The organism is Sporolactobacillus caesalpiniae (assembly GCF_040513385.1).
Classification (GTDB): Bacteria; Bacillota; Bacilli; order Bacillales; family Sporolactobacillaceae; genus Sporolactobacillus.
In genome coordinates this window covers 173,015-230,685 of record NZ_JBEVCB010000006.1, presented here as the reverse complement: position 1 = coordinate 230,685, position 57,671 = coordinate 173,015, and the positions used below count along the sequence as shown (strand labels likewise).

General features: G+C 43.4%; 58 protein-coding genes and 1 riboswitch (1 of these 59 cut by a window edge). Of the genes, 42 read left to right on the top strand and 16 right to left on the bottom strand.

What is annotated here, in order from left to right; genetic code table 11:
• Positions 1–132 precede the first annotated feature (132 nt).
• The 7 genes from ABWW58_RS13420 to ABWW58_RS13390 all read left to right on the top strand — a co-directional run bounded on the left by ABWW58_RS13420 (position 133) and on the right by ABWW58_RS13390 (position 9,484).
• Positions 133–2,307 (top strand): methyl-accepting chemotaxis protein, encoded by a 2,175-nt coding sequence (locus ABWW58_RS13420; RefSeq protein WP_353869600.1) that lies wholly within the window; start codon positions 133–135, stop codon positions 2,305–2,307.
• Positions 2,308–2,658: 351 nt separating this feature from the next.
• A complete protein-coding gene (locus ABWW58_RS13415; protein WP_353869599.1) occupies positions 2,659–3,840 on the top strand; it encodes a branched-chain amino acid ABC transporter substrate-binding protein in 1,182 nt (393 codons plus the stop codon).
• 196 nt (positions 3,841–4,036) lie between these two features.
• Positions 4,037–5,029, top strand: coding sequence for a branched-chain amino acid ABC transporter permease (locus ABWW58_RS13410; RefSeq protein WP_093669085.1), 993 nt, complete (start codon positions 4,037–4,039; stop codon positions 5,027–5,029).
• A gap of 33 nt (positions 5,030–5,062) precedes the next feature.
• Positions 5,063–6,325 carry a branched-chain amino acid ABC transporter permease gene (locus ABWW58_RS13405; RefSeq protein WP_353869723.1) on the top strand — a complete coding sequence of 421 codons (1,263 nt, stop codon included), beginning with the start codon at positions 5,063–5,065 and terminating at the stop codon, positions 6,323–6,325.
• Positions 6,322–7,098 carry an ABC transporter ATP-binding protein gene (locus tag ABWW58_RS13400; RefSeq protein ID WP_093669087.1) on the top strand — a complete coding sequence of 259 codons (777 nt, stop codon included), beginning with the start codon at positions 6,322–6,324 and terminating at the stop codon, positions 7,096–7,098. Before ABWW58_RS13405 ends, ABWW58_RS13400 begins: the two co-directional genes overlap by 4 nt.
• The gene (locus ABWW58_RS13395; RefSeq protein ID WP_353869598.1) at positions 7,091–7,816 is read left to right on the top strand and encodes an ABC transporter ATP-binding protein; all 726 of its coding nucleotides are present in this window, start codon (positions 7,091–7,093) and stop codon (positions 7,814–7,816) included. The genes ABWW58_RS13400 and ABWW58_RS13395 overlap by 8 nt, the downstream gene beginning before the upstream one ends.
• A gap of 390 nt (positions 7,817–8,206) precedes the next feature.
• Complete coding sequence (locus ABWW58_RS13390; RefSeq protein WP_353869597.1) at positions 8,207–9,484, top strand: hypothetical protein; 1,278 nt, start codon at positions 8,207–8,209, stop codon at positions 9,482–9,484.
• A gap of 35 nt (positions 9,485–9,519) precedes the next feature.
• Here ABWW58_RS13390 and ABWW58_RS13385 read toward each other — a convergent pair whose 3' ends face one another.
• The 3 genes from ABWW58_RS13385 to gpmA all read right to left on the bottom strand — a co-directional run bounded on the left by ABWW58_RS13385 (position 9,520) and on the right by gpmA (position 12,068).
• A complete protein-coding gene (locus ABWW58_RS13385; protein ID WP_093669093.1) occupies positions 9,520–9,813 on the bottom strand; it encodes a hypothetical protein in 294 nt (97 codons plus the stop codon).
• Positions 9,814–9,971: 158 nt separating this feature from the next.
• Positions 9,972–11,327: an MATE family efflux transporter gene (locus tag ABWW58_RS13380; RefSeq protein WP_353869596.1), complete on the bottom strand. Its 1,356-nt coding sequence runs from the start codon at positions 11,325–11,327 to the stop codon at positions 9,972–9,974.
• A gap of 39 nt (positions 11,328–11,366) precedes the next feature.
• Positions 11,367–12,068 (bottom strand): 2,3-diphosphoglycerate-dependent phosphoglycerate mutase, encoded by a 702-nt coding sequence (gpmA, locus tag ABWW58_RS13375; protein ID WP_353869595.1) that lies wholly within the window; start codon positions 12,066–12,068, stop codon positions 11,367–11,369.
• Between the two features lie 248 nt (positions 12,069–12,316).
• Here gpmA and ABWW58_RS13370 point away from each other — a divergent pair, with 248 nt between their 5' ends.
• The 3 genes from ABWW58_RS13370 to ABWW58_RS13360 all read left to right on the top strand — a co-directional run bounded on the left by ABWW58_RS13370 (position 12,317) and on the right by ABWW58_RS13360 (position 14,605).
• Positions 12,317–12,817 carry an Lrp/AsnC family transcriptional regulator gene (locus tag ABWW58_RS13370; protein ID WP_353869594.1) on the top strand — a complete coding sequence of 167 codons (501 nt, stop codon included), beginning with the start codon at positions 12,317–12,319 and terminating at the stop codon, positions 12,815–12,817.
• A complete protein-coding gene (locus ABWW58_RS13365) occupies positions 12,817–13,983 on the top strand; it encodes an aminotransferase (RefSeq protein WP_353869593.1) in 1,167 nt (388 codons plus the stop codon). Before ABWW58_RS13370 ends, ABWW58_RS13365 begins: the two co-directional genes overlap by 1 nt.
• A gap of 91 nt (positions 13,984–14,074) precedes the next feature.
• Positions 14,075–14,605 (top strand): GNAT family N-acetyltransferase, encoded by a 531-nt coding sequence (locus tag ABWW58_RS13360; protein ID WP_353869592.1) that lies wholly within the window; start codon positions 14,075–14,077, stop codon positions 14,603–14,605.
• 45 nt (positions 14,606–14,650) lie between these two features.
• On the opposite strand, the gene ABWW58_RS13355 is transcribed toward ABWW58_RS13360, so the two are convergent.
• A complete protein-coding gene (locus tag ABWW58_RS13355; RefSeq protein WP_353869591.1) occupies positions 14,651–15,301 on the bottom strand; it encodes a histidine phosphatase family protein in 651 nt (216 codons plus the stop codon).
• A 149-nt stretch (positions 15,302–15,450) separates the two neighbouring features.
• Here ABWW58_RS13355 and ABWW58_RS13350 point away from each other — a divergent pair, with 149 nt between their 5' ends.
• From ABWW58_RS13350 to htpG, 3 genes are all read left to right on the top strand, one after another.
• A complete protein-coding gene (locus tag ABWW58_RS13350) occupies positions 15,451–15,813 on the top strand; it encodes a PadR family transcriptional regulator (RefSeq protein WP_353869590.1) in 363 nt (120 codons plus the stop codon).
• The gene (locus tag ABWW58_RS13345) at positions 15,774–16,499 is read left to right on the top strand and encodes a VanZ family protein (protein WP_353869589.1); all 726 of its coding nucleotides are present in this window, start codon (positions 15,774–15,776) and stop codon (positions 16,497–16,499) included. Before ABWW58_RS13350 ends, ABWW58_RS13345 begins: the two co-directional genes overlap by 40 nt.
• A 175-nt stretch (positions 16,500–16,674) precedes the next feature.
• Positions 16,675–18,558: a molecular chaperone HtpG gene (htpG, locus tag ABWW58_RS13340; protein ID WP_353869588.1), complete on the top strand. Its 1,884-nt coding sequence runs from the start codon at positions 16,675–16,677 to the stop codon at positions 18,556–18,558.
• 110 nt (positions 18,559–18,668) lie between these two features.
• On the opposite strand, the gene ABWW58_RS13335 is transcribed toward htpG, so the two are convergent.
• Positions 18,669–19,142, bottom strand: coding sequence for a glutathione peroxidase (locus ABWW58_RS13335; RefSeq protein ID WP_353869587.1), 474 nt, complete (start codon positions 19,140–19,142; stop codon positions 18,669–18,671).
• Between the two features lie 283 nt (positions 19,143–19,425).
• On the opposite strand from ABWW58_RS13335, the gene ABWW58_RS13330 reads away from it, so the two are divergent.
• The 3 genes from ABWW58_RS13330 (at position 19,426) to ABWW58_RS13320 (ending at position 21,567) form a co-directional block, all read left to right on the top strand.
• Entirely contained in the window at positions 19,426–20,529 is a 1,104-nt protein-coding gene (locus ABWW58_RS13330) for a DmpA family aminopeptidase (RefSeq protein WP_353869586.1), read from the top strand.
• 177 nt (positions 20,530–20,706) lie between these two features.
• Entirely contained in the window at positions 20,707–20,898 is a 192-nt protein-coding gene (locus tag ABWW58_RS13325) for a YwbE family protein (RefSeq protein ID WP_093669119.1), read from the top strand.
• A gap of 78 nt (positions 20,899–20,976) precedes the next feature.
• Positions 20,977–21,567, top strand: coding sequence for a GNAT family N-acetyltransferase (locus tag ABWW58_RS13320; RefSeq protein ID WP_353869585.1), 591 nt, complete (start codon positions 20,977–20,979; stop codon positions 21,565–21,567).
• Positions 21,568–21,646: 79 nt separating this feature from the next.
• On the opposite strand, the gene ABWW58_RS13315 is transcribed toward ABWW58_RS13320, so the two are convergent.
• Positions 21,647–22,537 (bottom strand): SDR family oxidoreductase, encoded by an 891-nt coding sequence (locus tag ABWW58_RS13315; protein WP_353869584.1) that lies wholly within the window; start codon positions 22,535–22,537, stop codon positions 21,647–21,649.
• Positions 22,538–22,836: 299 nt separating this feature from the next.
• Between ABWW58_RS13315 and ABWW58_RS13310 the strand changes: the two genes are divergently transcribed.
• The 3 genes from ABWW58_RS13310 (at position 22,837) to ABWW58_RS13300 (ending at position 24,951) form a co-directional block, all read left to right on the top strand.
• The gene (locus ABWW58_RS13310; protein ID WP_353869583.1) at positions 22,837–23,133 is read left to right on the top strand and encodes a hypothetical protein; all 297 of its coding nucleotides are present in this window, start codon (positions 22,837–22,839) and stop codon (positions 23,131–23,133) included.
• A 205-nt stretch (positions 23,134–23,338) separates the two neighbouring features.
• Positions 23,339–24,322 carry a YeiH family protein gene (locus ABWW58_RS13305; RefSeq protein ID WP_353869582.1) on the top strand — a complete coding sequence of 328 codons (984 nt, stop codon included), beginning with the start codon at positions 23,339–23,341 and terminating at the stop codon, positions 24,320–24,322.
• Between the two features lie 113 nt (positions 24,323–24,435).
• Positions 24,436–24,951 (top strand): hypothetical protein, encoded by a 516-nt coding sequence (locus ABWW58_RS13300; protein WP_353869581.1) that lies wholly within the window; start codon positions 24,436–24,438, stop codon positions 24,949–24,951.
• 44 nt (positions 24,952–24,995) lie between these two features.
• Here the strand turns inward: ABWW58_RS13300 and ABWW58_RS13295 are convergent, their stop codons facing one another.
• On the bottom strand, positions 24,996–25,295 hold the full coding sequence (locus tag ABWW58_RS13295; RefSeq protein WP_353869722.1) for a GNAT family N-acetyltransferase: 300 nt from the start codon (positions 25,293–25,295) through the stop codon (positions 24,996–24,998).
• A 143-nt stretch (positions 25,296–25,438) separates the two neighbouring features.
• Here ABWW58_RS13295 and ABWW58_RS13290 point away from each other — a divergent pair, with 143 nt between their 5' ends.
• The 4 genes from ABWW58_RS13290 to ABWW58_RS13275 all read left to right on the top strand — a co-directional run bounded on the left by ABWW58_RS13290 (position 25,439) and on the right by ABWW58_RS13275 (position 31,035).
• Positions 25,439–28,300, top strand: coding sequence for a cation-translocating P-type ATPase (locus ABWW58_RS13290; RefSeq protein ID WP_353869580.1), 2,862 nt, complete (start codon positions 25,439–25,441; stop codon positions 28,298–28,300).
• Between the two features lie 126 nt (positions 28,301–28,426).
• Positions 28,427–28,759 (top strand): hypothetical protein, encoded by a 333-nt coding sequence (locus ABWW58_RS13285; protein WP_353869579.1) that lies wholly within the window; start codon positions 28,427–28,429, stop codon positions 28,757–28,759.
• 199 nt (positions 28,760–28,958) lie between these two features.
• On the top strand, positions 28,959–30,506 hold the full coding sequence (locus tag ABWW58_RS13280) for an amidase family protein (protein WP_353869578.1): 1,548 nt from the start codon (positions 28,959–28,961) through the stop codon (positions 30,504–30,506).
• A gap of 103 nt (positions 30,507–30,609) precedes the next feature.
• Positions 30,610–31,035: a hypothetical protein gene (locus ABWW58_RS13275; protein ID WP_353869577.1), complete on the top strand. Its 426-nt coding sequence runs from the start codon at positions 30,610–30,612 to the stop codon at positions 31,033–31,035.
• A 71-nt stretch (positions 31,036–31,106) separates the two neighbouring features.
• Here the strand turns inward: ABWW58_RS13275 and ltrA are convergent, their stop codons facing one another.
• The 3 genes from ltrA to ABWW58_RS13260 all read right to left on the bottom strand — a co-directional run bounded on the left by ltrA (position 31,107) and on the right by ABWW58_RS13260 (position 35,032).
• Positions 31,107–32,495 (bottom strand): group II intron reverse transcriptase/maturase, encoded by a 1,389-nt coding sequence (gene ltrA, locus ABWW58_RS13270; protein ID WP_353867335.1) that lies wholly within the window; start codon positions 32,493–32,495, stop codon positions 31,107–31,109.
• Positions 32,496–33,017: 522 nt separating this feature from the next.
• Complete coding sequence (rarD, locus tag ABWW58_RS13265; protein WP_353869576.1) at positions 33,018–33,947, bottom strand: EamA family transporter RarD; 930 nt, start codon at positions 33,945–33,947, stop codon at positions 33,018–33,020.
• A gap of 104 nt (positions 33,948–34,051) precedes the next feature.
• Positions 34,052–35,032, bottom strand: a complete 981-nt coding sequence (locus tag ABWW58_RS13260) for a YitT family protein (RefSeq protein ID WP_353869575.1) — start codon at positions 35,030–35,032, stop codon at positions 34,052–34,054.
• A gap of 218 nt (positions 35,033–35,250) precedes the next feature.
• On the opposite strand from ABWW58_RS13260, the gene ABWW58_RS13255 reads away from it, so the two are divergent.
• From ABWW58_RS13255 to ABWW58_RS13195, 13 genes are all read left to right on the top strand, one after another.
• Entirely contained in the window at positions 35,251–35,601 is a 351-nt protein-coding gene (locus tag ABWW58_RS13255; protein ID WP_093669145.1) for a nucleotide pyrophosphohydrolase, read from the top strand.
• Positions 35,598–36,407, top strand: a complete 810-nt coding sequence (gene dapB, locus ABWW58_RS13250; protein WP_353869574.1) for a 4-hydroxy-tetrahydrodipicolinate reductase — start codon at positions 35,598–35,600, stop codon at positions 36,405–36,407. The genes ABWW58_RS13255 and dapB overlap by 4 nt, the downstream gene beginning before the upstream one ends.
• 33 nt (positions 36,408–36,440) lie before the next feature.
• A complete protein-coding gene (mgsA, locus tag ABWW58_RS13245) occupies positions 36,441–36,854 on the top strand; it encodes a methylglyoxal synthase (RefSeq protein ID WP_353869573.1) in 414 nt (137 codons plus the stop codon).
• 25 nt (positions 36,855–36,879) lie between these two features.
• Complete coding sequence (locus ABWW58_RS13240) at positions 36,880–38,097, top strand: CCA tRNA nucleotidyltransferase (protein WP_353869572.1); 1,218 nt, start codon at positions 36,880–36,882, stop codon at positions 38,095–38,097.
• Positions 38,055–39,050, top strand: a complete 996-nt coding sequence (locus tag ABWW58_RS13235; protein ID WP_353869571.1) for a biotin--[acetyl-CoA-carboxylase] ligase — start codon at positions 38,055–38,057, stop codon at positions 39,048–39,050. Before ABWW58_RS13240 ends, ABWW58_RS13235 begins: the two co-directional genes overlap by 43 nt.
• 269 nt (positions 39,051–39,319) lie before the next feature.
• Positions 39,320–40,198, top strand: a complete 879-nt coding sequence (gene panC / locus ABWW58_RS13230) for a pantoate--beta-alanine ligase (protein WP_353869721.1) — start codon at positions 39,320–39,322, stop codon at positions 40,196–40,198.
• The gene (gene panD / locus ABWW58_RS13225) at positions 40,198–40,581 is read left to right on the top strand and encodes an aspartate 1-decarboxylase (protein ID WP_093669153.1); all 384 of its coding nucleotides are present in this window, start codon (positions 40,198–40,200) and stop codon (positions 40,579–40,581) included. The genes panC and panD overlap by 1 nt, the downstream gene beginning before the upstream one ends.
• A gap of 270 nt (positions 40,582–40,851) precedes the next feature.
• Positions 40,852–41,340: a cell wall elongation regulator TseB-like domain-containing protein gene (locus ABWW58_RS13220; protein WP_353869570.1), complete on the top strand. Its 489-nt coding sequence runs from the start codon at positions 40,852–40,854 to the stop codon at positions 41,338–41,340.
• A gap of 50 nt (positions 41,341–41,390) precedes the next feature.
• A complete protein-coding gene (locus ABWW58_RS13215) occupies positions 41,391–42,575 on the top strand; it encodes a pyridoxal phosphate-dependent aminotransferase (protein ID WP_353869569.1) in 1,185 nt (394 codons plus the stop codon).
• A gap of 33 nt (positions 42,576–42,608) precedes the next feature.
• The gene (asnS, locus tag ABWW58_RS13210) at positions 42,609–43,901 is read left to right on the top strand and encodes an asparagine--tRNA ligase (RefSeq protein ID WP_353869568.1); all 1,293 of its coding nucleotides are present in this window, start codon (positions 42,609–42,611) and stop codon (positions 43,899–43,901) included.
• A gap of 131 nt (positions 43,902–44,032) precedes the next feature.
• Positions 44,033–44,731, top strand: a complete 699-nt coding sequence (locus tag ABWW58_RS13205) for a DnaD domain-containing protein (RefSeq protein ID WP_093669161.1) — start codon at positions 44,033–44,035, stop codon at positions 44,729–44,731.
• Between the two features lie 13 nt (positions 44,732–44,744).
• On the top strand, positions 44,745–45,422 hold the full coding sequence (nth, locus tag ABWW58_RS13200; RefSeq protein WP_353869720.1) for an endonuclease III: 678 nt from the start codon (positions 44,745–44,747) through the stop codon (positions 45,420–45,422).
• Complete coding sequence (locus ABWW58_RS13195; RefSeq protein ID WP_353869567.1) at positions 45,397–45,927, top strand: YpoC family protein; 531 nt, start codon at positions 45,397–45,399, stop codon at positions 45,925–45,927. The genes nth and ABWW58_RS13195 overlap by 26 nt, the downstream gene beginning before the upstream one ends.
• A gap of 591 nt (positions 45,928–46,518) precedes the next feature.
• On the opposite strand, the gene ABWW58_RS13190 is transcribed toward ABWW58_RS13195, so the two are convergent.
• The 3 genes from ABWW58_RS13190 to recU all read right to left on the bottom strand — a co-directional run bounded on the left by ABWW58_RS13190 (position 46,519) and on the right by recU (position 51,339).
• Positions 46,519–47,655: an IS110 family RNA-guided transposase gene (locus ABWW58_RS13190; protein ID WP_353867341.1), complete on the bottom strand. Its 1,137-nt coding sequence runs from the start codon at positions 47,653–47,655 to the stop codon at positions 46,519–46,521.
• A gap of 643 nt (positions 47,656–48,298) precedes the next feature.
• Positions 48,299–50,653 (bottom strand): transglycosylase domain-containing protein, encoded by a 2,355-nt coding sequence (locus ABWW58_RS13185; RefSeq protein WP_353869566.1) that lies wholly within the window; start codon positions 50,651–50,653, stop codon positions 48,299–48,301.
• 83 nt (positions 50,654–50,736) lie between these two features.
• Entirely contained in the window at positions 50,737–51,339 is a 603-nt protein-coding gene (gene recU, locus ABWW58_RS13180) for a Holliday junction resolvase RecU (RefSeq protein ID WP_353869565.1), read from the bottom strand.
• A 248-nt stretch (positions 51,340–51,587) separates the two neighbouring features.
• On the opposite strand from recU, the gene ABWW58_RS13175 reads away from it, so the two are divergent.
• On the top strand, positions 51,588–51,923 hold the full coding sequence (locus tag ABWW58_RS13175) for a hypothetical protein (RefSeq protein ID WP_353869564.1): 336 nt from the start codon (positions 51,588–51,590) through the stop codon (positions 51,921–51,923).
• A gap of 96 nt (positions 51,924–52,019) precedes the next feature.
• Complete coding sequence (locus ABWW58_RS13170; protein ID WP_353869563.1) at positions 52,020–52,406, top strand: YppE family protein; 387 nt, start codon at positions 52,020–52,022, stop codon at positions 52,404–52,406.
• Here ABWW58_RS13170 and ABWW58_RS13165 read toward each other — a convergent pair.
• Both ABWW58_RS13165 and ABWW58_RS13160 read right to left on the bottom strand, forming a co-directional pair.
• On the bottom strand, positions 52,403–52,606 hold the full coding sequence (locus ABWW58_RS13165) for a hypothetical protein (protein WP_093669173.1): 204 nt from the start codon (positions 52,604–52,606) through the stop codon (positions 52,403–52,405). The genes ABWW58_RS13170 and ABWW58_RS13165 overlap by 4 nt on opposite strands.
• A 92-nt stretch (positions 52,607–52,698) precedes the next feature.
• Positions 52,699–53,250: a hypothetical protein gene (locus ABWW58_RS13160; RefSeq protein WP_353869562.1), complete on the bottom strand. Its 552-nt coding sequence runs from the start codon at positions 53,248–53,250 to the stop codon at positions 52,699–52,701.
• Positions 53,251–53,423: 173 nt separating this feature from the next.
• Positions 53,424–53,519, top strand: a riboswitch (TPP riboswitch).
• 112 nt (positions 53,520–53,631) lie between these two features.
• Here ABWW58_RS13160 and ABWW58_RS13155 point away from each other — a divergent pair.
• The 4 genes from ABWW58_RS13155 to ABWW58_RS13140 are packed head-to-tail and all read left to right on the top strand — an operon-like array spanning position 53,632 to position 57,273.
• Positions 53,632–54,228 (top strand): ECF transporter S component, encoded by a 597-nt coding sequence (locus ABWW58_RS13155; RefSeq protein ID WP_353869561.1) that lies wholly within the window; start codon positions 53,632–53,634, stop codon positions 54,226–54,228.
• Complete coding sequence (locus tag ABWW58_RS13150; RefSeq protein ID WP_353869560.1) at positions 54,215–55,693, top strand: ABC transporter ATP-binding protein; 1,479 nt, start codon at positions 54,215–54,217, stop codon at positions 55,691–55,693. Before ABWW58_RS13155 ends, ABWW58_RS13150 begins: the two co-directional genes overlap by 14 nt.
• Complete coding sequence (locus ABWW58_RS13145; RefSeq protein WP_093669181.1) at positions 55,653–56,453, top strand: energy-coupling factor transporter transmembrane component T family protein; 801 nt, start codon at positions 55,653–55,655, stop codon at positions 56,451–56,453. Before ABWW58_RS13150 ends, ABWW58_RS13145 begins: the two co-directional genes overlap by 41 nt.
• Before the next feature lie 49 nt (positions 56,454–56,502).
• Positions 56,503–57,273, top strand: a complete 771-nt coding sequence (locus ABWW58_RS13140; protein WP_353869559.1) for an SDR family NAD(P)-dependent oxidoreductase — start codon at positions 56,503–56,505, stop codon at positions 57,271–57,273.
• A 63-nt stretch (positions 57,274–57,336) separates the two neighbouring features.
• Here ABWW58_RS13140 and mbcS read toward each other — a convergent pair whose 3' ends face one another.
• Positions 57,337–57,671, bottom strand: the end of a protein-coding gene (gene mbcS / locus ABWW58_RS13135; protein WP_353869558.1) for an acyl-CoA synthetase MbcS. It continues 1,255 nt past the right edge of the window; the window shows 335 of its 1,590 coding nt (coding positions 1,256–1,590); its start codon lies off the right edge, out of view; its stop codon occupies positions 57,337–57,339.

The following is a 57,671-nucleotide window of genomic DNA, read 5'->3' as shown; positions in this document are numbered from 1 at the left end:
AATCGTAAAAGTTTAGCAGAAGCCATCGCATCCTGCGGCTCGCCGGACACTAGGATATCCATGGGCGTTGAGACGGTGCCAGATGTTTGGTGAAGCTAAGCTTTATATTAAATTGTGGGAGGTTTGATTATTTTGGCAGCAGGAATCATGCACGCGTTAAACAGAGATATTGAAAAAAAGTCAAAAAAAATATTTGAGGGAATATCGAAAGGACGAAAGAAGGCGCTCACTGACTGGTTCAGTGATCGATGGGCTGAGTTGGAAAATGCAAATCAGATTGTCAATAGTTATGATGAACGAGGAACAGACATAACAGCTGCGATGAAGGATCAGTTGAAACATAGTGATTCTTTTATTGAGTTCATGTTGCTCGATGAACATGGAGACGTCCTAGTCACAACATGTGAGAAGCATCTTAGTAGTTCAATGGCGGATCTGCCCAATTACGAGTATGCTTTGCAAAATAAAAAATTAATGTACGGACCATACATAGATGAACGTACATTAAATCTTGATTTAAGCAGATTTCATTTTTCAGATGAAGTAACTTTAATGTTTTCTTTGCCAACTGTGAATGGGAAAGGGATTCCTAGAGTCTTTATGGGAAGGGTTCTGAATGACACGATGAGCAATGTTATTCAGGATGAAGACACGCATGTGTATAAGGACTCAGGTGACAACTATTTGTTCATGGTACGATCCAACCGAAATATTTTACCAGGTACAGCGATTTCACGAAGTCGATTTGAAGACGATACGTTTACGCTCGGCGATAATCTTAAGGATGGCGTACGTACCGCAAAGTGGGGTAGGGTTCAAATTGAAAAACATACAGAGTTTGAGGTTCGGTTTATCGATCCGAAAACTGAAAAATTGCATCCCGGCATACAAAAAACGATTGATAATGGCAGCAATTTAGATACTTGGCCGGGATACCCGGACTACCGGCATATCATGGTTGGCGGAAAGGGAACGTTGATTCGTCCGCCACATTCAGATGAAGTATGGGGGATGATGTGTGAGGGAGACATATCGGAGATCTATAATTTTAAGAGTTTGAATCTACGTATAACTGTTTATTTTTCGGTTGCGGCCCTGATCGCGTCTGTAATAAACGGTATTGGTTTTCATCATTCGCTTAATTTCGGCATAGGGTGTACCGTGGCGACATGGTTGATACTCTCCTCATCCGTTTTTTTCGCTGCAAAAAATATGGTGACTTCGCCGATCAGAAAAACGGTTGGGATACTCCAAGAAATTGCAGAAGGTGAGGGAGATTTATCGAAGCGCCTTAAAAAAAATTCAAATGATGAGATCGGTGAACTATCACGATGGTTCAACAAATTTATTAACAGTCAAATGGCAATGATCAAGCGTGTCGGTGTGTCTGCCAACTCATCTAAAAGTGTATCAGCGACTGTGTCGAAGATGACAAAAAAAATAGCTGGCGGCATGGATCTTGCCGGACAAACTGTGGATGAATTAGTGCTAACAGCAAAAGAGCAGAATGGCGTTTTTCAAAACGCTCGCGATCATTTTAATGGCCTTTCTGCGTCCATCCAAGAGATGGGCTCGTTAATTCATGAAGTGAGCGCGAATACCGATGATACCAAAGACCGAATGCTTCGAGCGAATACGGCGTCCTCTGTTGCGCTTGAACTGGCTAGTGGTCTTGAACGCGAAATGGACGGAACAATGAAACGAATCAATCAACTACATATACAGTCTGAGGCCATTACCAAAGCAGTTACCGTGATCAATGATATTAGTGAACAGACTCAGCTACTCGCGCTTAATGCGGCTATTGAAGCTGCACGCGCCGGAGAGGCTGGAAGAGGTTTCGCGGTTGTGGCCAAGGAAGTGTCGAAGCTCGCTGAGCAAACAGAACAAGCAACGCAATCAGTTGGCGAACTTGTTCGGAATATACAGGAAGAGACAAATCGAACCTTGTCTGATATCAAGAATACGAGTGATATGGTAAATCAATCGACAACACAAATTAAATCGACAGTCAGCACTTTTAATTTTATTACCAAAAATGTTGGCGATATCTCGAAAAAAACAGATCAATTACTCGATATTACAACAAAGGAAAGCGGAGATCTAGATGACATTGTGCAATCAATTAACCATTCCGCCGATGAGATAGAAATGAGAACCGCTCAAGACGCCTCAAGCAGCGAGGCGTCGATTGATACGCTTCGTTCTGTATCCGAAGAAATTGTACGTCTCAAACAGATCACTGATAATCTTGACTATGTATCTAATCAAGTGCAAACTATGGTTTCTTCATTCAAAACTGTGTAAATTCTGTAAAAGACTCTCGTATCAATCAGTAGATGATTGGTGCTTTTTTTATATTTATCAAAATAATAGTGTTTTTTCAGAAATCAATTAACAAGGAAATACACGTGTCTGAAAACGCTGCAAAAGGCTATGCTATCAGTTTTTATTACATTTTCGAATTGTCTAAATAGTAAAAACGATGTAAGATATTCTTACATAGATAATGACTATATGCTCATAATAAATTACTATGATCTTTAAAGAGCCGCATTAAAAACAGAGAAAAGATAGAACTATATTGCGGGGGTGAGTTCTACATAAAATTATCTGAGTTTTTAAAGTTGTTTCGCTTTTATAAAAAGGAGGGTTAAAATGAAATTAAAGAAAATTATTCCACTATTGGCAGTTATTTCTTTATTATTAGGGGTTATTGGCGGGTGCTCTTCAAAATCAGGTGGTTCCAGTGGTAAGACTGTTATCGAAATCGGAAGTCAATCCCCGCTATCCGGTGGTAGCGCAACTCTTGGAGATGCGATCCGTCTTGGAGCTGAATTGGCGATTAGCGATCAAAAAGCGGCATTTGAAAAAAAGGGATTTACTATTAAGTTGAAAGACCTTGATGATCAAGGAGATCCCAAAAAAGGTGTGGCAAACGCTCAGATTCTCGCATCTGACAAAAATGTGCTAGCCCTTGTCGGTCACTTGAACTCAGGCGTTGCAATTCCTTCTTCCGAAGTTTATGAAAAAAATAGCCTACCGATGGTTTCTCCGGCAACAACAGCTACTGTTGTTACGGATCGTAAATTGAAAACTGTTAACCGTATCTGCGCACGTGACGATTTCCAAGGTCCTGCCGGTGCAAACTATGCAATTAAAACACTGAAAGCTAAGAAGATTTTCGTTATCCAGGATAAAACAGCTTATGGCTCCGGTCTTGCGGACCAATTCAGAAATCAAGCTAAAAAGCTTGGTGCAGATATTGTCGGTTATGAAGGCATCACAGTTGGTGAAACTGACTTCAATGGCGTGCTCAGCCAAGCCATGACAAAGAAACCTGATCTGATCTACTTTGGCGGTGTTTATGCAGAAGGTGGACTTATCATTAAACAAGCACGTCAAAAAGGATTTGACGGTCCGATCATGGGCGGCGACGGTCTTGACTCTTCTTCCACCGTACAAATTGCCGGCGATGCAGTTAAAGGTGTATACCTGACATCTGTTGCCGGAGATGTTACGAAAACAGAAAAAGGTCAGGAATTTGCTAAGAAATACAAAGAAAAATTCGGTAAAAATGTTGAATCATACTCAGCATATGGCTATGATGCTGCGGGTGTCATTCTTAAAGGGCTTATGAAAGCAATCGATGACAATGACGGCAAGAAACCAACTCGCGAACAAGTAACTAAAGCAATCCGCGCAGTCAAAGACTACGATGGAGTGACAACGAAAGTAAGCTTTGATGATAAAGGTGACAACAAATTCGCTAAAGTTTACATTTATAACTTCGATCAAGCGAAATATCCACCGGTTCAAAAAGCTGAAATCAGCCAGTAATAAGTAAATTGCTACTATTTTAAGTAGTGAATGGTCAATAAATATCTGATGTGGACTAAAAGGGTATGGAGCATTAGGCTATACCCTTTTAGGATTTATTAAAAGGAAATTTCACATAATATAGGACTGAGAATGTCTCTTTTACCATTAAAAATACATCTAATTTAAACAACTAGTTTGGGAAAGTGGTGAGATAATGCTCGCACATATTATTCAAAACTTGCCCCAAGTACTCATTGATGGCCTGACGCTTGGCGTTGTTTATGCAGTCGTAGCGATCGGTTATACAATGGTTTATGGCATTCTCGAATTGATTAACTTCGCACACGGCGACGTGTTCATGACAGGTGCCTATATTGGAGCGACTATTCTATTTCTATTGATGGGGTTCGGGCTTTTATCTTCATTACCTGCTCTGATTGTTTTCTTAATTGTAATCATCTTAGCAGGGACAGTGACCGGTATGTTGGGCGTTGGCATTGAACGTGTCGCATATAGACCGTTGCGACGAAAGAACGCGCCTAAATTAATCGCACTGATCACATCAATTGGTATTTCTTTTGTGCTCGAGGACGCTGTTCGGTTTATCGCGGAACTGAAAACAGGGAACTATATTATTACGGCTCCTTCGATGTTTAACCATAAATTCAATATTGATATTCATCATGTGCTGCCGTTTTTTAACAACGCCACATTCCAAGCATCCTTTTTGTTGGTACTCGTTGTAACCATCATCATGCTTATCTCCTTAGATCTTTTTGTAAACAAGACAAAGTGGGGAATGGCGATGCGTGCGGTTGCTCAAGACCGCGACACTGCCTCTCTCATGACAATTAATGTTAACCGTGTCATCTCTGTAACCTTTTTTATAGGTTCTGCACTAGGCGGAGCAACAGGCGTTCTTTTCATGATCCAATACGGCACAATTAACCCTTATATTGGATTTATCTTGGGTATCAAGGCGTTTACTGCTGCCGTCCTTGGTGGAATTGGTAACATCCGCGGTGCAATGTTCGGGGGCGTTATGCTTGGTCTTCTTGAAATGTTTGCAGCTGCCAACCTTTCTATAATTACTAACGGCGCTATGGGTGCCGAATATAAAGACGTATTTGCTTTTATTATTCTGATTCTGGTACTTATCTTCAAACCAGAAGGCTTATTTGGCAAAGCCGTCGTAGAGAAAGTGTAGGTGGAAAGTGTGAGTGCATTCTTTGGAAAATTTATGCAAAGCAAAAAGAATCAAATCATCTTGTTTATCGCGTATGTTGTTCTGGCAGGAGCGGGACTTTTCTTGCTCCCTGATTCGACAATTGCGTTCTTGATGCTGCTTTTCTCAATTCTGATACTGTACCATCTAAACTTTAATTTGAGGGCGAAGTGGATTTCGGGCATTGTGATCCTCGCCATCATCATGCCTTTTATTGCAAGCCAAAGTGATTCATATCAAACCTACATGGAAGTTGGAACACTAGTCGGCATCTATTGTGCAATGGCATTAGGACTTAACATCGTTGTCGGATTTGCCGGATTGCTCGACCTTGGATTTATCGCCTTTTTCGCGGTTGGCGCGTACTCTTACGCAATCTTTGCCAGCGAACAAGCCTCTAAATTCATGCCTTTTGGTCATTATCCGCTTCCGGGAGGTTCCTTTTGGATCTTTATCATTGTTGGTGCAGCCGTTGCGGCACTATTTGGTATCCTGCTTGGTGTCCCTGTTCTGCGTGTCCGTGGTGATTATCTGGCAATAGTTACATTGGGATTCGGCGAGATTATTCGAATCCTTCTAAACAATATGGATCATCCAATTAATATTACGAATGGATCGATGGGTATCGCTTCGATTACCCCGCCTAACTTTTTTGGAATTAGTATTGGGAGCTCCAGCCAATTCTACTACATCGTCTTCGGCATTTTTCTAGTTGTCATATATGTCGTACGTAAATTAGAAAATTCAAAATTAGGAAGATCTTGGAAAGCAGTACGAGACAATGAAATTGCCGCTCAGGCGATGGGAATTCCGTTGGTCAAGACAAAGTTGGCTGCCTTCGCGATTGGCGCCTCCTTCTCGGGAATGATGGGAGTCGTTTTCGCTGCAAAGCAAATGTTCGTAGACGCCACGAGTTTTACTTATCTAGAATCGACGATGGTACTTGTAATGGTTATTCTTGGTGGAATGGGCAGTGTCCCAGGAGTCATTCTTGGCGCGGGAGTTGTTATCATCCTTAGAACTCAAGTACTAACCAACATTTCTAACTGGTTATCATCAATTAGCGCAGACTATGGTATCTCAATCCCGCCTGCAATATCACCTGAAAAAATGCAGCTTCTCATCTTTGGATTGTTGCTGATCATCTTTGCCTTGTATCGAACACAAGGGCTAATTCCGCATAAAAATCGTAAAGTAAATGTTGAAGTGCTGAAGAAAGAATCTGCTGAAGCTGCATTGGCTCGTGATAAAGCCACATCAGGAGGTGCCGACTCGTGAATATTTTGGAAGTAAAGAATCTCACAAAAAACTTCGGAGGTTTGACGGCAACCTCAGATATTACAATGAATGTCGAAAAAAATTCAATTACTGCAGTTATTGGACCAAATGGTGCGGGTAAGACAACATTCTTCAACATGGTGACTGCTGTTTATAAACCTACTTCCGGAGATATTTTGCTTAACGGAAAATCACTCGTCGGTTTAAAACCACATCAGGTTTCTCAATTTGGAATTACACGTACCTTTCAGAACATCCGATTATTTAATGAAATGACGGTATTGGAAAATGTGCTCGTGGGTATGCATCAAAACCTGAAATCCCACTGGATTGGTACTTTACTACAGTTACCGCATATTCGGAAAATTGAAGAGGCGGCAAAAGTTGAAGCCTATGATATCCTGAAGTATGTAGGACTTGAGGATTATGTTAATGAGAATGCTGGGAATCTAGCTTATGGGGCTCAGCGCCGCTTGGAGATCGGGCGCGCAATGGCTGCAAAACCTAAGATCCTATTGCTTGACGAACCGGCAGCAGGAATGAATCCAAAGGAAACTGATCGTTTGACAAGTTTGATTCATGATTTGCGTACGAAGCTTGATGTTACAATTATCCTTATTGAACACGATATGAAGCTGGTTATGAAAATTTCCGACTATATTTATGTTTTGGATCATGGTGAACTGATTGCTTCCGGAAAACCCGACGAGATCAGGACCAACAAAAGAGTTATTGAAGCATATCTCGGCAAGGGGGCGGTTGCGAATGACTGATACTGCTTCGAAGCATTTTCTCGAAGTTAATAAAATCGAGAGCTTCTACAGCCAAATTCAAGCGCTGGAAGGTGTTGAATTGCACATTGATCAAGGGGAAATTGTCACTTTGATCGGAAGTAATGGTGCTGGAAAATCGACAACGTTAAAATCAATTAGTGGGCAAGTTCGACCAAAGAAAGGCTCAATCATTTTTGATGGAATGGATATCACAAAAAATCAGGCTCATCAGACAGCATTGCTCGGAATCGCACAGGTTCCTGAAGGACGACGCATTTTCCCTAGACTTTCTGTACGTGAAAATCTTCAAATTGGCGCGTTTTCAGTTAAGGATAAGAATGTAATTGCAGAACGGATGGAGCGTGTATTCACTTATTTTCCGCGACTAAAGGAACGGCTCAATCAAAAGGGTGGAACAATGAGTGGTGGCGAACAACAAATGTTGGCAATTGGACGCGCACTTATGATGAAACCAAAGCTGCTGATGCTTGACGAACCCTCAATGGGGCTCGCTCCAATTATCGTCGAGCAGATTTTTGATATCATCAAGGAAATGAACAAAGAGGGCATGACCATTTTGCTTGTTGAACAAAATGCGTATCAAGCTCTTCAAATCGCTGATAGAGGTTATGTTATCCAAACCGGTAAAATTGTACTTGATGGAAAGGGTAGTGATTTGATGAAAAATGAACAAGTGCGTGAAGCGTACCTTGCTTAAACTGACGCAAATCAAAAAGTAATGAAAAGTACCGGATTAACCTTTTGGTTAGTCCGGTACTTTTTACTACTGGTACGAAAATAAAAATTTTACGGAAACAGGTTAAATGGTTCGTATCGTCCCAATACCTTATATTTGATTGGCAAGCATTGATCACTATATAATTATGTCAACTACATTTATACAGGAAGGAGCCGCATCATACCATGAATTGGTTACACAAGCTGTTTCATGGGAAGAAATGCGTACTTTGCCATCGACATACATCGGGAATGAGAAAATACATGGATGATCATGGTCACTTAATTTATGTCTGTCCTACGTGCAGTGGTTATGCAGAACGAAGAGCCTTTAGAAAGTTGAAGTAGTAGAGGAGGACAATGAATAACGATGCAACATAATATATATGCGGCTGAAAGTGCAGATATTAAACACTTTGTCTCTGGAGAAAAGAAGAAAAATGATCACTATTTGCATGCGGTCATTCGCTTTGATGGTCTAATTGATGAGAAAATGCTTGGTCAAGCCATTCAAGAAACGCTTCCTGTGCTGCCGTTGCTTGAATGCCGCTATGTTGAAAGTGATGATAAAGCATATTGGGAAGAAGCGGGATGGAGCGGTCAAGACATGGTACTTGTCGTGGAGACAGACGATGTGGAAGATTCTATTCAGAAAAATCTAACCGTTAAGTTGAACGAAAAAATAGGTCCTCAATTACGGATCGCCATTGTGCGGAATAATGATCAGGATTCGTTAGCGATCATACTGAACCATATGATTTGTGATGGCGGAGGATTTAAAGACTATCTGTATTTGTTAAGCTCGTGCTATACGCGGCTTGCAGAGAGGAAACCAACTGCTGAAGCGTTGATAACCAATCCGCACCCGCACACACGCAGTATTCATCAAGTCTTTGACACGATGAACGCAGAGCAACTGGAGCAAATTAAACACGCGAAGCTGACTAATTATAAACAGAGTAAGATAGATCATCTTCCACTTGCTGGGGACGAGAATAATCCGTTCATCATTACCCATGAGGTGAAAGCATCTCAATTTGATTATATAAAAAACTATGCGAAAAGTAAGGGTGCGACTATAAACGATGCACTGTTTGCGGCATATGTCTGCGCATTGTCTGAAGTAGTGAACGCAAATCCTATTGTTCTTGATTGTCCGGTTAATTTACGCGCTTATTTGCCAGTTGGCAGCCGGCCCGGATTTTGTAACTTAACTTCAAATATTACTTGTGTCGTGCCGAGTCATGTTGGGGAAAGTTATGATGAAGCACTGATGAGCGTCAGAAAAGTAATGGAAGTGGAAAAGGGGAGCCTCGAGCCGCTCCGAGTTTATTGGGACTTGGAAGAAGCGTATCAAAACCATACACTCGCAGAAGCAAAAGGAATTTTCCCAACTATTTACAGTATCCCTGTTAATGGAATGACGAATATTGGCATCGTTGATGAGCAGAAGTTAAGCTTTGCGGGACTTGTTATTCGTGATGTGTTTATTTCAGGCTCGATTAAATATGCGCCTTATTTTCAGATTGCGGTAACAACCTTTAGAAAAAAAATGACATTCTGCACAAATTTTCACGGCACACAAGAAGACCACCATTTTCTTGATGCCTTTGTTAATCAAATAATCAGCAAACTGCCTCACGCATAATAAAAATCGAGAGCCCATAGGACTCTCGATTTTTATTATGCTCGAATCTGATTGTATAATTGATAGGCAGTATCGCTGATTGTCATTCGATCGACTGAAGCAGGTGACTGCTCTGATTGGATCTGATTGATCTGCCGATTCAAACCTGAGATACTCGTTTCAATGCGAGTGAGTGACTCTGTGCCCGACCCAGAATCAGTATGGAAATGAATTTGATCCGCCTGATACTGTAATGCCTTCTTTTCTTGCCTTAAGGCTGCAAGTTGATTATAGGTATTTTTCATCGATTGACCTGTTGTAATCACTGTCCGAATCTGAGGAATCGGCATCGAAATCCACCCCGGATCATTGTTTTGTCTCCATTATATATGCATGCTGATTATGGAAAAGAGACTAATGGACCGAGTTTTTATAAAAAAGGCATATTGCAGGATAATAGACATGTGATTATGTGCTCACTGATGGGCTTTTAAAGAAGCCAAGCGAGCTATTTTTCTTCAGAAACGTTCGTGACTTTTTCGTGTTTGAACATTTTTCGAAAACAATAATACAGAAAAGCCGCTTTGACGGTCAGATCAATTCCTTGAGCGATCCATATTCCGGCAATGCCCATGTTGCCTTGCACGCCAAGTAAATAAATGAAGAGAACACGAATGCCCCACATACCAATCGCTGTACTGTACATTGGTGTCTTTGTGTCGCCTGCGCCTTGAAGTGCCCCCGCGAGCACTAAGCCGATCGCAAGTGGGGGCATAAAGAAGGCGTCAATGCGCATCGCTAAGGTGATCATAGCTGCCGTGCTAACATGATCCGTAAACCATCCGGCAAAAAACGGTGTCAGGAAAAAGAGCAGGATTCCAGTAACAATCATAATCACTACTGAAATCATAGCCGCCAGCAACCCATAGGAATACGCTTCTTTATATTTTTTTGCCCCAAGCTTTTTTCCAACGAGTACTGTTGCCGCAACACTTAAGCCCAACCCGGGTAGATAAGCAAAGGTCTCAATATTTTCGGCAATAGCATTTGCCGCATAAATTTCTGTCCCCATATGGACAATTAAGCCAAGATAAACAACTTGGCCGAGCCGCATGATCAGCCGTTCGCCAGTTGCAGGAATGGATAAACGGATAATCTCCAAAGTGATCGATTTATTGCGAACGCGCTTAGGCCGCCAAAAGGAGAAGTGAACTGAAGATCGACGAATTGCCAAATAGAGCATTAGGGCACCGAAAATTCTTGTTAGAACAGTTGCTGCAGCGGCACCGCCCACGCCAAATCCAGTAAACTGGAAGATGCCAAAAATTAATACATAGTCCAGAATGATATGGATGATATTCATCCAGAAGCTGATCATCATGGGTGATACGGTATTGCCGGAAGCACGCAACACGTTTCCAAAGTTGAGCATTAATGAAATGACAAGTGAAGGTGTGCCGACAATACGGAAATACAATGCGCCTTGACTGAGCACATCATCGCTTGCCCCCATTAGATGAAGGAGTTGTTCCGCAAAAAATAACGTCAGCACGCCAAATAGAAGCCCGGCTATTAGCGTAATCCATGTTGACAGGCGCGCCGCTTCACGAGCGCTTTCGATATCTCCCGCGCCAATATGTTTCGCGATAATCGAGGAAGTACCAATACCAATGGCCATGAATACGGCGATATACACTGCGAGCAGCGTATTGGCGACACCTACTGCAGTTACTTCAACTAAACCGAGCCGAGCAACGAATAATGTATCGACAAAGCCGACAACGGTTTGCAGGAGGCTCTCGACCATAGCGGGAATAGCTAGGGAGAGCACTTCTCGGCTTTTTTTCTTTAATGAAACGTCCAAAACATGCAACACAACCTTAATTTTAAATCACATAATGCTTTAAGTCGTTTTTTGTCCTGAGAGTTCCTGTTTTGAAAGAATGTTAAGATTTCGATCAAATTCATAGACTACAGGCACTCCAGTTGGCACATCAACGTGTATAATGTCCTCATCGGATATGTTCTCAAGAAATTTAACGAGTGCACGCAATGTGTTACGATGGCTGACAACCAAAACGTTTTTTCCTTCCAAAAGAAGCGGAGCAATCTGATCAGCCCAACATGGAAGGACGCGTTCAAACGTTGTCTTTAAACTTTCTCCACCGGGCAGTAATCTTCGATCAACATGTTTGTATCGCAAATCATGAATCGGATGTCTTGGATCGGACTCGTCGAGCATCGGCGGCAATGCATCGTAGCTTTTCCGCCAACGACTTACCAGCTCTTTGCCGCGTTGTTCCGCTGTTTCAGCCTTGTTCAAGCGTTGCAGTGCGCCGTAACTGCGTTCATTAAGTCGCCATGTTTTGTGAACAGGAAGCCATTCCTGTTCCATCGCTTCTAATATGTAATTAAGAGATTTAATGGAGCGTTTCAACACAGACGTGAACGCGTAGTCAAAAGTAATATGCTGCTCCGCAAGTCTCAATCCGGCATTTTTTGCTTCCTCAATCCCCTTTGCCGTCAGTTCCACATCTTCCCAGCCGGAAAAAAGATTGGATTTGTTATAGTCACTTTCTCCATGTCGCACGACAACTAGTCTCATTATGATACCTCCGAATAACGCAATCATTAGCGAACCTATGAAATCCTTGTTACCTGATAGTATACTGTATTGAAAATGTTTTTCCAATTGTGCCATGGCGGAAAAAGTCATATGGCAACGAATATTTATCTAAAGCCGATCAATCGTTCAAAGCTTTTTTACATAAATAGTGGTTACAGAAGATGTGTCGTTATATAATGTCTGTAAAGTTACCAATGCAGGAATGTTCAGAGAGAGGAATGATGAGAATGAAACTTACAGCAACAGAGATTGAAATTGCCGAGATACTTGAAAAAGACGCACGGCTCACAAATGATGAACTTGCGAAAATGATGAATTTAAGTGTGGATCAGACGGGTCAGATCGTAAAGAAACTTGAGGATGAGAACGTGATCGTGCGCTACGTGTCGCTTGTTGATTGGACGAAAATAGATGGGCATCAAGGCGTTACGGCAATGATTGATGTCAAAGTAACACCGAAACGCGATGTGGGCTTTAATGATGTGGCCGAACGTATTTATCGCCATAAAGAGGTGAAATCCGTTTATCTTATGTCCGGAACCTATGATCTTTCTGTTCAGGTCGAGGGACAATCGGTAAATGAAGTGGCTCATTTTGTCACGCAAAAATTATCCACGATCGATGGCGTCATTTCTACGACGACGCATTTTGTCTTGAAGAAGTTCAAGCATGACGGAACCGTTTATGATTCAAATGATCGAGATAAACGAATTGTGGTGTCACCGTGATGGCAATCAAAACTTCCTACTTGGCAAATCATGTTCGGACGCTAAAACCGTCTGGTATACGGAAATTTTTCGATGCGACAGCGGGAATGAAGGATGTCATATCACTTGGAGTCGGAGAACCTGACTTTGTGACACCATGGAACGTGCGAGAAGCTGCCATTCTCTCCTTAGAGGATGGATACACCTCTTACACAGCAAATGCCGGGATGCTTGAATTACGCGAAGCCATTGCAAAGTATGTGGATGATTATTATTGCGTCACCTATGATCCGGAAAAAGAAATTACTGTGACTGTAGGTGCAAGTGAAGCAATTGACATCGCACTGCGCGCTATTCTGGACCCGGGTGATGAAGTGCTCGTTGTTGAACCTTGCTTCGTTTCCTATGCTCCGCTCGTCACTTTAGCAGGCGGAGTTCCGGTTATTGTTGAATCGAAAAAGGAAAATGATTTTAAGGTTCAGTCCGAACAGCTTGAAGCCGCTGTTACAGATCGAACCAAGGCGATTATGATTTGTTCGCCGAACAATCCAACCGGATCAATGCTTAGCAAGCGGGAAATGGAACAGATCGCGAATGTCGCTAAAAGGCATGATTTGTTGATTCTGTCCGATGAAATCTATGCAGAACTGGTTTACGATGATTTATACACAAGTTTCGCCGCAATTGAGGGGATGAAGGACCAAACTATTCTTGTCAGCGGTTTTTCAAAAGATCTGGCGATGACCGGCTGGCGCCTAGGCTATGTCTGCGCGCCAAGAGAAATTACTCAGGGTATGCTCAAAATTCATCAATACGCGATCATGTGCGCGTCAACCATGGCGCAGCACGCGGGTTTAGAGGGACTTCGCCATGGCCGTACCGATATGGCGGAAATGCGTAAAAGTTATCGGCAGCGCCGCAATTACATCGTCCAATCATTGAATGAAATGGGGCTGCCGTGTTACAAACCTGAAGGAGCGTTCTACACGTTCCCAAGTATTGAAGCGACCGGCATGAACTCAGAAACTTTCGCGACTCGCTTACTTCAAGAAGAACGCGTGGTTGTGGTTCCTGGCAATGCGTTCGGTGACAGTGGCGAGGGACATGTGCGCTGCTCCTATGCCACATCGATGAGCCAGCTGCAAGAAGCGATGAAGCGCATGCGCCGATTTGTGGAGAAACTATAAGATAGAAGAAGAAAGCCGTTCCAATTGCAAATGCGGGCGGCTTTCTTACATACATAGATACACTGAGTACATTCAAAAAAGGAGTGGACGGATGTTTCCAGTATTAAAAACCGAACGATTGGTATTAAGAGAGATCGTTTATGAAGACGCTCGAGATATTTTTAATTGCTTTTCAAATGATCATGTGACACGTTATTATGGTCAGGATAACTTAACAAGCATTGAACAGGCACAGCAGTTTGTCACATTTTTTTCGCGGAATTACAGTGAAAAACGCGGCATCCGATGGGGTATTGAACGGAAGGAGCAGCCAGGGCTTCTCGGAACGATTGGGTTTAACGCATGGTCATCAAAACATAGGAGAGCTGAAATCGGTTACGAGCTCCATCCACAATATTGGCGTAAGGGATATGCCAAAGAAGCTGCTTCGAAAGTTATATCCTATGGATTTAATGACCTTCACTTAACGCGTATTGGTGCTGTAGTTTTTACTGAAAATGCTGCATCGAATGGATTATTAACAAATTTAGGATTTGAAAAAGAAGGACTTCTAAAAAATTATATCTATCAAAACGGGATTCCGCATGATACGATTGCGTACGCATTACTGCCGGAAAAATAGTCACCAAAAAAGAAAAACGCTCAGTTGATGTGAGCGTTTTTCTTTTTAAAGTTCTTCTGTTCTGCCAATATAATTAAGTTTGAAACTTTGCCCGTCCAGTTGCAGTTTCGTCACGCTGCAATTAGGAACTTTCCCAATAGTTAAGTCTTCACCAATGAGTGCATAAAGCATGCAGCAAATATACAGTGAGTGAGTGACGATCAGAATTGTCGAAGCATCCGACTTCAGAAGACCGTCTTTTAATGCGAAAATGCGCGTTTTCAAGTCTTGATAATCTTCCGCGTAATCGATTGTATCCAACTGTTTGATACCGGTCAGCGCTTTGATTTTCAGATCAATCGATGACTTGCGGCTCATCCCCGGTTCGCCTACCGCTTTTCCGCCTTCTTCCCACATCACATCGTTATCGGCACCTTCAAAAAGTCCAAATGATGCTTCTCTTAAATCAAAAAGTTCTTTAATTGGTGTTTCACCATTGCCCGAGTGATCAAGAATGACTTGGGCAGTTTGTCGCGCTCTTCCTGTATCACTAGAAAAAGCAGCATCGAAAGCGAGAGACTGTTTTTTTAGTTTGTCTCCTAAATCAATCGCCTGTTGAACGCCTTTCTTAGTAAGCGGCGAGTCAGCCCATCCTTGAGAACGATTGAGCAGATTCAGCAATGTTTCACCATGACGAACAATATAAATTGTTTTCATTTTTTCACCTGATTACTTTTAGTTATACGATCACTTTCCCTCATCGTATCATGCACTGTAATTTATGTAAACGATTAACAAAACTATATTCAATAATACCTTGTATAACGATGCATTGAGCGCTTATAATCAATAAAAGAGGTGATTTTATGGATAAGGAAATTATGAGAGGCAGTATTGATATACTCATCCTTTCACTAATTGGGAAACAAGACACATATGGCTACGAAATTGTGAAGCAATTGAAGGCATCAAGCCAGGATCTTTATGAAATGAGCGAAGGCACCCTATATCCCGCGTTAAAACGTCTTGAGCGTAAAGAATGGATTCATTCGTACTGGGGTGACTCAGATGAAGGAGGAAGGCGCAAATATTACACGTTAACCGATCATGGAAAAAAGGCACTCAACGCTAAATTAAAAGAGTGGCATCAAGTCAATCGATTAATCAATGTGTGTACGGAGGGGACGGCATGGATAAAAAGTTTACGCGCTACATCAGCGAGATACTAAATGGATTAGATTGTGATGAAACAGAAAAGAAGGATCTTCAAGAAGAAATGGGCCAGCATCTTCAACTACTCAAAGAAGAGTATATGGGCAAAGGACTGTCCGAGAATGAGGCAGTTGATACGGCAATCCGATGTTTTGGAAAAGGAAACGAGCTTAGAAAAGAACTGAATCATTCGATCTCTCCTTTAAAAGTGCCTATTAAAATCTCTGTGATCATTTTGTTTAGCCTTTATGGGGTTGTGGCTCTTTCTGCCTTATTGTTGCTGAGAATAGTAGACCCGCTTTTTGAATTCCGTGGCTTCCAAAATTTACTGGATTCTCATTTTTTGTATCTTAATACAAATTTTATTCCACTGAGAACCATTTCTTATTATTTCTTGCATACCAATGAATTTAGTCCATCTTTAATCACCCATCTATTACTTTATAACATTATTCTATTTGTTCCGCTTGGTCTTTTTGTTCCAATACTATTTAGAAAAAAAAGAAGCTTACTACAAGTGATCAAAACTGCGTTCATTTGTGGAGCTATTATAGAATTTTTGCAATTAATTTTGCATTGTGGCACTCTTGATATTGATGATATAATCCTCTACGCTGTCGGGTCAGCAATTGGTTATGCAATTTTTAATATTATAAAACGAGTTAGTGAAAAGTATTTGAAACATCGTGTTTGGCTCTCGTAATGCAGTGTAACTTCTCAGCGATGGGAGGTTTTTTTATTCCTCTTTATACCGGCTCTCATTTGACAAATAACGCTGTATGCGCTATAAAAATAGTATTAGCACTCCGATTGGATGAGTGCTAATCGTTACGTATACAACCAATTATTATAGAGATGTTTGAGAAAGGGGATTACTGATGGCTACAAAAGAATTTAAGGCAGAATCCAAAAAATTGTTGGATATGATGATCCACTCAATTTATTCACAGAAAGAAATTTTTCTAAGAGAAATCATCTCCAACTCGAGTGATGCGATGGATAAAATCTTCTATCGCGCGCTGACTGACGACAAGCTTGATTTTGAGAAGGACAACTACTCTATTGAAATTACTCCGGACAAGGACAAGCGCACGTTGACGATTTCCGATACCGGAATCGGAATGACGGAGGAAGAACTTGAAGCTAATCTTGGAACCATCGCACAAAGTGGTTCTCTCAAATTTAAAACGGAAAATGAATCCAAGGATAACCATGACATCATTGGTCAATTTGGTGTTGGTTTCTATTCTTCATTTATGGTTGCTGACAAGGTCACGGTGATCAGCAAGGCACTGGATAGTGATCAAGCATACAAGTGGGAATCTGAGGGTGCGGACGGATACACCATTACTCCGGTTGAAAAGGATGCCGTGGGTACGGATATCATCCTAACTTTGAAAGAAGATACTGAGGATGAGAAGTACAGTGAGTATCTCGAGGAATACCGCTTGCGTCAGATCATCAAAAAGTATTCTGATTTTATTCGCTACCCAATTAAAATGGAAGTGACGGAAAGCCGCCCAAAGAAAGACAACGAGAAAGAATTTGAAGAAGTAAAAGAAGTTCAAACGATTAACAGCATGGTTCCTATTTGGCGCAAAAACAAATCGGAGCTGAAGGATGAAGATTACGAAAACTTCTATATGGAGAAGCATTACGGATTTGACAAGCCGCTCCGCTACATCAATATTCAGGCGGACGGAATGGTCCGCTACCACGCAATTCTTTACATTCCGGAAAGCATTCCGTTCGATTACTATTCCAAGGAATATGAAAAAGGTTTGGAGCTGTATTCGAACGGTGTCATGATTATGGAGAAATGTGCGGATCTGCTCCCAGATTATTTCAGCTTTGTTAAAGGCATGGTGGATTCCGAGGATCTGTCACTGAACATTTCACGTGAAATTCTCCAACAGGATAAGCAGCTCAAGCTGATCGCCAAGAACATTAATCACAAGATTAGAAAAGAACTTGAAAAGCTGTTTAAGGAAGATCGCGAGAAATATGAAACATTCTATAAAGCTTTTGGACGTCAACTGAAATATGGCGTCTACTCGGATTACGGTCAGCATAAAGATGATCTTCAAGATCTCTTGATGTTTTATTCATCCAAAGAAAAGAAAATGGTTACCTTAGACGAATACGTCTCGCGTATGCCTGAAGAACAGAAATACATCTATTATGCGGTTGGCGAATCGAATGAGAAACTTGACAAATTGCCGCAAACCGAACTCGTTGCCGACAAAGGCTATGAAATACTCTACTTTACTGAGGACATTGATGAATTTGCGATCAAGATGCTTCAGAAATATAAGGAAAAAGAATTCAAGTCGGTTTCTAGCAGTGACCTTGGTATTGAAGACGATAAGGACAAGAAGCAAGACGAAGCTGAAGAAAAGGCGAACAAAGGCTTGTTCGATAAAATGAAGGACGTTCTTACCGACAAAGTCAAAGGTGTTCGCGCTTCGAAACGTCTGAAATCCTACCCAGTATGCTTCGCGACCGAAGGCGAAGTATCGATTGAAATGGAAAAAGTGCTGAACCAAATGCCGAATAACGAAAATGTCAAGGCAGACAAGATTCTTGAAATCAACACGAACCATAACGTATTCAAATCGCTTAAGGCGGCGTTCGATCTGAATGACCGGCCAAAGGTTGATCTCTACACCAACTTGCTCTACAATCAGGCACTTCTGATTGAGGGCCTGCCGGTGCAAGATCCGGTTGCTTTCTCAAATAGTATTTGCGAATTAATGGGCTGATCCAGTATAGTAAAAACTGCTTATCTCCGAATAAATGGAAATAAGCAGTTTTTATTTTTTTTGAGTCAGGGGCAACTTTTTGATTGATAATGCAACCATACAGGGGAGATTTACTTTTTCAGCAGTGTTTGAATTTCGCTTTCAATCGCTTCCGGCTTTGTCCGTGAACCATAATAGTGCACAATCTTGCCATCACGATCAACTAGGAATTTGTTAAAGTTCCAAGTGATTTTTTTCTCGCCTGATTCATCCAACAAGTAACGGAAGAGTGGATTGATTTCCTTACCTTTCATCTTTGACTTTTGAAACAGAGGAAAAGTAACGCCGTAATTCAGCTTGCAGAATTCGGCGGTTTTTTCACTGTCGGCAAATTCTTGACTTAAAAAACTGTCACTAGGGAAGCCAAGCACTGTAAATCCTTGATCCTTATAGGATTCATACAGCTTTTCCAAACCATCATATTGAGGAGTGAAGCCGCATTTACTTGCAGTGTTGACGATGAGAAGCACTTGGTTTCGATAATCAGACAAGGGCACTGTCTCACTTCCCGTGAGCTTCGAGAATGAATAATCATAGATGGTCATTAGTTATCCTTCTTTCTATGTTTGTCAGGGTTATCTATAGTCTAGGCCGTGCTTGCACAATCTGCAAAGAAATTGCGTCAGAGTATAAACTATTGTGATAGACTTTTCGATAGAAGTACTAGGTAATATCTGACGAGTAAGACAGGATAATTCAGGTGCAAGGCGATTCTTTTCTAACTTTAATGCAAGGACAGAATCCGAAAAAACACTGAATACAGTTGGTGTTCCGTGCACTACTGGTTACACGGCTATGCCTACCGACTTAACAAGGAGATTGTAGACCATGGGACTAAGCAAACCACTTTATGATGAAATTAGCGAGGCTAAAAAGGGACCGCTTAACTTAATCACTGATGTTCCAGGTGTCACGGTCGGCAATACAACGATTATCTTGGATAAAATCAAAACTGGTGTGACGGCTGTCATGCCTCAGCAAGATAACCTTTTTTTGAATAAACTTCCGGCTGCGGCTCATGTGATTAATGGATTTGGAAAGAGTACAGGATTAATTCAAGTAAACGAGCTTGGGTCGCTTGAGACGCCAATCGTACTTACGAATACCTTTAGTGTCGGAACGGCGATGAACGCACTCGTGAGGTATATGCTGAACCAAAACAAGGACATTGGTGATACAACGGGTACGGTCAATCCGGTTGTAATGGAATGCAATGACGGAACAATCAGCGATATTCGCGCAATGGCTGTCAAAGAAGAACATGTTCATGAGGCGATCGACGCTGCCGGGACTGATTTTGCAGAGGGAGCAGTGGGTGCCGGAACCGGCATGTGTTGTTATGATTTAAAGGGGGGAATCGGCTCCGCGTCGAGGCAAATTGTTGTGGACGGCAAAACGTTCACACTTGGTGCGCTTGTTCTCTCCAACTTCGGTTTTCTACGTGATTTGGAAATTTTCGGCTGCCGCATCGGTGCCAAACTTGACGCATTTGATACTACTGTAAAAGAGATTGAAAAGGGGAGTATCATTGTCGTCTTGGCGACTGATCTTCCGCTGGATCATCGCCAGCTTACACGGATCTGTAAACGTGCCGGTGTTGGGATCACGCGAACAGGGGCGTTTGTAGGAAATGGCAGCGGGGAGATCGCATTGGCTTTTTCCACTGCCAATCGCATCGCTCACTATTCTGAAAAAAGTCTCGGCACCTACACGTGCATCAGCGAAAACAAGATGGATCAGCTGTTTCGAGCAACGGTTTCCGTTGTTGAGGAGTCAGTGCTAAGCTCTTTGGTACATGCGGAAACAATGAGTGATCGCCATGGTGACGTTCGAAAAAGTTTATTCGATAGGATTCAGGATATGCAAAAATCAAAACCGGATCCTGAAGTGGCTGAGCTGCTTCAACGTTTAGGTTTTCTAAATTTTAGATAAATCATTGAAAAATCGGTGAACGTTCGTTGAAAAAAGTGTTCCTGACGCGTATGTTGCGCTTCACGATTGAAGTACGCAATGGAACGTTTCAATGGCGGGTTACGAAACAATTGTTGGATGTTTTGAAATAAATGTAAACTAGATAAAGTAATGAAAAATAAATGGAGGATGATTAAAATGGACGGTACAAAACGTGCGGATATTCATATTGGAGCGACGGTGATGGTTGTGCAGAAGCAGGATCAGAGGACGGGTAAGTTAACTGAAGGTATTGTTAAACGAATTTTGACGAATTCGGCAGTTCATCATCGCGGTATTAAGGTCATGCTGGAAAGCGGAATAGTTGGGCGAGTGCAAGAAATTAAATAATTGAGTTTGGCTGCTTGTTGCCCGGTTTTATTGACGGATACATAGTTTATTATGTGGTAGTTCATCGGAGGTCAATCTATGCTTGTTTACGAAAACAAAACTAAAGGACTTGAAGCGTATTCACTTGATCGTGATCATTGGAATGACTTCGTAAAATTATTTGGCGAACGAGGGGCATGTGGCGGCTGTTGGTGCATGAGCTGGCGAATGAAAAAGGCAGAATTCGATGCTAACAAAGGCGAACAGAACAAGCAAGCGATGCGCCGTCTAGTAGAAAGCGGTGCCCCGATCGGTATGCTGTTGTATGATGGAGGACAACCGGCGGGATGGTGTGCCGCTGCACCGCGGAAAGAATATGTGCGATTGGAACGTTCTCGTGTATTTAAACCGATCGATGATCAGCCGGTATGGTCGATCAGCTGCTTATTCATTGCTAAATCGTATCGCAGACAAGGTTTGTCTTCAGAACTGATCCAGGCTGCGATTCACTATTGCAAGCAGCATGGCGCAACCATAATCGAAGCTTACCCGGAAGTTCCGTACGATAGAAATGTACCTGGCGCTTTTCTATGGAAAGGAATCCCGTCTGTTTTCAAAAATGCAGGCTTCGTAGAGACTGTCAGACGCTCAAAGTGGAAGCGGATGATGAGATATCAAATCAATGAGTAAGTCTAGTCTAACGAGGTAAAAAAGCAGTTTTCCACATGATGAATGGAAAACTGTTGCTGTATTGCCTATGGTTTGCGATCTATGCGATTGGTAATCCACCGGTTACGCCATAGATCTGTCCGGTGATGTAGCTGGATTCATCGGATGCGAGCAAGACATACACACTGGCTAGTTCTGCCGGCTGTCCGGCACGTTTGTATAGAGAGGATTGCCCAAATTTAGGAATGTCGTTTTGTAATTGACCGCCGCATACTTGTAGAGGTGTCCAAATAGGTCCCGGAGCAACCGAATTGACGCGAATTCCTTTTGATATCAGCTGTTTAGCGAGTCCTTTCGTAAATGCGGCAATGGCGCTTTTTGTAGGTGAATAGCTCAGAAGCTCCGGGCTTGGGTTATAGGCTTCTATGGAACTTGTGGTGATGATGGACGAGCCCTTTGGCAAGTGGGGCAAAGCGGCCTTGACTATCCAATAAAGGGGAAAGACATTGGTCTCAAAGGATTTACGCAAAACATCCGTTGTGATCTCTGATATACTCTTATAGGCTTGTTGCATGCCGGCGACAAGGGAGAGAATGTCCAACCCGCCAAGCTCTTGAAAGGCTTGATTGACCATTTTCTTGCAGAATCCCTCATCGGTCAAATCGCCGGGAATAAGCGTTGCTTTCTGCCCCGCTTCTTCAATTAACTTTTTAACGTCTTCGGCGTCCGGCTGTTCATAGGGCAAGTAATTGATGGCAACGTCAGCGCCTTCTCGAGCATACGCGATTGCTGCTGCGCGGGCTATTCCCGAGTCCCCGCCGGTGATCAGTGCCTTTCTGCCTTGAAGCTTACCGGAACCTTTATAACTTTTTTCACCACAGTCAGGTACCGGTGTCATGCGCGACTGCAACCCTGGGGCCGGTTGCTCTTGCTTCGGATAGGTACCGGATGTATATTCTTTTGTTGGATCTTCGACGACTGTATGAACCATAAATGATCCTCCTTTAAGGCTGTTCTTCTTATCCAATAAACCTTTGAAATTTCATACATAGCATGCGCAAGTGTGACTAAATTATTATTGGTAACTATGCGATCCATTGTCCTCTTTGGCTTTTAGAACCAAGAATGTCTTCTTCTAAATGAATGATCCGATGAGGAATAGGATTACATCGTTTTTAATAAGATGAAACAAGCCAAGTTTGGCTCATGCTTCTTGCGATTTGTGGTTGCAAATCGCAAGTCAAATCATAGTGTTACGAATACTGAAATCATTGAAAGCAGGTGAGATGCATGATTAGAGGTCCGTTGGAACTGTTCCGTGTGGTGTTAATCGTTAGTCTGTTAGGAGTGCTGATCGCTTCGGGAATGACGTTCATCTATCATCTCATTCATATGTCGGTGGGCGGATTAGGTTTTCTGTTGATTTTTATCGCAACATTGCTGTTCATTTTCGTGTTGTACCGGAACAAGTTTCAGTTTCATGGTTTTTTTCGCGGGAAACAGCTGCAAAAACTTCCTGTAAAGCTGACTTTAACACTGCTTGTGATCGCCGTTCTTCTCATTGTTATTGCTCCGATAGTGAGTTGATTTTTCAGGGGGAAAAGCTTATCAGTTTTTTGTAACAGAATCGACATAAAACGATTCTTAGGATTTGCGTGATGGTTGTATAATCAATCAATGGACGATTAGATACATATAATCACGGAATAAATATTATGTAAACTAAATTATTCGCTTTTACTCAGTTACATAAAACAACATCGTTTTAAACGCACCAAGAGGAGGAGAACTTTTGAATTCATTTACAACAAAAATTCCAGGAATCGCACTTGCCGCGATTTTAGCTTTTCCAGCATGGCTGGTGGGACTCTATCTGCCGATAATCGGCAGTCCAGTCCTTGGCATCTTGGTCGGACTTATTCTTTCATTTTGGAAAAAACCTGCATCGCTAAGTGCGGGTGTAACGTTTACAGGAAAGAAAGTCCTGCAATATTCCATAATTCTGATGGGCTTTGGGCTCAATCTATTTAACATTATTCGTGTAGGCGGACAAACATTGCTTCTGATGCTTTTCACATTGACTGTGGCTTTTTTGACCGCCTACTTTGCTGGAAAATTATTAAAAACAGAGAGCAGAACGACAACCTTGATTGGCGTCGGGACAGCAATTTGCGGCGGATCAGCGATAGCAGCGACCGCCCCGGTTATTAATGCGAAGGAAGAGGAGGTTGCGCATTCGATTTCAACAATCTTCTTGTTCAACGTGATTGCGGCTTTTCTATTTCCATTTCTCGGTCATTTAATCGGAATGAATGATCATCAATTCGGATTGTGGGCAGGAACGGCGATTAATGATACATCATCAGTTGTCGCGGCCGGATACACATTCAGCCATGACGCGGGAAATCTTGCTGTTATTGTTAAATTGACCCGAACGTTAATGATTATACCGGTGACGCTGGCGCTGGCATTTATCTTTTCACGTAAAGGAAAGGGAAAAACAGGAACATACCACTTCTCTAAAATCTTTCCTTGGTTCGTTATTTGGTTTGCCGTCGCTTCGGTAATCGGTACGTTTGTTCCAGTTCCACAGGAATTACTTCGCACGCTTGTCATGATTGGCAAGTACATGATCGTTATGGCAATGGTGTGTATTGGATTAAATACAAACTTGGTTAAATTGCTGAAAAACGGAATGCGGCCGATCTTACTTGGCTTGATCTGTTGGTTTGCACTTGCTGTTGTCTCGATTTTTGTCCAATATTGGATTCTGTGAGTGGAAGAGGTCGATAAGTATTTGATACGAAATCTAAATTCATGTAGGAATAAATAACCCGAGTGTGTAACTGTATAAGTAGCTTATACTTAGAAGGATTCGGGGGGACATTTATGCGTGCGGACGAAGACTCGATTGGCTATTTTACAAAACTGGCGGCCGAAAATCTGGAGATTACGAAGAACAAGCTCAGACACTTGACAATGGCTCTGGAGAAACATGGATATAAGCTGACGCGGAATAAAAGCAACCAAAGAATTTACTTTCCTGAGGATTTGGTATCGATCAGACAGCTGCTCAAGAAGGTGAAGGAGGGGCTGACGATTGATGAGGCGGCTCAAGGAATTTGTGAGAAGACAGATTTAACACATCTTCCCGCAAATGTAGCTCAGGATATGCTTCTCAGTAAAGGCGAAGTGACCTTACTTCCGGATCAGTTTCGATCTGTTATTGAAGAAGTTGCAGCGTCCGCAGCTGAACAAGCGGCTGACCGAGTCGTTGAAAATTTCAGTTCTGAGTTTGAGCGGAGGATTGAACTCCGTGACAAGCAGCTGATGATGCGGTTAAGAGAGGCATCTGAGTCTAAACGGCGTAAAAAAGGGGTAGTTTCTAGATTGTTCGGTTATTAAAAAACAGATTCGCAGAGAAAAATGTGCGGATCTGTTTTTTTTACTTATAATGGCTTATATTCAATTTTTTGATATTCTTTATTACGCTCAAACAAAACTTTTGCATACGAGCAAACGGGTAAAATCTTTTTTTGTTCCGCATTGGCAAGATCGACAACGGCTTGAATGAGTTGTTGCGCGATGCGCTGGCCACGATAGTTCGGGTCGACAAATGTGTGGTTAATACTGAGTACGGACGGTTGATCTTCGGTGTACATAATTTCTCCAACCTCTTTTTGTTCATCGAGCATATAAAAGCGATTGATACCTTTTTTTAACTCCATAGTTATCTCCTCTGTTCTGATTCGTATTTAGTCCGTTTGGACAAGTTAAAATAGCTTTAAATCAACGTATTTAGACTGATCCATTGCGTCATTTACACTTGATAATATGCTAAAATAAAGATGCGGGAATGCAGTTTTTCCCTTAATAAAAGGAGGCGTTACCAATGCGTCTTTATACTAGTGTTCAAAGTACGGAAGCATTGAATAGGGATTATCAGAGAATGTCTGCGTTGACCCCAAAAGAATCCTTAATCTATTTAAACACAAATGAAAGCGGTTTATCAAGTGGAAAAGCTGCGGATCTTTTGAAACAATATGGTGAGAATTCGATTAAAAGTAAGCAGTCGTTCCATCCAGCGCGGCGATTCATACGTCAACTTATTAATTTACTTGCAATCATGCTTTGGATTGCAAGTGTGCTTGCCATTCTATCCGGAACACCGATGCTCGCCTATGTTATCTGGGCAATTATTTTGATCAATGCGTTATTTTCTTTTTTACAGGAGAAGAAGGCTGATACGGCGCTTCAAGCACTGTCTCGAATGATGCCGAATCAGGTAAAAGTTTATCGTGATCATGTGCTAACCGTTCTTTCCGCAGATCAATTGGTTCCCGGAGATATCGTGACGATTGCTGCCGGCGACCGTGTACCTGCCGATATTCGTTTGATCAATGCTGAAGGCTTATTTGTCGACAATTCGATGCTGACTGGAGAATCGCTTCCTGTTGACCGTGAAGCTGCTCCGGATTTGCTAGAGGGAAAGTCGTTCGCATGCAGCCATAACCTTCTATTTGCGGGGACAACGGTTACCGACGGGCGAGCAACAGCAGTTGTATATGCGACTGGCAATCAGACTCAGATCGGCAGTATTTCTATGACAACAGCAAACATCACCCGTCGCAAGAGCACACTGGATGTTCAGATTCACAAAATTACCCGTGCGTTGTCGTTGATAGCGATAGCAATAGGTATGCTTGCTTTTATGACTTCCGTTCTTGTCAGCGGATTTTCCGTTAATGCCGCGCTTGTATTCGCAATCGGTATTATCGTTGCCAACATTCCTGAAGGGTTAATGCCAACGGTAAGTCTTTCGCTGGCCCTCAGTGTCGAACGCATGGCCAAAAAACAGGCGCTTGTGCGCAAACAGTCGGCGGTGGAAACCTTGAGCAGTACAACGGTCATTTGCACTGACAAAACGGGAACACTGACGCAGAATAAAATTTTCGCTAAAAAAATTTGGGTGCCTGGAGCACTTTATGAGGTTAGCGGGTACGGATATGGAAAAGAGGGGACGGTGAGCGGCGGTACGGAAGAAACTAAAACAACGCTTGAACGTCTTTTTGCTGCTGCATCGATTTGCTCGGAAACCACTTTAAACACGGACGTGCGCCATCCGTCAACATGGAACGTAATCGGCAGCCCAACCGAGGCAGCTATTTTAATTGCTTCTGAGAAATCCGGTTTTTCAGTGATGAACGCTATTGAATCATTTAAACGGATTAAAATCGTGCCATTTACTTCAAATGCCAAGATGATGACCGTTTACGCACAAAATGAAGCGGATCATTTGTTTGAAAAAGGGCATATCTTTCAATTCACGAAGGGAGATCCCCTGCGCGTGCTGGCGCATTGCGGTTTCTCTATAAAGAAAGGCAAGGTATGCGGTTTGTCGGATATGGATCGAACGCAAATACGTGGAGTGAATGATGAAATGGCGAATAATGGCTTTCGCGTGCTCGCCGTCGCGTACGCGGACCGCACTGAAGAACAATTGGATATGGAGTCGATTTCGAATGATTGGGTTTTGCTCGGTCTTGTCATTATGCACGATCCACCGAAAGTTGGCGTGAAAGATGCAATTGCCGATTGCTATAAAGCGGGGATAAAGGTGACGATCGTAACGGGTGATTATGCGCTGACCGCTGCCGCAATCGCTCGTCAGATTGGAATCGTAAAAGATGGTTATGTGGCAATTACAGGAAATGAGTTAGAAAAAATGAGCCAGAAGGAACTAGCAAAGAAAATCGACACAAATCTGCCGGTGATTTTCGCTCGGACGACGCCGAAGGACAAATTAAAAATTGTCGATACCTACCAAAGTCTCGGACATGTTGTCGCCTCTACAGGGGATGGACTTAACGATGTACTCGCTCTACGGAAAGCGGATATTGGCATTTCGATGGGGGAGAATGGTTCGGATGCCGCAATTGAGTCTTCGGATGTCGTTCTACTGGATGATAACTTTGCTACGATTGTTGAAGCGATAAAAGAAGGACGCGCGATTTATGAGAACATTCGTAAATTTATTACGTATATCTTGGCGTCCAATGTACCGGAAGTACTCCCTTTTCTTATCATGGCGATTTTTCATGTTCCGCTTGCGCTTAATGTTTTACTTGTGCTGGCAATAGATCTAGGAACCGATTTGATCCCAGCTATCTCACTGGGCAAAGAGCTTCCGGATCAAGATGTGTTACACGCATCGCCGCGTAGACCGAATGACAATATTTTAAACAAATCAGTGCTGCTCCGTTCATATCTATTTCTCGGTTTCGCTGAGGCGTTTATGTTGTTTTTCATGTTCTTTCATTCTTGGAACCAGTTCGGCTATTCATTTGCGGATATCCAGGGATTAACCGCTTCTTTGACGGCAGGTTCGACCGGCGCTCAAGTATCCTACGTTTATCAATATGCTGTAACAATGGCTTTTGGCGCGGTTATATTTAGTCAAATCGGCAATCTGCTCGAATGTCGTTCGCCCAGTCAATCGATGTTTACGATGTTCCGAAAGCCGAATCATTTGATTTTCTGGGGGATTTTGTTTGAAGTAGCGCTCTTTTTATTGATCGCGTATCTGCCATTTATGCAGCTGGTATTTGGAACTGCAGCTCCAAGCTTAAATCATCTCTATCTACTATTGATTTGTCCGATTTTCTTAATTGTGGTGGAAGAATCACGAAAATGGGTCGTTCGAAAAGGACATTCATCGGCCCATCACACAATAGAGAAGCAAAGAGCTGCTTAATCATTATGTGGAATCGACCCCATTCAAAAATGTATAAACGTACCAGATGTTTTGTCCATGACCATTAGAACTGTTACTCATAAGCTATTTATGTAAGATAAATAAACGATTAAGGAGGAGTTATTGATGGGTTGGAACGATTTTGTATATGGTCAGCAATCCGGCTGTGGATGTGGTAACAGTAACATTGGTAATCAATATGACAGAGGTTGTGACGGCAGAGATTTGTTGGGAGGCGTTTCCAAAAATGATTTTATTAAAGTCTTTTTGAAATGCTCAAAACCGGTAGAAGGATTTTTTGCCGGCGTTTCCAAAAATGTGCTGACATTATTTGAATGTAGTAAACACAGAGTTTCTACGACTGACATCTGTCTCGATGATGTCGTTGCGGTTAAATCTTTTGGACCAAAATTCGATTTTGATGATGATGATCATGACTGCGGGTGTGCTCGTCGCTAAGCATTAGTCGCTTAGCCTGATTATAGATAATAGATCGTCTTAATCAAAGAACTTAGGGTTAACCTAAGTTTTTTTTATGTTTTCATGCACTCGGCTGCACAGTCATTTGCATGTTTTAGTTTCAAACGGTAAGATAAAATTAATTTATAGGCTGAATTTTCATCATTGTTGTGATTTTGATCTATGGAGTGAGAGCCAAATGTCTAAAAAGAAAAAGTTTGCGTTTGCGGCAGCCCTTACCGGTGCAGCTGCGGCCGCAGTGACAGCGGGAATGTACATTCGCCAGGAGGCGGCAAAGCGTAAACCCTTTGAAATTGAAGAAGCGACTTTGGCCGATATGCAGAAAGCACTAAAGCTAGGTCAAGTGACGTCGAAGGATCTGGTCCAAATGTATCTGGATCGCATCGATCGGTTCGACAAGAGCGGACCGATGCTTAATTCGGTAATTGAACTAAACCCGGACGCTTTGCATGAAGCTGAAGCTTGTGATGTAAAAAGAACGGTGACTCCGGATGTCGGACCTCTATTCGGAATCCCCGTAGTTGTGAAAGACAACGTGAATACTGCTGGGAAAATGCATACGACGGCGGGGTCGGTCGCCCTTGAGAACCACCGCGCAAAGAAAGATGCATTTGTTGTGAGGCAGTTAAAAAAGGCCGGAGCGATTATTCTCGGAAAAACGAACTTGACGGAATTTGCGAACTTCATTACTGAAGGCATGCCAAACGGCTACAGTTCACTAGGCGGACAAGTCCTAAATCCTTACGGACCCGCATTTGACGTAGGTGGTTCAAGCAGCGGCACTGCGTCAGCGATTGCCGCTAATCTAGCCGCAGTCGGTATTGGAACTGAGACATCCGGTTCAATCATTTGTCCTGCCGCCTTTAATTCCCTAGTCGGTATTAAGCCTACGATTGGTGTCGTGAGCCGAAGCGGTTTGGTACCGATTTCTCATAGCCAAGATACAGCGGGACCCATCGCACGAACTGTTCAGGATGCGGTACAGCTATTGAATGCGGTCATTGGGATGGACGAGGATGATGAAGAAACGATTTGGAGTCAAGGGGATATTGCCAAGGATTATACGGATTTTTTGAATCGCGGGGAATTAAAGAATGCGCGTCTTGGTATTGATCGTCGTTACTTAGACTCAGTTAGTGATGAAAAAGCGACGGTCATTAATCAAGCGCTTGACCTGATGCGTGAGAAGGGTGCGGTGATTGTCGATCCTGCGATTATTCCTTCTACAGACACGCTGGAGGATCGTAAATCATCGGTTATGATTCAAGAGTTTAAATATGATATGAATCAATATCTAGAAAAACTTCCGGATGAGGTTCCGGTTCATAGTCTCAGTGAGTTGATTGCTTTTAACAAAGAACATGCAGACAAAGCACTCAAATATGGACAAACCGTGTTCGAAGAGGCAGATCAACTAAGCGGTGACTTAGGGGGACGTCAATACTTGGCAGATCGTGCGGAAGACCTGCGGCTCTCGCGTAAGGAGGGCATTGATGCCGTGATCAAGACGCGAAAACTGGACGCGCTTATTTTCGCTGATTATCAAGGTTCGGATATTGCTGCCAAAGCTGGATATCCGTCAATAACCGTCCCTGCAGGCTATACCGTAGAGGGAGAGCCGGTTGGCATCACATTTGTTGGTATGGCGTTTACTGAGCCGCGCTTAATTGAACTTGCTTATTCATTTGAGCAGGCTACCTTATATCGCGTGAAACCCTCATTGTAATTTTTAGGCAATCAATAGATGTGCACAGGTGCTCGATTTTTATTGGGCACTTTTTTTCTATTCGCGAATAAACATAGATGGAGTGAGTAAGGAGGTTGTGCATATGACGAATGGGAATGAACAAAAAGCCCGAATACTTGAGCGGATAAGGACAGCCATTAATCAAGAACGGCTTGTGGGCGCTTGTTTACGTTCATTGATTGATGAGACTAAGACGCTAAGGGGACGACAGAAGATCGGTGAGTTGCGGAATGATTCAGTAAGTCTTGAAAAAGAGTTGCTGGCCTTATATGAAACATTGTCTGGTGACAGACTGTCAATTGAATCTGATGGAACTGACATGCGCCCGAGCACATATCTTGAAGGTCTCCGTTATTGTATTGAGAGCAAATTGAATGCCGCTGAATATAACCAAAGGTCGGCGGATTTAACTCAGACTTCCCACATGAAGAGTTGCTTCTATCGGGTAGCGCTAGATGAACTACGCCACGCAAGCTGGCTGCAATATTACTACAGTCTCTATAAATAACGAATCGAGTAGGAGGAGATAATTTCTCCGACCTCTCACACCACCGTACGTACGGGTCCGTATACGGCGGTTCAATAGCTTAAGTGTACATGCTCGAACAGATGGACTAGATTTTTGAGTCCCACCTGTTCGAGTATTTTGTTTGTGATCGACCGATGTAAGATATGGCTACAGGCGATGCGCCAGTAGCCTTTTCGTGTATTTGCCCATTCCCATGCTTTTGGTTTTGGAACGTTAAGTTTCATGAGACTTTTATATCTCGTCTTGACTTTCTTCCAACGTTTCCAAATGATCTGGCGAATTCTTCGCCGGAGCCACTGATCAATATGCCGAATATAGCTCTTCATATAGCTTATGCCATAGTAGTTGATCCATCCTGTGGTTACTTCATTAATTTCTTTAACGATCCCACGGATGTTACCGCTTCGGCTTCTTTTCGTCAGTTGTTTGAGCTTTCGCTCAAAGCGCTTTTTCGACTTGATGTGGGGGCGAAATCCCAATCCCTGCTTGGTCGTGTGCAGGCAGAATCCAAGAAATTTAAGTTTCGTTGGGCTGCCGACCTGAGTTTTCTCCCGATTGACGGTTAGTTTCAGTTTATCTTCCAGAAAGGTGGTGATGCTCTTCATGACTCGTTCGCCCGCTCTTCTGCTTTTGACGTAGATCGTACAGTCGTCGGCATAGCGAACAAACTTATGTCCTCTTCGTTCCAGTTCCTTGTCCAGTTGATCAAGATAAATGTTGCCTAGAATGGGCGAGAGATTCCCCCCCTGGGGAACACCGGCCTCGGTCGGTACAACCTTTCCATTCGTATGCACACCACTGCGCAGGAACTTGCGAATGAGTTGAAGGACGATTTTGTCCTTAATCCGTTTTTCCACGCAATACATCAACTGATCATGATTCACTGTGTCAAAGTAGGCTTTTAAATCAAGATCCACCGCATATCTATATCCTGCTTCGTAGTAAGCCTTGACGCGTTTCATTGCGTTATGGGCACTGCGGTGCGGGCGGAAGCCAAAGCTGTTGTCTGAGAACGTCGGATCAACGATTCGTTCCATCACTTGAAGGATCGCTTGTTGCACCAGTCGGTCACAAACAGTCGGAACGCCAAGGTTTCTTTTTGATCCATCGGGTTTGGGAATTTCCACACGTTTTACCGGTTGTGGCTCGTACGAGCCATTCGTGATCTGTTGGATAAGCTCATCCCTATTTCGCATGAGAAAGGGAAAGAGTTCATCAACGGTCATTCCATCAATTCCGGCTGATCCTTTATTCGCCTTAACACGCTTATAGGCTCGATTTAAGTTCATTCGGTCGGTGATTCTCGTGATGAGATCATGCACACCATCTCTTCTTTCAGTTTCACCGTGAGTCGTACTGCACACTTCTACCGTACCTTCGGATTCCATCCTATTCTTCGATAGATAGCCATCTTTTGATGTTGTCTGTGATTGTCGCATGACTCACACCTCCGCTGCTTCCAAGATTACTATTGTTCAGCCCTTCGTCCTGTCGGACTACTATGGCTTCTGCTGACTTCTTACAGTTCACCAAACCATCACTGGCTCGGTTGCTTCTGTGGAAATTTTCTTTCCTCTTGTCGGAGGCCCCTGTAAGATCTCCCCGGGTAAGAACGACCGCTTTCCTTCCATGTGGCTGCTGCATATACTGTTTGAGATTCGGGCAGTATTGGACTTCACCTTGTTACGCAGGCTTATCCGTCTCTATTCAGCCTTAGTATGCAGTTCTTGTTCATCAGCCCAGAAGTTTGCCTCCGGCTTCCTTCAGATTCCACCTCACGGTGGACACCCTTGCCTTTGGCTAACAGTTCCTACTGCCAAGCCTGTAGCGGACTTTCACCGCCTAGCTGTCGTCCATGCCGGGCGCACATAGAAAAAGGCATAACCGCTTTATCAAGCAGTCATGCCTTTTTGATACCATAAATCCATGGCAGTCGCAATTACGTCTTCGCCTGTTTCTGTTTACTTTTTTACGTTTGCCGTTTTTAAAAGCATCGGCTGCCTTCGGTCGAATAGTGTTGCCGATAAGGTAAAGACAAGCAAACCAAGCCAGATAAATGAAAATGAAACGAGTTGAATAGGGTGGAACGGCTCTCTATAAATCACAATGCCAATGATCAATTGCATGGTAGGATTAATGTACTGGAAGAAGCCAACCATGGTTAGCGAAATCCTCCGTGCGCCTTCTGCGAAGAACAAAAGCGGAACAGCTGTAACCGCACCGGTACCGATGAGAAGCAAGGTTGTTGTCCATGAGCCTGTGCCGAAACTGGCTGATCCCGATTGCTGCACGAAAATCAGATAAAAAAGAGCAACAGGCACAACAAAAAGTGTTTCAAAGGTCAGTTCCAAGGAAGGTGTAATGTGAATCAGTTTCTTTGCAAGCCCGTAAAACCCAAAAGTAAGTGCCAGTGAAAGGGCGATCCAAGGAACGTGCCCAAAGTTTATCGTCTGAATGAGCACCCCTGAAGCAGCCAGTAAGAATGCGATGAGCTGCCAACTTGTCAGTCTCTCTTTCAAAAAGATGATGCCTAAAAGGATACTGATTAAAGGGTTGATATAATAGCCCATACTTGATTCAATGACATGCCCGTGGTTAACCGCCCATATGTAGACAAGCCAATTTAAAGTAATCAGCACAGCTGCTGCAAATACGAAGAGCAGTAGTCTAGGTTTCGCCAGCAGCTGCTTCAATTCCCGGATGAAGCTGCCTAAAGATTTGGTTACCCACAGAAGTCCGATCATGAAGGTCAATGACCAGAAAATGCGATGCGCCAAAATCTCTAATGCTGGTATTTGGTGAATGGGAATCCAATACAAAGGAAAAAGTCCCCACATAAAATATGCTGATAACGTGTAAATAGCACCTATTTTGGTTTCTCGATGATTCATAGCGGTGTTAAGCAGAAAGCCGAAGCTAATGCCGAACGCTCACTTCCTCTCCTTGATGGATGATCAGCCCATGGCTCGTTTAAAAGTCCACGAAATCTATTTGTTCATTGTATAGGCTTTTTGCTTTCTTGACTAGTAGAATCTGCTTGATCTTTTTCAACACTAAGAGAGTCATTGGATGTTGACTGTTCCACTGTTTCTTGAACGAGGCGCTTTGTCTTGGAAGTTGTCTCAACATCGTTATTCGCAAAGCCTTCGCCAAACACTTCGTGAACATCATTAACCGTCACAAAAGCATCCGGATCAAGCTCTTTAATTAAACTTTTTAGTCGAAACACTTCGTTTCGGCTGACGACGCAGTAAACGACATCCAGTTTCCGCCCTGTGTAACCTCCTTTTCCGTCCATGAGGGTCACGCTTCGATCAAGTAGTTTAATAATCTGATCTGCCAGAAGCTCGCTTTTCTTAGAAAAGATCATGATCGCTTTGGCCGAATAGGCACCTTTTTGAATAACATCAATCATTTTTGCTCCGACAAAAATACCTACCAGTGTATACATCATCTGCCGATAATCTAAATAGCAAAGTGACAAAATAATGACTGCTGCATCAATAACGAGCATCGTCTTGCTCATCGCCCACCCATACTTCTTGTGGGTGATCCGAGCGACAATATCGGAACCGCCGGTCGTTCCTCCGTATCGAAAGATGATGCCTAAACCTCCGCCGATAAACACGCCGGCAAATAAAGCCGCTAGGAACAGATCATGGGTCAATGAGAAGTCGAAGGTGATCCAATGCTGAAAAATATAAAGAAAGAATGAGAGCGAGAACGTTCCCAGCAAGGTATAAATGAATTCATTCCTGCGGAAAAAGCGCCAGCCGGCAAAGAACAACGGAATGTTAAGGACAATGTTGCTCACCGCGGGATCAATTGAGAACAAATTATAGAAAATAAGAGTGAGCCCGGTGACACCGCCTTCAGCCAACATGTTTTTCATATTAAAATTCACAAGTCCAAAAGCGTAGATTGCTGCACCAAGCAGGATAAAAAGAATATTTCTTTTCTGCAAGTTAAATTTCATTGAGAACACAACCTTTCATTTCAAGTCGCAATCTATATCATACGTTTTACATGAAGAACCTTCAATATACCAGCGAGCAAAAGATTATTATTTCACTTGCTGACCGTTTTCATTGAAGGAAAACAATGGTATAATCCAACTGCAATTGGCTGACTCGAATTTTGGCATCTTGCATCTTTTCCGTTAAAATAGGAAAAGAGAGGTAGAGGTGATTGTGCATGGAAGTCAAAACACTTGATGAGTTTCAGAAAAACGTGGATGAATACATCGGTCAATTTAAAGAAGGCTATTTCTCTCCGCTTGCACTGACTGCCCGTCTTACTGAGGAATTAGGCGAACTGGCAAGAGAGATTAACCATTATTATGGCGAGAAAAAAAAGAAGCCGACGGAAGCAGTAAAGACGGTTGAAGAAGAACTTGGTGACCTGCTTTTTGTCGTCATTTGCATGGCGAACAGCTTACATATTAATCTGGGACAAGCGTTAACCATTGTGCTGGATAAATTTCAGACCCGGGACAGAGACCGGTGGACCAAAAAGACAAAGGACGAAGGGAAGATTCAACAATGACGGATAAAAAGACAATTCGTGTCGTAGTTGCGGGACCGAGAGGACGAATGGGTTCGGAAACGATTCGCATGATCGCTAAGGCTGAAGGTCTTGATCTTGTGGCAGCGATCGACCACAACCACGATGGAGAACGTATCGAAGATTTACTTGGAGTGGCCGGCTTAAGCGGACGAGTATACGCCGATAGCGATGCTTGCTTCTCAAATGAAGAAGTCGATGTACTTATTGACTTTACTAATCCTGAGGCAGGCAAACAAAATTTGCAAAAAGCGATTGACTACGGCGTACGGCCAGTGATCGGTACCTCAGGCTTTACCAATGAAGAAGTCAAAAGCTATCGCAGTCAGATGGACGACAAGAAGCTTGGCGGAATCATTGCGCCGAACTTCGCAATCGGCGCGGTGCTTGTGATGAAGTTCAGCCAAATGGCAGCTAAATATTTTCCCGATGCTGAGATTATTGAATTGCATCATGACAAGAAAAAAGATGCACCATCGGGAACAGCCATTAAGACGGCAGAATTGATGATGAAGACACGCGAATCGAAAAGGCAAGGCGCACCCGACGAGAAGGAAACGCTTCCGGGAGCTCGTGGTGCTGATTTTGATGGCATGCGCATCCACAGTGTCCGTCTCCCGGGTCTCATTGCCCATCAAGAAGTACTTTTTGGCGGCAAGGGAGAATTGTTGACGCTTCGTCATGATTCAATGGATCGCGCATCCTTTATGACCGGAGTGCACTACGCGACGAAAACTGTTATGGATTTGGAAACGCTTGTCTATGGATTGGAAAATATTCTCGACTAATCGGCCTTGCGCTGCTAAGAGGTGACTAGAATCTTGAAAATTGCATTGATTGCGCATGATAAGAAGAAACCTGAAATGGTTGAATTTGCTACTGCCTATACAGCTGTCCTTAAGAAACATGAATTGTATGCAACGGGAACGACCGGTTTAAAGGTGATGGAAGCAACCGGATTGTCTGTGCACCGTTTTCAATCAGGTCCTCTTGGCGGCGACCAGCAAATTGGTGCGATGATCGCGTCTAATGAAATGGATATGATAATCTTCCTTCGTGATCCGCTGACTGCCCAGCCGCATGAACCGGACGTCAACGCGCTGCTCCGATTAAGCGATGTTTATCGAATTCCACTTGCCACTAATCTCGCTTCAGCAGAACTTCTTATGCATGCCTTAAACCGTGGTGAAATACATTGGCGTGAACTTATACATCAGCGTAAGGGCAGCAAGTGATTGGTAAATAAGTGAGGTGTCCTCTTTGATTTTTCCTTTTAAGAATGCGGCTTTTATTCTCGACCAATTGATTAGTCATGGATTTGAAGCCTATGTCGTTGGCGGCGCCGTACGTGACTATTTACTTGGTCGCCCAATTCATGACATTGATGTAGCAACGTCGGCGCATCCTGCTGACGTTGTGTCTTTATTTAAGCGAACCATCCCCATCGGCATTGAGCATGGAACGGTCGCGGTATTGTCACATGGCAGTACGTACGAAGTAACAACCTTCCGTTCGGAAACCGGCTACGATGATTTTCGACATCCGAGTCAAGTCGCGTTTGTTTCCTCACTTGAACAAGATCTGATGCGACGTGATTTTACGATCAACGCATTGGCTATGGATCGCGCCGGTATCATTATCGATCTTTTCGGCGGACAAAGCGACATTATAAAACAAAGGATTCGCACGGTCGGTAAGGCCGAGGAACGTATTTCTGAGGATCCGTTGCGTATGATGCGCGGGATGAGATTTGCATCTGAGCTTTGCTTCACACTCGGACAAACCGAGTGTGAAGCCTTTTATCAAAAAGCTGAATTGCTGAAGAATATTTCAGTGGAACGGATTAATCAGGAGATGACACGTTTGCTTGCGGGCAAAGGTGTCGCCAATGCGCTCATACTGTTATTTGAAACCGGCTGTATCCATAAACTGCCGATGCTGGAACATGCAGGTCCGGTGACGAACGCGAACACACCTCGCTATTGGATTCTGCAAAGCGATGAAGAACGTTGGACAGCATTTTTGATTAGTGTAGGCATTGATGACGTGCATGCCTTTGCTAAAGCATGGAAATGGTCGAAGAACGTCCGCCAGTCTGTTGTACGTCTAACCGCTTTGTTAAAGCAGCGTTTAAAGAACGAATGGACCAGGGAAACTGTCTATTTTGCGGGTACGAATGACGCCAAAGCGGCGGATCGATTGCTTGCTGCTTTAGGAACACTTCACGAAAATGATCTTGCATCCTGTGAGCGTCAAGTAGAATTTCTTTGGAACACTTGCCCAATCCACTCTCGTTCCGAACTCACTGTAACTGGCAATCAATTCATGAACTGGTCGGATTTGTTGCCCGGTCCATGGCTTGCGGAAGTGATCCAAGATCTTGAGCGAGACGTTGTGAACGGTCGCATTGAAAATAAGTTGGAGGTGATTCGGTCATGGTTCAAAAAATGGCAAATCACTCAAAAGAAGCAATCTTAACCCTTTTATATGAACATCGAGATCAGTTTTTATCTGGTCAAAAAATATCCGGGCTGATTGGTTGCTCGCGCACGGCGGTTTGGAAGCATATTAAATCGCTGATCGAAGATGGTTTCCGGATTGAGTCGGTGCAGAGGAAAGGATATAAGCTGACGAAGGCTCCGGAAGGCTTAAATGCTTCCGCAATTGCCGCAGGTCTGCAAACAAAACGGCTTGGTCACACAATCCATTTTTTTGAATCGATTGGATCAACACAAAAAGAAGCTTTAAGACTTGCTGATGAGGGTGCTGAAGATGGAACCGTAGTAGTGACCAATGAACAGACAAGCGGTCGCGGCCGACTTGGTCATACATGGCAATCACAGCGTGGTATGACGATCGCTATGAGTATGATTCTCAGGCCGGAGCTTCCGATGGAGAAGACACCGCAATTAACGCTGCTCACTGCAGTAGCGGCGGCTGATGTCATTGAGCGAGAAACCGGCCTGTCATGCGGCATCAAGTGGCCAAATGATATACTGTATGATGGAAAAAAGCTTGTGGGGATCTTAACCGAGCTCCAGGCTGAAGCGACTTATGTTAAGGCGGTTGTTATTGGGATCGGATTCAATGTAAATACAGAGCCAACCGCATTTCCTGATTCACTAAAGAGTGTTGCTGGATCGCTTAGGTCAATTACTGGTAAACGCTATGATCTGGCACCATTTGTTCAGCAGTTTTTCGTTTCCTTCGAGAGTCTCTATGCTATGTATCTGAGTGACGGTTTCAAAAGCATACGACCGCTTTGGGAGGCACGTGCCTTGAACCTCGGAAAGCAAATTAAAGTCAGACAACCGGGCGGCCGGATTTTAGAGGGCTTTGCACAAGGTATAAATGACGATGGCGTTCTGCTTCTGGAAAAAAAGGACGGAACGATCACACATATTTATTCAGCGGACATTGAGTGGGATTGACTAATGGTCGACTAGCGAAAAATAAACAGCTTTTTGTTATAATGAGAATGCCGGATAAGCGGGTCTAGTTCGAGGCTGCATTTCATTGAAAGCGGTACTTAGATCAAGCTAACCGAGTAACTATCGTATTCGTCTGCCATGATCCGGTCACGGACATGGACGGAGGGGCGGGCTACGCCAAAAGCAAATTGCTTTTTTGCGGCTTCCGTACCCAAACCTTCTCAGGACAAGAGGAGGAAAACCAAATGAGTGTGGCACACACGCAAACTATGTCACTACTTTCAACACCCGCCGAAGTCAGGCAATTCGTGCGTGAGCAGAAGGAATTAGGAAAGACTGTCGGATTTGTTCCGACTATGGGTTATCTTCACGAAGGGCATGGATCTCTTTTTAGAAAGGCGGCAGCAACCTCGGATTGTGTCATTGCCAGCTGTTTTGTAAATCCAACGCAATTTGGAGAAAAAGACGACTATGTGAATTACCCGAAGGACCGGTTGCGCGATACGCAACTTGCCGAATCATGTGGCGTAGACGCACTTTTTCTTCCTGAATCAAGTGTGATTTATCCAAATGGAGAGCAAGTGACGGTAAAGGTTAATGAAAAAAACGATGTACTGTGCGGAAAGAGTCGACCGGGTCACTTTGACGGGGTAGCCACTGTACTGACGAAACTTTTTACGATTACGCAACCAGATCGTGTTTACTTCGGCATGAAGGATGCTCAGCAAGTAGCGATTGTCAGCAGTCTCATTGAATCCTTTCATTTTCCGATTGAGTTAATTGCCTGCCCGATTGTTCGTGAGGAAGACGGACTTGCCAAGAGTTCGCGCAATGTACGTCTAGTATCTGAGGAACGGCGAGAAGCACCGGAAGTGTATAAAGGACTTCAGTTCGGAAGTGAATTAATTCTGAACGGTGAAAAAGATTTTGATCGAATCATTCGCGCGGTACGCGGTTACTATAAAAAACATTTAACACTTGGCAGCGTTGACTATATCGATGTCTTGAATTATCCGGAATTGACGCGTACCAAAGAAACGATGAGTGGCCGTGTCATCATCGCCTGCGCCGTACGCTATTTAAATGCACGCTTGATCGATAACATAACGATTAATTGTGACAATGGCGAAAGTGAGGCCTCCGTCTAATGATGCGTCCTTTTTTAAGATGCAAAATTCACCGAGCAACAGTCACAGACGCAAATTTGAATTACGTCGGCAGCATAACGATTGATGAAGCAGTATTGAAGGCCATTGACTTGCTCCCTTATGAAAAAGTTCAAGTGGTGAATAATAATAATGGCGCGCGTCTTGAAACCTATGTGATTCCCGGTCAGGCGCATTCTGGTGTCATTTGTTTAAATGGCGCGGCTGCACGACTGGCGCAAAAAGGTGATGTATTAATTATTATGGCTTACGCGCTAATGAACACTTGTGAATATAGTGAACTCAAGCCGACAGTAGCTGTACTTGATCAGAATAATTGTATTGAAAAGATGCTGAACGGTGAAAGTCCTATGCAGACTTTATAAAATTGAGACGGGAACGACAAAATTACCCTTGCAATTCGTTTAAAGAATAGATACGATTGATTTGCTATGAGAACAGTCGAAAAACCCGTGAATACGGGTTTTTCCGCAATGCATAGATGAATAGTAGTGGGGTCGGCAGGTTATTTCCCTTGATTGGGTAACTATAGTTTGAGCGGGAAGGCTTAAGTCCATTCCCGCCATTATTTACCGACAGTGATGGCAGGAACAAGTTGCTGCCATCCGGATACATAAATTGATTCAGGTGATGTTTTGAGAACAAAAACAACGATTATTACCGTATTGGTTGCCTTAGCACTAATGGTTGCAATCGGCGCTTTGAAGCTCTATACAAGTAATACCGGCTATCAGGAACAGGAGTCGGTCACGGCTGTCAAAAAGGCGAAGCAATGGTACTCATTTAATCAGGTCAAATCGGTTACTCCATTTCGGGGAACTGACGCTTATCAAGTGATTCAGGCGAAGCAAGAGGGTAAGAAGGTCTACATTTGGGTGCCGGATCAACCAAAGAAAGCTCCGTTCCTTGAACGTTTGGCAAGTGAAGGAATAACGCAGGGGCAGGCCATACAAAAATTGGCGGATGCTCGGCTTGATGTGAAAAGGATTATCTCAGTACGTCTTGGTGCAATTAAAGGAAATCCAGTTTGGGAAATTACGTTCTTAAATTCTAAAAATAACTATAATTATGTGTCTTTTTATTTTGAAAGCGGTAAGGAAGCGCAGCGAATTTTGAATTTGTAAATGATTAGGATGCGTAATTAAACGAGCAGGTTCAGGGAGGAACAACGACGATGCAACTTGCAAAGCGAGTGGAAAGCATTACCCCATCAAGTACATTAGCAATTACCGCGAAAGCCGGGGAATTGAAGGCACAAGGCTATGACGTGATCGGCTTAGGTGCCGGTCAACCTGATTTTAACACACCTAAGTTTATTATTGATGCAGCCATGGAAGCAGCGAATGCCGGCCACACAAAATATACGCCGACAGCTGGTCTCCCGGAATTAAAAGAGGCTATTATTGGTAAATTAAAGCGTGATCAAGGATTCGACTATGAGAAATCACAAATCATTGTCGGAAATGGTGCAAAACATGTCCTTTATTTGTTATTTCAAGCATTGCTGAATCCAGGTGATGAAGTGATTATTCCGGCACCTTATTGGGTCAGCTATCCCGAACAAGTGAAACTGGCCGGTGGGGTTCCGGTTACAATTACCACTACGGAGGAGAAAAAATTCAAGATCTGTGTTGAGGATCTTGAACAAGTAGTCACTTCAAAGACGAAAGCGCTGATAGTAAGTTCGCCAAGCAATCCGACCGGTATGATTTATTCAAAAGAAGAACTAGAACCGATTGCCGCATTTTGTATTGCGCATGATATCCTGATTGTTTCGGACGAAATCTATGAAAAACTGGTTTATAATGGAAATGCGTTTTATTCAATTGCACAAATTTCCGAAGAGGTTCAGGCGCATACCGTGATTATTAACGGCGTATCGAAATCGCATTCAATGACGGGCTGGAGAATTGGTTATGCGGCTGGTGATCGAGCGTTAATCAAAGCGATGACCAATGTTGCCAGCCACAGTACATCCAATCCGGCATCCGTATCGCAGTATGCGACAATCGCTGCGTATAATGGACCACAGGAAAGCATTGAAACGATGCGTCAAGCGTTTGAGAAACGTCTGAATACGATTTTCCCACGTCTCTCCGAATTGCCGGGTATTACATGCGTGAAACCTCAGGGGGCTTTTTATCTATTCCCCAATATACGGAAAATGAGCGAAAGTTGCGGGTTTGCTCACGTTTCGGATTGGGTGACAGCGCTTCTCGATGAAGAAAAAGTCGCCGTAGTTCCCGGGGCCGGATTTGGAATGCCGGATTTCATTCGTTTATCCTATGCAACATCATTGGAGAATCTTGAGAATGCATTAGATCGTATCGACCATTTTATTCAAAAACACATAAATTAATTTCGTTTTGTTAACCGGGGGGCACGAGAGAAAATGAAAGCAACAATTTCCGAGGTAAAAAATCATGTTGGCGGAGAAGTCACTATAGGTGTATGGCTCGCGAACAAGCGTTCAAGCGGCAAGATTCAATTTCTTGAACTTCGTGACGGTACAGGCTATATTCAGGGTGTCGTTCTTAAAAACGAAGTTAGTGAAGAAAACTGGGGCAAAGCCAAAGAACTTACTCAGGAGAGCTCGCTCTACGTAACAGGGACTGTACGCGAAGACAAACGCGCGCCGAGTGGATTTGAACTCACGGTCGCATCAATTGAAATCATTCAGATTGCTCAGGATTATCCCATCACGCCTAAGGAACACGGGGTCGAATTTCTTATGGATCATCGCCATCTATGGCTGCGTTCCGGCAGGCAGCACGCGATTTTACGCATCCGAAACGAGGTCATTAAAGCAACCTATGATTTCTTCCACGACCATGAGTTTATTAAGGTAGATCCACCCATTCTAACCGGAAGTTCTGCAGAAGGCACAACGGATTTATTCCATACGAAGTATTTCGATCATGATGCCTATCTATCGCAAAGCGGTCAGTTATATATGGAAGCTGCGGCTATGGCTTTTGGAAAGGTATTTTCATTTGGACCGGCATTCCGTGCGGAAAAATCAAAAACAAGACGACACTTGATTGAATTTTGGATGATCGAGCCGGAAATGGCTTTTTGTGATCATGAGGAGAACTTGAAGGTTCAGGAGAACTATGTTTCTTATCTCGTTCAAGAAGTACTGAATAATTGCAAACCAGAATTGAAAGCGATTGGACGAGACACGACAAAGCTTGAGAAGATAAAAGCACCGTTTCCGCGTATTTCCTATGATGACGCGATTACGTTCTTGAAAGGTAAGGGTTTTGACGATATTGAATGGGGCGATGACTTTGGGTCTCCTCATGAAACGGCTATCGCCGAACATTTTGATGTACCAGTATTTGTTACCGAGTATCCGACAAAGGTTAAAGCTTTTTACATGAAACCGAATCCGGATCGCGGAGAAGTAGTGCTCTGTGCTGATCTTCTTGCACCTGAAGGCTATGGAGAAATCATTGGCGGAAGTCAACGTATTGATGATTTGGAATTAATGAAAGAACGCTATGAAGCGTTCCATTTGACCGACCCGTCATATAAATGGTATTTAGAACTGCGCCAGTATGGTACCGTGCCGCATTCCGGTTTTGGGTTGGGCCTTGAACGTGCAGTTGCCTGGATTTGCGGATTGGACCATATTCGGGAAACCATTCCGTTCCCAAGACTGCTGAATCGTATTTATCCTTGATGCATTGCTCAGGTACTTTTGGATGATCTAGAGACTCGGGATTGGTTTATTCCCGGGTCTTTATTCAGTTTGACTTCACATTTCATTAATAAATAACGATCCATGCTATAATGAACGATGAGGTGTCAATTATGGATATGAAATTCATGCTGCAACTAGTCGAAAAAGGCAGTGTCACTGTGCCTTCCCTGCTTATCGAACATTTTCATGATATTGGCCTTAATGAGCAGGAATGCATGCTGCTGATTCAGTTGCATTCATTTCTAAACAAGGGGGATAATTTTCCCACCTTTGACGATCTGGCGAGTCGAATGACTTTTGACGAAACCGCTTGTGCAGATCTTTTGCGTCATTTAATCCAGCGCGGCTTCTTATCCATTGTTCAGAAAAACGATGAGCAAATTTATTCAGAAGCATATTCACTGCAGCCCTTATGGGAAAAACTGCTTCGCTGCGCATATGGTAAGATCATAGACGCTCCATCCAAACATAATGAAGATACAGTTTATACACTATTTGAGACAGAATTTGGACGACCGCTTTCACCGATTGAATGTGAGACGCTTGCGATGTGGATGGATCAAGACCGACATTCTCCAATGCTTATAAAAGGAGCATTGCGTGAAGCGGTTGTATCCGGAAAGCTGAACTTCCGATATATTGACCGCATTTTATTTGACTGGAAGAAAAACGGAATTAAAACACTTGATCAAGCGAAGGCTCATGGCGAGAAAATCAGAGGACATCAGCAACGCTCATCAAGTGCGGCTCGCGAAGTAAACGACGTTCCTAAGATGCCCTCCTACAATTGGCTTGGAAAACGCGGGTAAGGAGGAAAATTCACTGAATCAAAATCAGTTTGACTTCATCATGAAAACAATTGCCTCTATGTTCCCTGATGCACACTGTGAGCTGAATCATCGAAATTCATTTGAACTCGCGATTGCGGTCATGCTCTCCGCGCAATGTACCGACGCTTTGGTTAACCGAGTGACACTGGCATTGTTTCATAAATATCATGAACCCGAAGATTATCTGGCTGTATCGCTTGAAGAGCTTCAGCAGGATATACGTTCTATTGGACTCTATCGGAATAAAGCGAAGCATATCAGGCAGATGTGCCAAATGTTAATTGACAATTATGGCGGCGTTCTACCAACCACTTGGGATGAACTGATCAAATTGCCGGGCATAGGACGCAAAACAGCGAATGTCATTGTATCGGTAGCATTCGGTGAACCTGCACTTGCTGTCGATACGCATGTTGAACGGGTGACGAAACGGTTGGGCATTTGCCGCTGGAAAGATAGTGTCCTCGAAGTTGAAAAGACACTCATGCGCCGATTGCCGCGAGAAGAATGGTCACAAACACATCATCGGCTTATTTTTTTTGGCAGGTATCATTGTAAAGCTCAGAGTCCAAAATGTCCGGAATGTCCATTATTAGACGTTTGTCGTGAAGGAAAGAAACGCATGAAAAGAGGTGGAAGAGAATTTGGAAACGTTATATCTGAATCTTAACATTCCCAACTCCTTCCGTGTCGCCCCTTTCTATAAGGATCAACGTATGGTTGAGCATGTATCAGTCCCTGAACAAATCAGCTTTAACACACCGTTTCTGTATGATCTAATGTATCATCATGATCCGCAGCTTCTTGAACGATGGCCTTGGCAAAAAAGTGAGAATTATTTTCATGATTATTGGGTGGAGCAAAAAGAATCTCTTTGCGAACTGTTTCACCGTCGGGAGCAGAAAAAGGCGAGAAAGCCAATGATTTTATCCGTGTCCGCATTCATTGACCAATTATATTGGGCAGCAGGGGCTCCTGTGAATTCTTTAGAGCATGAAACAGTGATTCAAAAGATGCAAACAATTCCCAGTGTACCTTTAAATATCGAGGAGCGGCTCCGATTTTTGCTGCTTCATCCAGATCGTTATCAATCCTTCATTCAGCTTGATGAAATGGAACAAGAATTTACAAAGAAGCGATCCGCATATCTAAGACGGCATGCGAGTGATCACTAATTTATTAGAAAACTTGGCTTTGCCAAGCCTCTGTCGAAGGCAAAGACTTAGTTGCACTTACACTGATATGAACAAAACTGTCAATACCCCCACTACATTGGATTGGATCAGCTGTTTTATTCCAACTTTAAGAAGAGAAGCTCTTGGGCTTCTTTTTTTCTTTCAACTCCATCACTCCACTGCGTCTCTTTTGAATTCACCTTCTCTTTTTATGAACGAATGCTTTCTAGAACGATTCGAGCGCACGGCTCGAAGGCAAAAATCTCTTCGCCGATGAGTATACTGATATCCGTGGGTTTTCACATTTTATCGTTCCGTCTCAGGATCTGTCACGAACTCGTTTCGTGCATTCACTTCAATTCAAGCGAGCACATGTGTAAGTCGTGCGTTATCCCTTACGGTTTTCATCTTTGCCTTCCAGCCCTATTCTCAAGTCCTTCTCTTCTTTTATTTTATTTTTTCTACAACGAAACAAGATACGAGCACCCTTTGACAGGGAGAGGTGGGCGTGGTAGGCTGGGAAGCCGTGCAAAACTCAAGCTGGCCACCTTTTGCGGGAAAACAGCGCCCACAGAGGCTCCCTGTCAAAGGTCATGCAGTGCGCTCCTCATTGAGAGTGACCGTTTTCGGTTCGTCAAGCTGTTGCGTGAGTGCCCAAACAAACCCAGCGAGTTCCCGTGCGATCGCCGTCACTACTTTGCCTGCTTCCTTACCTCTTCCCATTAAACGGAAATACTTTGTGTGCAAGCGCGTCTGTGCTTTCCAAGCAATGCCTAAAAGCTGTGGCGGTTGATTTTCTTGACGCTTTTTCAAAGCACCCTTAACGGCCGGCTGATAACGATAACTCCATGCAGATTCAATGAGCAGCCGTCGAACATGACGATTGCCTGTTTTTGTGATTTTCCCCTGTCGCCGGGACTCGCCACTCGAGTGCTCGCTAGGGATGAGCCCGGTATAAGCCATGAACTGTCGCGCAGTCTGAAATCTCTGAAATGATCCTATTTCCGCTACAAGGCTTGTGGCTGTGATGGTTGAAATGCCACGAAAAACTTGAAGCGCCTGAATCATCGACGCATGGTGTCCTTCTTTTGCTTGACGCTCAATTTCCTTTTCTAAACGATTTAAGCGAAGTTCAATGTCTTTGAGTGTGTGCAAGTATTCCTGAAAAACTACCAAAGAGGCGCTTTTCTCGAACGAAAGTTTATCGAGCCAATCTTTGTACGCTCGGGTCCACTTTCGTACTCCACTAGGTTCTTTGATTTCGTTCCGCAAAAGAAACTTCGTAAGCCGATGCTTCGCGCGCAATTCATCTTCTTTGACATCTTCCCGTGCACGGACGAGATCACGGAGTGCTTCATCGTCTTCACTGGGAACATAAATAGGGGTGAGTTCGCCTGCTCGATATAATTTTGCCAGCTGCAGAGCATCACGTCGATCTGTTTTGACACGATTACCCGGCTTTTGCGGAATCAGGGACGGAGCAATGACTTCGCAATAAATATCCATCGCCTTGAGTAAACGATAAAGGCCATATCCGGTGGGTCCGGCCTCGTAGCAGACACGCAACTGGCTCGGATCCCCTAATCGGCTCATTTGTTTCCGAATCGCTTCTGGTCGATAAGGAATCATCGCGATGTACTGGGGCTGGTTTCTTCCTTCTTCGGCAACCGCAACCGCTATTTTTTCCTTAGAGACGTCTAAACCTACATATTTTGTGTTATCATTCATAGTGCTAGCTCCCTTTCGTATGATGGCTCTGTTTGAGGATTTGAAAGTCTCTTTCATTTTTCCCCATTTAATCCACGATTCTACAATCAAGGGGGCTAGTTTTGTTCATGATAACTCGTTTCCTTAAATTTTTTATTTATTATACTTTCTTATCAGTGTTAGAAAACTTGCCGGTTGGCAGGCCATGGGGCAGACAGAGGCCTAGTGATCGGTGAGCTGCAGGATGCACTTCCACAGGATGCAGTGGCTTCGACGTTACTCCCAGAACAAACAGTTCTATTTCATGAATTATTTAGATTCTTGATTAAGTAACGTGGCTGGAATAAAATAAGCGGAGATTTTCCGGTTATATGCATCCTGGCGCTGTTTCACAGGTATATAAAGGTAATTTTTCCGCTTATTCACAGAAAAACCAGCCATTTTCACGTTTTTCGATTCGATAAGCGGAATTTCTCCGTCTATTTAAGCAATTTTTTCATTAATTTTCCAATTAAGCGGAATTTTTCCGTTTATTTCTCAGATTGGGCGCTTACCTGATCGCCCAACGGAATCTTATGACCTTATTGTCGTACCGGCAGGGCAAAACGATATACTTTTGTAAAAAAAGAGTCCACCGATTTTTTTCGGTGAACTCTTTTTTTTATTAAGGTGCTGGTGTTTCGGTATTCGTTGTCGTTGCGGAATCCGTGGATGCGGGCGGCGTAGACGAAACCGGTGGAGAAGATGAGGCAGGTGGTTCTGATGAAGAAGCAGGCGGCTCCGAACTCACATCACTACTGCTGCTTTCAGGCGGCATACTTGAACTGCTTTCAGGCGGTAATGAGCTGCTGCTCTCTGCACTGCTGCTCGACGAATCAGCGCTGCTGGCGTCATCAGGTTTGCTCTCAGTTTTATAATGATTGGTAATCGTCGAATTCTTCACAGCCAACTCGCCATTACTAAGATTGATCACTGAATTCGGCTGTTTGAAATCCGAAGCACCAACCATGTATCGAGCCATGATGTTTCTGAATATCGCTTTGGAATAATTTTGTTCGTTTGGTCCTAAATAAGATCCGTAGTTCTTATTTCCAATTTTGCTTTTATCTGAAGCATCGTATCCTGTCCAGACGGCAGTGGTCAACCTCGTATTATAACCGACGAACCAAGAATCCAAAGCACCATGGTCCTCACCCGATTTTGAAATTTTGAACTGACGCGCATAATCGGAGGGGACATTAGTTGTACCGGTTTTCCCGGCAAGGTTAGCACCGGGTATATTGGCGCCGACGCCGGTTCCTCTCGTCATAACATCTTTAAGCATATCCGTAATCATATACGCTGTATAATCATGCATTGCAACTCGCCGCGTATGATCCAACTGAATCACTTCGCCATCCGGCTTTACAATTTTTCGGACAGCGTAGGGCTGATTATAAATACCGTTGTTGCCGTATGCTGCGTATGTTCCGCTCATTTGCAGCGGATTGGTACTAAAACCATCGCCACCGATCGCATAGGCTTCGCCTAATTTGTTCAATACGTTATCGGTAAATCCAAGCTTTTCAGCGAATGTACGGATTTTTTTGGTTCCACCGAGTGCATCGCTGACCTCCTGAAAGGTTTGCAACGCAGGAATATTTCGGGACAAATAGAGTGCTTTGCGAATGGTCATTTTTCCAAGCGTCTTGCCGTCCCAGTCATTGATTTCTTTTCCCCAGCTGTATTTAATATCCTTTGAATCGTTGACCTCATAGTCTGTTGGCCACTTCAAATAGTCAATCGCCGGTCCATAATCTACAATTGGTTTTGCTGTCGATCCAATATTTCTTTTTGAGTCGTAAGACCAGTTTGTGTACGTATATTTGTAATTACGTCCGCCCCCAAGCGCGCGAATCGCTCCGGTTTGTGTATCGATCACTGATACGGCTGCCTGGAAATTTTGCTGGACGTTCGGATAAAGTTTATCATTGTTTAGCGTATCCTGGGTTTGCTGCTGAATTTCGGGATCAAGCGTCGTATAGATCTTAAGACCTCCGGAACTAAATTCCTTCTCCGTGATCACTTTTTTATCCACAACAAGCTCTTGATGCACATAATTGAGAAAAGCGCCATATTTTCGATTACTTATAGGTATATTTCGATGACCCTTAGTCATTTGCTTCATGGTGACAGCTTTTGCTTTTGCTGCTTCGGCCGTGGAAATTGCTTTGTTTTGCACCATCAAATCTAAAACTAAATCACGTCTTGCTTTTGCTTGCACAGGATGGCGGATCGGATCATAGTATCCCGGATTACGCGTCATCGCCGCGAGCATCGCCGCTTGCTCAAGATTAACATTTTTAATGTTTTTACCGAAATAGCGTTCAGAAGCGGCCGCAACACCATAGGTTGGGCCTTCGCCTAAATAAATTTGATTCAAGTACATCTCAAGTATCTGTTTTTTTGTATATTTCTTCTCTAATTGAATCGCTAGATACATTTCTTGAATCTTACGTGTAAACGTCTTGTTTTGCGTCAACATCGCGTTGCGGACAACCTGTTGCGTAATTGTACTGGCACCTTCAGATTTATAACCCTTGGTAAATTGAGCGACTCCAGCGCCCATAATTCGGATCGGGTCAACGCCGATATGTTTATAAAAGCGAACATCTTCAGTTGAAATGTAAGCATCCTGAACGCTAAGGGGAATGGAGTCAATACTTGTATATACCCGATGCTCCCCTGAGGCTACGGTTGTCGCTTTTTTGTTGTTCTGATCATAGACGAATGATGATATCCCATTGTGCAGCGCATCTTCGTCCAATTTAGGCGCATCCTTAATCACTGCAAGTACAAAGATCGTTCCCGCTAGAATAAGGAATAAGAGAGTGAGTAAGATGATAATGAAGATCCGTTTCACCCAATGTTTTTTCCCTCCGGATTTCTTTTTTTTGTTCGATACTTTCTTATTTTCGCTTTTTTGTTTTTCTTGTTCGGCTGCGCGCCGTCTTTCCATTCGTGTATGGTATTCAACCATGACTGATCCTACCTTTCCCAAAAAAACCTGTCCCATGGTTTACGTTTCATAGTATTCGATTGTTCCCATAGATTATGACCAACTCAAAAAAACACCTGATTCACGATGCGAAGGTAGTCAATTCGAGGCAGGTAGCTCTGGGGGATTAAGTGCCCGTGTTCATGAAAAAAATGTTTGGGAATTGATTTTCGACCCCCACTTAAAGAAGCATCCCAGAACGATGCAAGAAAATCGGATTCGAGCAAATAGGTATCCGAACTCTGCGAAAATTTGACGATGATGAATCCAATTCCGCCATGTCGCTTGATACGTTTCATATGCTCGACCTGATGGGCGTGAAAATTCTTCAGGGGGATATAGTTCTCGTGTGTGGTTTCCTTCGCTTCGAAATCTATGTATTTTCCCCTATAGATACCATTGTAGTCTGTGGTAGAGGCTTTGCGAAAATAGGCTTCAGTAATTTTCGCCGCACTTCGTTTCGGATAGTCCACGTGAACAATCTGGATCGGTGTTGGTTTCTTATAGATCACTGCTCGATCCGTTTCGATATAGTAGCGGTTCGTTACATTCAGATCTTCTTCCAAAGTCATGCCGCGATGACCGTAGACGATTTCGGAACCTGTCTTTTTCTCAAATGTCGTGTTTTCCTTCTTGTAGGGTTGTCCATTCGGATAAAAGACGGTCATGAGCAGAGAACGCTCCTTTCCGGTACTTTAAGGTTTCGTTGGTTACATGACAATCAATCTCTTAGAACAGTATACCAAAGTCCGCATTAAAGAGGTTAATTTTCTTATCTTATGCAAAAGTGTAATAAGTATTAACGCACTATTCCACTAGTTTTGCGAGATTACTACGAGTTTTGTCGACCATGCAGGGGATCATTCTTATCCATGGAAAGCTATTAATATGATTAAAAAAGAAAGAAGGAACAGTTATGAATTCAGATAAGGTAAATGGAATGTCTGTCGGGGAGTTATCCTTTAGAATTGATTATCTGAATATGCAGTTAGAGCAACTTGAAAATAAGATCATGCGCAAAAATGAAGAAATCATTGACTATCATCTTTCTTTCTGCAAGAAAAGACTTGCGAAATCCGATCGGAAAATTCAACAGGTTGACCAATTGTTGGCAAAAGCTGCCAGAGGAACAAATGTTTATTATTCAAAACAATTAGAGGCAGTTTTTTTCAGCGGACAGCGCAAGACGTCAACCGTGGACACGGATCAAAAGCTGCCGTGGCAGCAGCAGTCAACGCAATTGCTTGGTTAATCATTCGACCGACTTCACGAACCATGAGCAGTACCTAAAGCCAAACGTCCGGTTCATGGTAAACTAATAGAAACAGATTTATTGGAGTGAATGAACGTGCATCAACAAGCAGACAACAAGCTGCGCGAATTAACCTTGCATTTAAGAGAATTAAACCAAAATGCGTTCCAACAGTTTGCTAAGCGAACTCAAGAAAAAGACTATCAAGTGGATTTCTATAATGAAGTCAAACCGTTTGCCGATAAAGTGCAGGAATTGATTGATATCTGGCGTCCACTTGCTGAAGCATGGGTAAGGCGCAGCAAACCGAAGTATGTCTTTCCCATTCAGATAAAGGATACTTGCGACAATCTGTCGATTATTTGCGTCACTGCGTTTCAGAAAGATACGCGAAAACGGCGTTTCTACGAGACAATAAAGTCAATCGATTATGTGTTTGACAATATGTTGGATCAGTTAGAGCGGGATTGGGCAGCGCATTAACTCGCCATACGAATGAACGAAATGAGAACAAATAGGAAATAGGGGATACCAAGAAAAAGAATAGCCCGATACATGACCTTCGTGATCCATTCAAAGCACTCTTCGGCGGAGAGGTGTTCGATTTTCTGTGATATCTGGCGAATACGTTCATTAATTGGATCTTGTTTCTTCGAGAGTGGTGTTGTGTTTGTTTTTTCCATTGTCGTTCCCTCCTGATAATTAGCTTTTGATAGACTATATGGCCTGTCCCATTAAAATATGTCATTAAAAGTGAGAGAAGACATGTCATGCGTTATTCAGAATGGAGCAATTGTTGTAATTCGGGTATCGTCTTGCCTCCAAATTCTTTAAATCCGGCATCCAAGGCGATCAGTTTACCGAAAACCACTGGGTAAACAGCGCAGAAGCCGCCGCTTAAAATGAAATGATTAGGATCTCGGAAGTGTTTAAGAAATAAAACGTAGTCACCATCGGCAAGCGGGCCGGTATATTGTGTATTCAATGGACTCTCCGGATCGGGAAGGGGCTCCACACCTGTCGTTAACAATAAGGCAGGTGATGGCGCTTGTCCCTTTAGTTGATTGTGGATGTGGAGTATTTGCTCCGCATTGACAAAACGTTCTCCTGAGGGCAAACGCTGCCCGGTATCCCATTTTCGTATGTGTTGATCAAGATGTACAGAGACAATAAGATCTGATTGGTGTTCCATGAGCTCGCTGGTTTCAGGACGATCGGCTTTTATGATTTGAGTAATATTGGCTGCATGTGAAACCACCGGATGGAAGAACATAAGAGCGCATAGGATGAATGGTGTTAAATGAATGATCATTCTGGATTGATGCATAAAATCTGTCCTCCGATTCTTTTTATTTATCTTGACTTTACAGCTTGCTTTCTATTCATTTGCACCAATAATTAGCCGCGCGTCAGCACAACAGCTTAGAGAAGAAAAGCGTTAATTCTTGATCGATTGACCACGTTGTAGTATGTTTAGTTTGTTAAATGAATAATGAATTGTTCGTCCACTAGGGGTGCTTTTGCTGAGAGGGATTTGTCCCGACCCTTGGACCTGATCTGGGTAATACCAGCGTAGGAAAGTGGTTCTTGATGAAATGACTACTGCTTTCTAAGCTAATGAAAGCGGTTTTTTGTGTTTTCAAACCTTTTTTCAGGTCGATTGGATGGAAGATTCAACTATAGAATGATTATAGAGGGGGAATTGATCATGAGTAAGGAAAAAAGTACGAATTTAAAGCTTAATTTAACAGACATTCTTGTTACAATCGTGATTGCACTTGTCTTTGGATTGGTGTTCCGTCTGATGGGCCCGGTTTATGATTTAGTGAAACCGTTCGGGCTGCACTTGGACGCGCTTCTGTATGGTATTTGGTTTATTGCCGCGCCGTTCGCCGCACTGCTCATCCGTAAACCAAGTGTTGCTTTTCTTGCAGAAACCGCGGCGGCACTGGCAGAAATGTTATTCGCAGGCAGTGGCGGTGTCATCAATCTCTATTATGGTTTGCTTCAAGGCGCGTTTTCAGAAGCTATTTTTGCCGCTTGGCGCTATAAGAAATTTTCGCTTGGGGTCACCTCACTATCTGCCTTCGCCGCATTGATCGCATCAATTATTTTGGACGCAGGCTATGCATATCTTCCTCTTCTTGCGGGTTGGAACTTAACGTTGTATCTTGTGTTCCGTGTCATTGGATCAATTCTTCTTTCCGGTTTATTTCCGTACGCATTAGTTAAAGGTTTGGAGAAGACAGGCGTAACACAGTCGCTTCGCCCGGTAACGAAGGAAGATTACGATGTCCTCAACTAGTCGGGAAGGATGGGGCGTCACGAATCTGCGTCTCGCTTTTCCAAAAAAGAATGCAATGCTATTTAAAGATCTTTCTTTTGATTATCAAAGAGGAGAAAAAGTCTTGCTGCTTGGTCCATCCGGATGCGGCAAATCAACTGTTTTACAAGTGCTTTCAGGACTTATACCGCACAGTATCGAACTGCCTATGCGTTCTGATCGACAGGACGTTCCCAGTAACTGGGGGTTCATCTTCCAGGACCCGGATACACAGTTCTGCATGCCGTACGTTGATGAAGAAATTGCTTTTGTGCTCGAAAATCGGTGTATTGAGCGCGCGCAGATGGCGGAATTAATTCAGCGTTATCTGGATATGGTTGATCTTAAATTGGATAACAATCACCAGCTCATACGCACTCTTTCCGGGGGAATGAAACAGCGACTTGCGATTGCCAGCATTTTGGCACTTGAACCTGAAGTTCTTTTTCTCGATGAACCAACTGCGCTGCTCGATCCGAATGGAACTGAACAGCTCTGGAAAACGGTCCGCCAAATTGGCAAGGATCGGACGTTAATCATTGTTGAGCATAAAATCAACCATGTGCTTGATTTTGTGGATCGTGTGGTCCTGTTCAACCAACATGGCGAGATTTTCGCTGACGGTCCAAAGCAGGAAACGTTGGCGCGTTATCGAGATAAACTTGATGAATTTGGCATTTGGCATCCTGATATCTGGTCTGACTACGAGAAAAATCAAATAGGAAACCAGATAAATTTTGAGCATGCTGAATCTATTCTTGAGTTGAAAAACTTTGCGGTTCTCCGCCAGAAACAAGTTAAATTTTCTGCTGATCGTTTGTGCCTTAATCGCGGAGAGTGGATCGCAATTATTGGTGAGAACGGTGCAGGAAAAAGCACATTGATCGAAGGAATCATGGGGCTGCTGCGCACCAATGGGCAGATCCGTTGGTCATTCGATCATCCCGAAAATCATGTCCAATTTGTTTTTCAGAATCCTGAATACCAGTTTGTCACCGATTCTGTTGAGGATGAGCTCGCGTTTAGTCTTCGAGTTAATAAAATGAATGAAGAAGAAATTGCGCGCAGAGTGGATGAGCACTTGGAACGCTACACGCTTAAAGCGCAAAGAAACCAGCATCCTTTTCAGCTGTCTACCGGTCAAAAGCGCCGATTAAGTGTTGCTTCTGCTATGATTAATCATCCGGATGTGCTCATTCTCGATGAACCGACATTTGGACAGGACGCTAAAAATACGTTTGCACTTTTAGATATCTTTCAACAGCTCAGACTGGCAGGGACGACCATCGTCATGGTTACCCATGAAATGGAAATCGTTCACCATTTTGCAACACGTGTGTTGACCGTCGAAAATGGCAGAATTGTTAATGATCGTGTGAGTAGTGAAGGCGGGGAGGAGAGGAATCGTGGACAACGTTTGGGCGAGCACGAACAAGTTGTTTTTTAAGATCAATCCCAGTTTGAAATTCCTATTAATTTCTTCACTTTTTATTGTTTATCTGTTTGTCCAAAACTTGAATACGATGATCTGGGCGTCGTTCTTCTTTCTGATCCTTTACTATTTAGTGAGCGGACTTGCCGGAAAGTGGTCGTTTTGGTTTGTATTTTTGACCTTGATTGTATCGCTCTTTAGCGCATCGGCAATGATTATGTTCGGCAAGGGCAGCCATATCATCTATCATCAGTCGCTGATTTTGATCACACAGGAAAGTTTGGCGCGAGGATTGCTGCTTGGACTGCGAACCTTCACCTTTAGCTTGATCGGCATGATTTTTGCGACGACGACGCTGCCTGTTCCTTTTTTCTATTCATTGATGCAGCAATTGAAAGTCCCTGTGCGTTATGCTTACGGCTGTCTTGCAGCTTTCCGAATGATTCCGATCATGGCTGAAGAATTTTTGCATATTCGTCAAGCGATGCGGGTCCGCGGTATGACGAGGCAAAAGGGGATAAAACCGCTATATGAGCGGATGAACCGCTATTCGCTGACTATGCTCGCTCAATCGATCCGTCGTGCACAGCGAACCGCGATCGCCATGGAAGCCAAACGTTTCTCGATGACAGAAAGACGCACATATTATTATGAGATCGGATGGAGCAGAATTGATCTCTATTTCATCGTCATTATGTTACTAACGGTCACGCTTGGATTTGTTTTTGCAGCCTACTTTCCGCTTACTCCGTTTACGAATGTGCTTGATCATTGAGCGTACCGAGTGCATCATAGATGATAGAAATGTGCAGGGAGGAGAACCAATGACAAAGACAGCACTCGTAACCGGCGCGACAAGCGGGATCGGTAACGCACTTGCCAAATTGCTGGCGGCGGATCATTATGACTTAATACTCGTTTCTCGAGACGACGAGAAGATGCGGGCAATAAAATCAGAGCTGACGGATCGATCGGTCACGATTATTAAGAAAGATTTGAGTCAGTTTCATGCGGCAAAAGAGGTTTTCGATGAGGTTAAAAGAAATGGTTTAACGATCGATTTACTCATTAATAATGCCGGTTTCGGACTTGTAGGTGCCTTTGATTCGTTGCCTATTGAGCGTCAAAGTGAAATGATTCAGTTAAATTGCGCTGCTCTGACAGAACTCACCTATTATTTTTTGCCTGATCTGCGCAGCAAAATGGGGAAAATCATGAATGTGGCAAGTACTGCCGCTTATCAACCCGGTCCGTTCATGGCCGTCTATTTTGCCAGCAAAGCGTATGTACTTTCATTATCAGAAGCGCTTGCTGAAGAATTTGATAAAAGCGGTGTAACCGTGACTGCACTCTGTCCCGGACCGACACATACCAATTTTGGTTCAGTCGCTCATGCTGAGAATACCAAAATGTTCAGTCGCACCATGGATGTCCAGACCGTTGCAAGGATTGGTTACCGGGCAATGATGAAAGGGAAGCGAGTGGTCGTCACCGGTCAAGTTAATTATGCAGGCGCAATCGCGGCCAAACTATTACCGAGAAGATGGAGTGCCAAAGCCGTCCGTATCATCACCGGATCCAACAAGAAAAAATAAACATAAAAACACCCAAAGGATACAGTTAATCCCGTTGGGTGTTTTTTATTTGTATTGTCTCGTTTATTCTTGCTTTTCTTTTGCGCGCCGCACTTCCAGATCACGAAGTGCCGAGCGCATGATCTTGCCAGACACTGTCTTTGGAAGTTCGGAAACGAATTCAATCGCTCTTGGGTATTTATAAGGGGCCGTTTGTTTTTTGACGAATTTTTGCAGCTGAGGGATCAGTGCTTCATCCTCAGTATAGGTGTCTTTTAATACTACGAAGGCTTTGACAATATTGCCGCGGATCGTGTCCGGACTTGCGACAACCGCACAATCCTTAACTGCATCATGCTTCAGAAGCGCATCTTCAACTTCAGCAGGTCCGATCGTGTAGCCAGAACTGATGATTACAT

What these genes read in the sequence shown, in the direction of transcription:
- ABWW58_RS13415 (WP_353869599.1), top strand. Translation starts at nt 2,659, where the DNA reads ATGAAATTAAAGAAAATTATTCCACTATTGGCAGTTATTTCTTTATTA.
- ABWW58_RS13410 (WP_093669085.1), top strand. Translation starts at nt 4,037, where the DNA reads ATGCTCGCACATATTATTCAAAACTTGCCCCAAGTACTCATTGATGGC.
- ABWW58_RS13405 (WP_353869723.1), top strand. Translation starts at nt 5,063, where the DNA reads ATGCAAAGCAAAAAGAATCAAATCATCTTGTTTATCGCGTATGTTGTT.
- ABWW58_RS13395 (WP_353869598.1), top strand. Translation starts at nt 7,091, where the DNA reads ATGACTGATACTGCTTCGAAGCATTTTCTCGAAGTTAATAAAATCGAG.
- ABWW58_RS13390 (WP_353869597.1), top strand. Translation starts at nt 8,207, where the DNA reads ATGCAACATAATATATATGCGGCTGAAAGTGCAGATATTAAACACTTT.
- ABWW58_RS13385 (WP_093669093.1), bottom strand. Translation starts at nt 9,813, where the DNA reads ATGCCGATTCCTCAGATTCGGACAGTGATTACAACAGGTCAATCGATG.
- gpmA (WP_353869595.1), bottom strand. Translation starts at nt 12,068, where the DNA reads ATGAGACTAGTTGTCGTGCGACATGGAGAAAGTGACTATAACAAATCC.
- ABWW58_RS13370 (WP_353869594.1), top strand. Translation starts at nt 12,317, where the DNA reads ATGAAACTTACAGCAACAGAGATTGAAATTGCCGAGATACTTGAAAAA.
- ABWW58_RS13365 (WP_353869593.1), top strand. Translation starts at nt 12,817, where the DNA reads ATGGCAATCAAAACTTCCTACTTGGCAAATCATGTTCGGACGCTAAAA.
- ABWW58_RS13360 (WP_353869592.1), top strand. Translation starts at nt 14,075, where the DNA reads ATGTTTCCAGTATTAAAAACCGAACGATTGGTATTAAGAGAGATCGTT.
- ABWW58_RS13355 (WP_353869591.1), bottom strand. Translation starts at nt 15,301, where the DNA reads ATGAAAACAATTTATATTGTTCGTCATGGTGAAACATTGCTGAATCTG.
- ABWW58_RS13350 (WP_353869590.1), top strand. Translation starts at nt 15,451, where the DNA reads ATGGATAAGGAAATTATGAGAGGCAGTATTGATATACTCATCCTTTCA.
- ABWW58_RS13345 (WP_353869589.1), top strand. Translation starts at nt 15,774, where the DNA reads ATGGATAAAAAGTTTACGCGCTACATCAGCGAGATACTAAATGGATTA.
- htpG (WP_353869588.1), top strand. Translation starts at nt 16,675, where the DNA reads ATGGCTACAAAAGAATTTAAGGCAGAATCCAAAAAATTGTTGGATATG.
- ABWW58_RS13335 (WP_353869587.1), bottom strand. Translation starts at nt 19,142, where the DNA reads ATGACCATCTATGATTATTCATTCTCGAAGCTCACGGGAAGTGAGACA.
- ABWW58_RS13330 (WP_353869586.1), top strand. Translation starts at nt 19,426, where the DNA reads ATGGGACTAAGCAAACCACTTTATGATGAAATTAGCGAGGCTAAAAAG.
- ABWW58_RS13325 (WP_093669119.1), top strand. Translation starts at nt 20,707, where the DNA reads ATGGACGGTACAAAACGTGCGGATATTCATATTGGAGCGACGGTGATG.
- ABWW58_RS13320 (WP_353869585.1), top strand. Translation starts at nt 20,977, where the DNA reads ATGCTTGTTTACGAAAACAAAACTAAAGGACTTGAAGCGTATTCACTT.
- ABWW58_RS13315 (WP_353869584.1), bottom strand. Translation starts at nt 22,537, where the DNA reads ATGGTTCATACAGTCGTCGAAGATCCAACAAAAGAATATACATCCGGT.
- ABWW58_RS13310 (WP_353869583.1), top strand. Translation starts at nt 22,837, where the DNA reads ATGATTAGAGGTCCGTTGGAACTGTTCCGTGTGGTGTTAATCGTTAGT.
- ABWW58_RS13300 (WP_353869581.1), top strand. Translation starts at nt 24,436, where the DNA reads ATGCGTGCGGACGAAGACTCGATTGGCTATTTTACAAAACTGGCGGCC.
- ABWW58_RS13290 (WP_353869580.1), top strand. Translation starts at nt 25,439, where the DNA reads ATGCGTCTTTATACTAGTGTTCAAAGTACGGAAGCATTGAATAGGGAT.
- ABWW58_RS13285 (WP_353869579.1), top strand. Translation starts at nt 28,427, where the DNA reads ATGGGTTGGAACGATTTTGTATATGGTCAGCAATCCGGCTGTGGATGT.
- ABWW58_RS13280 (WP_353869578.1), top strand. Translation starts at nt 28,959, where the DNA reads ATGTCTAAAAAGAAAAAGTTTGCGTTTGCGGCAGCCCTTACCGGTGCA.
- ABWW58_RS13275 (WP_353869577.1), top strand. Translation starts at nt 30,610, where the DNA reads ATGACGAATGGGAATGAACAAAAAGCCCGAATACTTGAGCGGATAAGG.
- ltrA (WP_353867335.1), bottom strand. Translation starts at nt 32,495, where the DNA reads ATGCGACAATCACAGACAACATCAAAAGATGGCTATCTATCGAAGAAT.
- rarD (WP_353869576.1), bottom strand. Translation starts at nt 33,947, where the DNA reads ATGAATCATCGAGAAACCAAAATAGGTGCTATTTACACGTTATCAGCA.
- ABWW58_RS13260 (WP_353869575.1), bottom strand. Translation starts at nt 35,032, where the DNA reads ATGAAATTTAACTTGCAGAAAAGAAATATTCTTTTTATCCTGCTTGGT.
- ABWW58_RS13255 (WP_093669145.1), top strand. Translation starts at nt 35,251, where the DNA reads ATGGAAGTCAAAACACTTGATGAGTTTCAGAAAAACGTGGATGAATAC.
- dapB (WP_353869574.1), top strand. Translation starts at nt 35,598, where the DNA reads ATGACGGATAAAAAGACAATTCGTGTCGTAGTTGCGGGACCGAGAGGA.
- ABWW58_RS13235 (WP_353869571.1), top strand. Translation starts at nt 38,055, where the DNA reads ATGGTTCAAAAAATGGCAAATCACTCAAAAGAAGCAATCTTAACCCTT.
- panC (WP_353869721.1), top strand. Translation starts at nt 39,320, where the DNA reads ATGTCACTACTTTCAACACCCGCCGAAGTCAGGCAATTCGTGCGTGAG.
- panD (WP_093669153.1), top strand. Translation starts at nt 40,198, where the DNA reads ATGATGCGTCCTTTTTTAAGATGCAAAATTCACCGAGCAACAGTCACA.
- ABWW58_RS13215 (WP_353869569.1), top strand. Translation starts at nt 41,391, where the DNA reads ATGCAACTTGCAAAGCGAGTGGAAAGCATTACCCCATCAAGTACATTA.
- asnS (WP_353869568.1), top strand. Translation starts at nt 42,609, where the DNA reads ATGAAAGCAACAATTTCCGAGGTAAAAAATCATGTTGGCGGAGAAGTC.
- ABWW58_RS13205 (WP_093669161.1), top strand. Translation starts at nt 44,033, where the DNA reads ATGGATATGAAATTCATGCTGCAACTAGTCGAAAAAGGCAGTGTCACT.
- ABWW58_RS13190 (WP_353867341.1), bottom strand. Translation starts at nt 47,655, where the DNA reads ATGAATGATAACACAAAATATGTAGGTTTAGACGTCTCTAAGGAAAAA.
- ABWW58_RS13185 (WP_353869566.1), bottom strand. Translation starts at nt 50,653, where the DNA reads ATGGTTGAATACCATACACGAATGGAAAGACGGCGCGCAGCCGAACAA.
- recU (WP_353869565.1), bottom strand. Translation starts at nt 51,339, where the DNA reads ATGACCGTCTTTTATCCGAATGGACAACCCTACAAGAAGGAAAACACG.
- ABWW58_RS13175 (WP_353869564.1), top strand. Translation starts at nt 51,588, where the DNA reads ATGAATTCAGATAAGGTAAATGGAATGTCTGTCGGGGAGTTATCCTTT.
- ABWW58_RS13165 (WP_093669173.1), bottom strand. Translation starts at nt 52,606, where the DNA reads ATGGAAAAAACAAACACAACACCACTCTCGAAGAAACAAGATCCAATT.
- ABWW58_RS13160 (WP_353869562.1), bottom strand. Translation starts at nt 53,250, where the DNA reads ATGCATCAATCCAGAATGATCATTCATTTAACACCATTCATCCTATGC.
- ABWW58_RS13155 (WP_353869561.1), top strand. Translation starts at nt 53,632, where the DNA reads ATGAGTAAGGAAAAAAGTACGAATTTAAAGCTTAATTTAACAGACATT.
- ABWW58_RS13150 (WP_353869560.1), top strand. Translation starts at nt 54,215, where the DNA reads ATGTCCTCAACTAGTCGGGAAGGATGGGGCGTCACGAATCTGCGTCTC.
- ABWW58_RS13140 (WP_353869559.1), top strand. Translation starts at nt 56,503, where the DNA reads ATGACAAAGACAGCACTCGTAACCGGCGCGACAAGCGGGATCGGTAAC.